56 protein-coding genes and 1 tRNA gene (1 of these 57 only partly in view) are annotated in these 55,115 nt (G+C 65.2%); 26 read left to right on the top strand and 31 right to left on the bottom strand.

Annotated features, from left to right (window positions below):
• Positions 1-398 precede the first annotated feature (398 nt).
• The 7 genes from CupriaWKF_RS02135 to CupriaWKF_RS02105 form a co-directional block, all read right to left on the bottom strand.
• A complete protein-coding gene (locus CupriaWKF_RS02135; protein ID WP_276099405.1) occupies positions 399-3,545 on the bottom strand; it encodes a PilC/PilY family type IV pilus protein in 3,147 nt (1,048 codons plus the stop codon).
• 51 nt (positions 3,546-3,596) lie between these two features.
• Positions 3,597-4,070 carry a PilX N-terminal domain-containing pilus assembly protein gene (locus CupriaWKF_RS02130; protein WP_276099404.1) on the bottom strand — a complete coding sequence of 158 codons (474 nt, stop codon included), beginning with the start codon at positions 4,068-4,070 and terminating at the stop codon, positions 3,597-3,599.
• 2 nt (positions 4,071-4,072) lie between these two features.
• Entirely contained in the window at positions 4,073-5,128 is a 1,056-nt protein-coding gene (locus tag CupriaWKF_RS02125; protein ID WP_276099403.1) for a PilW family protein, read from the bottom strand.
• An 8-nt stretch (positions 5,129-5,136) separates the two neighbouring features.
• Positions 5,137-5,706, bottom strand: a complete 570-nt coding sequence (gene pilV, locus CupriaWKF_RS02120) for a type IV pilus modification protein PilV (RefSeq protein WP_276099402.1) — start codon at positions 5,704-5,706, stop codon at positions 5,137-5,139.
• A 17-nt stretch (positions 5,707-5,723) separates the two neighbouring features.
• Positions 5,724-6,200 (bottom strand): GspH/FimT family pseudopilin, encoded by a 477-nt coding sequence (locus CupriaWKF_RS02115; RefSeq protein WP_276099401.1) that lies wholly within the window; start codon positions 6,198-6,200, stop codon positions 5,724-5,726.
• 6 nt (positions 6,201-6,206) lie between these two features.
• On the bottom strand, positions 6,207-6,656 hold the full coding sequence (locus tag CupriaWKF_RS02110; protein WP_276099400.1) for a type IV pilin protein: 450 nt from the start codon (positions 6,654-6,656) through the stop codon (positions 6,207-6,209).
• Positions 6,657-6,921: 265 nt separating this feature from the next.
• Positions 6,922-8,247, bottom strand: a complete 1,326-nt coding sequence (locus CupriaWKF_RS02105; RefSeq protein WP_276099399.1) for an aspartate aminotransferase family protein — start codon at positions 8,245-8,247, stop codon at positions 6,922-6,924.
• Positions 8,248-8,544: 297 nt separating this feature from the next.
• Between CupriaWKF_RS02105 and CupriaWKF_RS02100 the strand changes: the two genes are divergently transcribed.
• Positions 8,545-9,438 (top strand): MurR/RpiR family transcriptional regulator, encoded by an 894-nt coding sequence (locus CupriaWKF_RS02100; RefSeq protein WP_276099398.1) that lies wholly within the window; start codon positions 8,545-8,547, stop codon positions 9,436-9,438.
• A 7-nt stretch (positions 9,439-9,445) separates the two neighbouring features.
• On the opposite strand, the gene CupriaWKF_RS02095 is transcribed toward CupriaWKF_RS02100, so the two are convergent.
• Positions 9,446-10,354, bottom strand: a complete 909-nt coding sequence (locus CupriaWKF_RS02095; protein ID WP_276099397.1) for a glutamate/aspartate ABC transporter substrate-binding protein — start codon at positions 10,352-10,354, stop codon at positions 9,446-9,448.
• 354 nt (positions 10,355-10,708) lie between these two features.
• Here CupriaWKF_RS02095 and CupriaWKF_RS02090 point away from each other — a divergent pair, with 354 nt between their 5' ends.
• A complete protein-coding gene (locus CupriaWKF_RS02090) occupies positions 10,709-10,957 on the top strand; it encodes a hypothetical protein (RefSeq protein ID WP_276099396.1) in 249 nt (82 codons plus the stop codon).
• Positions 10,958-11,049: 92 nt separating this feature from the next.
• Here the strand turns inward: CupriaWKF_RS02090 and CupriaWKF_RS02085 are convergent, their stop codons facing one another.
• The 7 genes from CupriaWKF_RS02085 to CupriaWKF_RS02055 all read right to left on the bottom strand — a co-directional run bounded on the left by CupriaWKF_RS02085 (position 11,050) and on the right by CupriaWKF_RS02055 (position 16,850).
• Positions 11,050-11,379 (bottom strand): RcnB family protein, encoded by a 330-nt coding sequence (locus CupriaWKF_RS02085; RefSeq protein WP_276099395.1) that lies wholly within the window; start codon positions 11,377-11,379, stop codon positions 11,050-11,052.
• Positions 11,380-11,533: 154 nt separating this feature from the next.
• The gene (locus CupriaWKF_RS02080) at positions 11,534-12,787 is read right to left on the bottom strand and encodes a hypothetical protein (RefSeq protein ID WP_276099394.1); all 1,254 of its coding nucleotides are present in this window, start codon (positions 12,785-12,787) and stop codon (positions 11,534-11,536) included.
• Positions 12,788-12,822: 35 nt separating this feature from the next.
• Positions 12,823-13,284, bottom strand: coding sequence for a cupin domain-containing protein (locus CupriaWKF_RS02075; RefSeq protein WP_276099393.1), 462 nt, complete (start codon positions 13,282-13,284; stop codon positions 12,823-12,825).
• A gap of 194 nt (positions 13,285-13,478) precedes the next feature.
• Positions 13,479-15,140 carry a cation acetate symporter gene (locus CupriaWKF_RS02070; protein ID WP_276099392.1) on the bottom strand — a complete coding sequence of 554 codons (1,662 nt, stop codon included), beginning with the start codon at positions 15,138-15,140 and terminating at the stop codon, positions 13,479-13,481.
• Positions 15,137-15,442 carry a DUF485 domain-containing protein gene (locus CupriaWKF_RS02065; RefSeq protein WP_276099391.1) on the bottom strand — a complete coding sequence of 102 codons (306 nt, stop codon included), beginning with the start codon at positions 15,440-15,442 and terminating at the stop codon, positions 15,137-15,139. Before CupriaWKF_RS02065 ends, CupriaWKF_RS02070 begins: the two co-directional genes overlap by 4 nt.
• A 439-nt stretch (positions 15,443-15,881) precedes the next feature.
• The gene (locus tag CupriaWKF_RS02060) at positions 15,882-16,190 is read right to left on the bottom strand and encodes an acylphosphatase (RefSeq protein ID WP_276099390.1); all 309 of its coding nucleotides are present in this window, start codon (positions 16,188-16,190) and stop codon (positions 15,882-15,884) included.
• A 63-nt stretch (positions 16,191-16,253) separates the two neighbouring features.
• The gene (locus tag CupriaWKF_RS02055; RefSeq protein WP_276099389.1) at positions 16,254-16,850 is read right to left on the bottom strand and encodes a short chain dehydrogenase; all 597 of its coding nucleotides are present in this window, start codon (positions 16,848-16,850) and stop codon (positions 16,254-16,256) included.
• A gap of 373 nt (positions 16,851-17,223) precedes the next feature.
• Here CupriaWKF_RS02055 and CupriaWKF_RS02050 point away from each other — a divergent pair, with 373 nt between their 5' ends.
• On the top strand, positions 17,224-17,472 hold the full coding sequence (locus tag CupriaWKF_RS02050) for a hypothetical protein (RefSeq protein WP_276099388.1): 249 nt from the start codon (positions 17,224-17,226) through the stop codon (positions 17,470-17,472).
• Positions 17,473-17,693: 221 nt separating this feature from the next.
• Here CupriaWKF_RS02050 and CupriaWKF_RS02045 read toward each other — a convergent pair whose 3' ends face one another.
• Positions 17,694-18,236 carry a single-stranded DNA-binding protein gene (locus CupriaWKF_RS02045; protein WP_276099387.1) on the bottom strand — a complete coding sequence of 181 codons (543 nt, stop codon included), beginning with the start codon at positions 18,234-18,236 and terminating at the stop codon, positions 17,694-17,696.
• A 234-nt stretch (positions 18,237-18,470) separates the two neighbouring features.
• A complete protein-coding gene (locus CupriaWKF_RS02040) occupies positions 18,471-19,721 on the bottom strand; it encodes an MFS transporter (protein WP_276099386.1) in 1,251 nt (416 codons plus the stop codon).
• A gap of 393 nt (positions 19,722-20,114) precedes the next feature.
• Here CupriaWKF_RS02040 and uvrA point away from each other — a divergent pair, with 393 nt between their 5' ends.
• The gene (gene uvrA / locus CupriaWKF_RS02035) at positions 20,115-22,979 is read left to right on the top strand and encodes an excinuclease ABC subunit UvrA (RefSeq protein WP_276099385.1); all 2,865 of its coding nucleotides are present in this window, start codon (positions 20,115-20,117) and stop codon (positions 22,977-22,979) included.
• 106 nt (positions 22,980-23,085) lie between these two features.
• Complete coding sequence (locus CupriaWKF_RS02030) at positions 23,086-23,571, top strand: adenosine-specific kinase (protein WP_276099384.1); 486 nt, start codon at positions 23,086-23,088, stop codon at positions 23,569-23,571.
• Position 23,572: 1 nt separating this feature from the next.
• Here the strand turns inward: CupriaWKF_RS02030 and CupriaWKF_RS02025 are convergent, their stop codons facing one another.
• The 3 genes from CupriaWKF_RS02025 to CupriaWKF_RS02015 all read right to left on the bottom strand — a co-directional run bounded on the left by CupriaWKF_RS02025 (position 23,573) and on the right by CupriaWKF_RS02015 (position 26,634).
• On the bottom strand, positions 23,573-25,264 hold the full coding sequence (locus tag CupriaWKF_RS02025) for a Na/Pi cotransporter family protein (protein ID WP_276099383.1): 1,692 nt from the start codon (positions 25,262-25,264) through the stop codon (positions 23,573-23,575).
• 133 nt (positions 25,265-25,397) lie between these two features.
• Positions 25,398-26,009, bottom strand: coding sequence for a LysE family translocator (locus CupriaWKF_RS02020; protein ID WP_276099382.1), 612 nt, complete (start codon positions 26,007-26,009; stop codon positions 25,398-25,400).
• 52 nt (positions 26,010-26,061) lie between these two features.
• Complete coding sequence (locus CupriaWKF_RS02015) at positions 26,062-26,634, bottom strand: adenine phosphoribosyltransferase (RefSeq protein WP_276099381.1); 573 nt, start codon at positions 26,632-26,634, stop codon at positions 26,062-26,064.
• A gap of 174 nt (positions 26,635-26,808) precedes the next feature.
• Between CupriaWKF_RS02015 and CupriaWKF_RS02010 the strand changes: the two genes are divergently transcribed.
• Positions 26,809-27,387, top strand: coding sequence for a DJ-1/PfpI family protein (locus CupriaWKF_RS02010; protein WP_276099380.1), 579 nt, complete (start codon positions 26,809-26,811; stop codon positions 27,385-27,387).
• A 57-nt stretch (positions 27,388-27,444) separates the two neighbouring features.
• Positions 27,445-27,828 carry a ribbon-helix-helix domain-containing protein gene (locus CupriaWKF_RS02005; protein ID WP_276099379.1) on the top strand — a complete coding sequence of 128 codons (384 nt, stop codon included), beginning with the start codon at positions 27,445-27,447 and terminating at the stop codon, positions 27,826-27,828.
• 26 nt (positions 27,829-27,854) lie between these two features.
• Here the strand turns inward: CupriaWKF_RS02005 and CupriaWKF_RS02000 are convergent, their stop codons facing one another.
• Together CupriaWKF_RS02000 and CupriaWKF_RS01995 are read right to left on the bottom strand one after the other, a co-directional pair.
• Positions 27,855-29,834: a monovalent cation:proton antiporter family protein gene (locus tag CupriaWKF_RS02000; RefSeq protein WP_276099378.1), complete on the bottom strand. Its 1,980-nt coding sequence runs from the start codon at positions 29,832-29,834 to the stop codon at positions 27,855-27,857.
• Positions 29,835-29,841: 7 nt separating this feature from the next.
• Positions 29,842-29,970, bottom strand: a complete 129-nt coding sequence (locus CupriaWKF_RS01995) for a hypothetical protein (protein WP_276099377.1) — start codon at positions 29,968-29,970, stop codon at positions 29,842-29,844.
• Here CupriaWKF_RS01995 and CupriaWKF_RS01990 point away from each other — a divergent pair.
• From CupriaWKF_RS01990 to hprK, 8 genes are all read left to right on the top strand, one after another.
• The gene (locus CupriaWKF_RS01990) at positions 29,969-30,952 is read left to right on the top strand and encodes a KpsF/GutQ family sugar-phosphate isomerase (protein ID WP_276099376.1); all 984 of its coding nucleotides are present in this window, start codon (positions 29,969-29,971) and stop codon (positions 30,950-30,952) included. The genes CupriaWKF_RS01995 and CupriaWKF_RS01990 overlap by 2 nt on opposite strands.
• Before the next feature lie 25 nt (positions 30,953-30,977).
• On the top strand, positions 30,978-31,604 hold the full coding sequence (gene lptC / locus CupriaWKF_RS01985) for an LPS export ABC transporter periplasmic protein LptC (protein WP_276099375.1): 627 nt from the start codon (positions 30,978-30,980) through the stop codon (positions 31,602-31,604).
• Positions 31,605-31,691: 87 nt separating this feature from the next.
• The gene (gene lptA / locus CupriaWKF_RS01980; protein ID WP_276099374.1) at positions 31,692-32,333 is read left to right on the top strand and encodes a lipopolysaccharide transport periplasmic protein LptA; all 642 of its coding nucleotides are present in this window, start codon (positions 31,692-31,694) and stop codon (positions 32,331-32,333) included.
• Positions 32,334-32,377: 44 nt separating this feature from the next.
• On the top strand, positions 32,378-33,163 hold the full coding sequence (lptB, locus tag CupriaWKF_RS01975) for an LPS export ABC transporter ATP-binding protein (RefSeq protein ID WP_276100634.1): 786 nt from the start codon (positions 32,378-32,380) through the stop codon (positions 33,161-33,163).
• Positions 33,164-33,263: 100 nt separating this feature from the next.
• Positions 33,264-34,742: an RNA polymerase factor sigma-54 gene (locus tag CupriaWKF_RS01970; protein WP_276099373.1), complete on the top strand. Its 1,479-nt coding sequence runs from the start codon at positions 33,264-33,266 to the stop codon at positions 34,740-34,742.
• 49 nt (positions 34,743-34,791) lie between these two features.
• Entirely contained in the window at positions 34,792-35,145 is a 354-nt protein-coding gene (gene raiA / locus CupriaWKF_RS01965) for a ribosome-associated translation inhibitor RaiA (protein WP_276099372.1), read from the top strand.
• 393 nt (positions 35,146-35,538) lie between these two features.
• Positions 35,539-35,994, top strand: a complete 456-nt coding sequence (locus CupriaWKF_RS01960) for a PTS sugar transporter subunit IIA (RefSeq protein ID WP_276099371.1) — start codon at positions 35,539-35,541, stop codon at positions 35,992-35,994.
• Positions 35,995-36,068: 74 nt separating this feature from the next.
• Positions 36,069-37,040, top strand: coding sequence for an HPr(Ser) kinase/phosphatase (gene hprK / locus CupriaWKF_RS01955; protein ID WP_011296542.1), 972 nt, complete (start codon positions 36,069-36,071; stop codon positions 37,038-37,040).
• A 30-nt stretch (positions 37,041-37,070) separates the two neighbouring features.
• Here hprK and CupriaWKF_RS01950 read toward each other — a convergent pair whose 3' ends face one another.
• Positions 37,071-37,229 (bottom strand): hypothetical protein, encoded by a 159-nt coding sequence (locus tag CupriaWKF_RS01950; RefSeq protein WP_276099370.1) that lies wholly within the window; start codon positions 37,227-37,229, stop codon positions 37,071-37,073.
• Between CupriaWKF_RS01950 and CupriaWKF_RS01945 the strand changes: the two genes are divergently transcribed.
• The 3 genes from CupriaWKF_RS01945 (at position 37,228) to CupriaWKF_RS01935 (ending at position 39,368) form a co-directional block, all read left to right on the top strand.
• Positions 37,228-37,599 (top strand): PsiF family protein, encoded by a 372-nt coding sequence (locus tag CupriaWKF_RS01945; RefSeq protein ID WP_276099369.1) that lies wholly within the window; start codon positions 37,228-37,230, stop codon positions 37,597-37,599. The genes CupriaWKF_RS01950 and CupriaWKF_RS01945 overlap by 2 nt on opposite strands.
• A 107-nt stretch (positions 37,600-37,706) precedes the next feature.
• Positions 37,707-38,591, top strand: a complete 885-nt coding sequence (gene rapZ, locus CupriaWKF_RS01940) for an RNase adapter RapZ (protein ID WP_276099368.1) — start codon at positions 37,707-37,709, stop codon at positions 38,589-38,591.
• Between the two features lie 114 nt (positions 38,592-38,705).
• Entirely contained in the window at positions 38,706-39,368 is a 663-nt protein-coding gene (locus tag CupriaWKF_RS01935; RefSeq protein WP_276099367.1) for an LON peptidase substrate-binding domain-containing protein, read from the top strand.
• A 19-nt stretch (positions 39,369-39,387) separates the two neighbouring features.
• On the opposite strand, the gene mutY is transcribed toward CupriaWKF_RS01935, so the two are convergent.
• The 3 genes from mutY to mutM form a co-directional block, all read right to left on the bottom strand.
• Entirely contained in the window at positions 39,388-40,566 is a 1,179-nt protein-coding gene (mutY, locus tag CupriaWKF_RS01930) for an A/G-specific adenine glycosylase (protein WP_276099366.1), read from the bottom strand.
• A gap of 104 nt (positions 40,567-40,670) precedes the next feature.
• Positions 40,671-42,623: a dynamin family protein gene (locus CupriaWKF_RS01925; protein ID WP_276099365.1), complete on the bottom strand. Its 1,953-nt coding sequence runs from the start codon at positions 42,621-42,623 to the stop codon at positions 40,671-40,673.
• A 211-nt stretch (positions 42,624-42,834) separates the two neighbouring features.
• A complete protein-coding gene (gene mutM / locus CupriaWKF_RS01920) occupies positions 42,835-43,689 on the bottom strand; it encodes a bifunctional DNA-formamidopyrimidine glycosylase/DNA-(apurinic or apyrimidinic site) lyase (RefSeq protein ID WP_276099364.1) in 855 nt (284 codons plus the stop codon).
• Positions 43,690-43,828: 139 nt separating this feature from the next.
• On the opposite strand from mutM, the gene CupriaWKF_RS01915 reads away from it, so the two are divergent.
• The 7 genes from CupriaWKF_RS01915 to pth all read left to right on the top strand — a co-directional run bounded on the left by CupriaWKF_RS01915 (position 43,829) and on the right by pth (position 49,923).
• Positions 43,829-45,673, top strand: coding sequence for a tetratricopeptide repeat protein (locus tag CupriaWKF_RS01915; protein ID WP_276099363.1), 1,845 nt, complete (start codon positions 43,829-43,831; stop codon positions 45,671-45,673).
• A 73-nt stretch (positions 45,674-45,746) separates the two neighbouring features.
• On the top strand, positions 45,747-46,370 hold the full coding sequence (gene lolB / locus CupriaWKF_RS01910; RefSeq protein WP_276099362.1) for a lipoprotein insertase outer membrane protein LolB: 624 nt from the start codon (positions 45,747-45,749) through the stop codon (positions 46,368-46,370).
• Positions 46,367-47,245, top strand: coding sequence for a 4-(cytidine 5'-diphospho)-2-C-methyl-D-erythritol kinase (gene ispE / locus CupriaWKF_RS01905; protein WP_276099361.1), 879 nt, complete (start codon positions 46,367-46,369; stop codon positions 47,243-47,245). The genes lolB and ispE overlap by 4 nt, the downstream gene beginning before the upstream one ends.
• Before the next feature lie 59 nt (positions 47,246-47,304).
• Positions 47,305-47,381, top strand: a tRNA-Gln gene (locus CupriaWKF_RS01900).
• A 93-nt stretch (positions 47,382-47,474) separates the two neighbouring features.
• On the top strand, positions 47,475-48,428 hold the full coding sequence (locus tag CupriaWKF_RS01895) for a ribose-phosphate pyrophosphokinase (RefSeq protein ID WP_276099360.1): 954 nt from the start codon (positions 47,475-47,477) through the stop codon (positions 48,426-48,428).
• 131 nt (positions 48,429-48,559) lie between these two features.
• Positions 48,560-49,177, top strand: a complete 618-nt coding sequence (locus tag CupriaWKF_RS01890) for a 50S ribosomal protein L25/general stress protein Ctc (protein ID WP_276099359.1) — start codon at positions 48,560-48,562, stop codon at positions 49,175-49,177.
• A 149-nt stretch (positions 49,178-49,326) separates the two neighbouring features.
• Entirely contained in the window at positions 49,327-49,923 is a 597-nt protein-coding gene (pth, locus tag CupriaWKF_RS01885; RefSeq protein ID WP_276099358.1) for an aminoacyl-tRNA hydrolase, read from the top strand.
• Positions 49,924-49,991: 68 nt separating this feature from the next.
• On the opposite strand, the gene CupriaWKF_RS01880 is transcribed toward pth, so the two are convergent.
• The 5 genes from CupriaWKF_RS01880 to CupriaWKF_RS01860 all read right to left on the bottom strand — a co-directional run bounded on the left by CupriaWKF_RS01880 (position 49,992) and on the right by CupriaWKF_RS01860 (position 54,628).
• The gene (locus tag CupriaWKF_RS01880; protein ID WP_011296529.1) at positions 49,992-50,252 is read right to left on the bottom strand and encodes a YfhL family 4Fe-4S dicluster ferredoxin; all 261 of its coding nucleotides are present in this window, start codon (positions 50,250-50,252) and stop codon (positions 49,992-49,994) included.
• A 69-nt stretch (positions 50,253-50,321) separates the two neighbouring features.
• Positions 50,322-50,807 (bottom strand): pantetheine-phosphate adenylyltransferase, encoded by a 486-nt coding sequence (gene coaD, locus CupriaWKF_RS01875; RefSeq protein ID WP_276099357.1) that lies wholly within the window; start codon positions 50,805-50,807, stop codon positions 50,322-50,324.
• A gap of 174 nt (positions 50,808-50,981) precedes the next feature.
• A complete protein-coding gene (gene rsmD / locus CupriaWKF_RS01870) occupies positions 50,982-51,626 on the bottom strand; it encodes a 16S rRNA (guanine(966)-N(2))-methyltransferase RsmD (RefSeq protein WP_276099356.1) in 645 nt (214 codons plus the stop codon).
• Between the two features lie 82 nt (positions 51,627-51,708).
• A complete protein-coding gene (locus CupriaWKF_RS01865) occupies positions 51,709-53,064 on the bottom strand; it encodes a pitrilysin family protein (RefSeq protein ID WP_276100633.1) in 1,356 nt (451 codons plus the stop codon).
• Between the two features lie 43 nt (positions 53,065-53,107).
• On the bottom strand, positions 53,108-54,628 hold the full coding sequence (locus CupriaWKF_RS01860; RefSeq protein ID WP_276099355.1) for a pitrilysin family protein: 1,521 nt from the start codon (positions 54,626-54,628) through the stop codon (positions 53,108-53,110).
• Positions 54,629-54,822: 194 nt separating this feature from the next.
• On the opposite strand from CupriaWKF_RS01860, the gene ftsY reads away from it, so the two are divergent.
• Positions 54,823-55,115, top strand: partial view of a signal recognition particle-docking protein FtsY gene (gene ftsY, locus CupriaWKF_RS01855; RefSeq protein WP_276099354.1) — the start only. Its footprint extends 826 nt past the window's final position; only the first 293 of its 1,119 coding nucleotides appear in the window; the start codon lies at positions 54,823-54,825; its stop codon lies off the right edge, out of view.

The following is a 55,115-nucleotide window of genomic DNA, read 5'->3' as shown; positions in this document are numbered from 1 at the left end:
CATTGCCGGGACGCAGGGAGTACTGGTTCGGGCTTGAGCGCTCGGGCCTCGCGGCTTGCGCGGCGGAAGCAGGATTGCGAGCCTGACCAGAAGCGCCACTGGCAGGTGCCTCGGTGGCCGAGGCAAGCTGCCATGACAGCAACAGGAGAATGAGAAGTCGAAGGATCACTTGAGAATTCCGCCACCAATTCCGCCACCGCATCTTGCCGTTAGCGGGGTGGTGGGAGGGATCAGCCCCAAACAATCATTGTGGCAGCGGCGGCTGCATGCCGCCAGTGGGAGGCTGCGGTGTGCCGAAGGAGTAGCTCGGCAAGGAGAGTGGCAGTAGCCATTTGTATCGCTACGCTTGACCGGGCAGCCAAATGGCGATGGGCATGCCAAGCATGCCCATCGGTTTGTCATCCGTCGATGCCCTTGCGCCAATAGATGCGGTAACGGCGTCCCAGCCGCGGCCCGGCCGGGGTCAGCACCTGCGTGCCGCTGATGGCGGCATCGTATGTCGCGTCACCAATCTTCACGGCTACTGGAACCGGTGTTGGCGGGAAACCACCCCCTGCACGAACCTGATACCGGTCAGCGGTAGTCAGGCTGCCACTCTTGTTGACATCCTGTATGGCAGCGCCGTTCAGGTAATTCAGCTGGTAGAGGCGCGCTTCGCCGAGGTCTCCGGTGCAGGAGTTCGGCGCGGCCGCCTTCGGCGTGTTGGTACCGAACATGACCGTTCCCGACAGCGTGGCCGAGCCGCTGACCACCTTCTCGCCCGTGCCCAGGACGATATACCACCCGCTGGCAGCGGTCAGCGCGGCGCTGGCTGCCTTGACCTGATCCGCAGTCCCGACCTGGATCAGGTTGGCGGTGGCGTCATAGAGTTGTCCAGCCGTACCGGTACTGGAGCCGAGCGGGCCCTCCGTGATCGTGGTCGACGGCACCGCGTTGAGCGCATGGTCGTCCTTGATCATGTAGTAGCGGTTCTGAACACTGGTATCGAAGGGATGCTCCCGATCGCCGGACCCGATCAGCAGGGTATCGGTGGAGGGATTTGTCGTCGACGGCGGTACCACGTCGGGCGCATAGAAGAACTTTCGTGCATCGGCGCCCGTGCCGCCCAATGCCGCCAGCAAGGACACGGTCCAGTTCGAAGGGGTCGCGTTGCTGATATTGATGCGCCAGATATTGGCACCGGTATCGGCAGCGTAGATGCGGTCAATGTAACCGTCCCGGTCCGAATCGATGATCGCCATGTTGGCAGGAATCGCATAGGACATGCCGGGCACGTTAAGGCCAGTCGCACCGGTGGTGGCGGCGACGCCCGCCTGCCAGACAGGTATGCCAGTCACAGCGTCCAGTACCATGACGCCGCGGCCCATGGCTGCCGTCTTCTGAGTCATGGGATCATTCGCGTCCGGATCATAGCCGAGGCCGAAAATCAGCACGGGATTCGACGAGGCGCGGATCTTTGCAACGCGCAGGTCGGACCAGGCCTGGCCCAGTTCGCTGAAGCCGGTATCCGTATTGCTGTGCTTCCAGAGGAACTTTGGCGTTGCCGGATCACTGACATCCAGCGCGTAGATGAAGCGGCCACCACGCCGCATCGTGAGGAAAAGGTAAGCCTTGTCGCCGCGCGTCGCATCGATCTTCCCGTCGATGCTGGTCGAATACGTATAGACCGTGGCGGAACCATCGACGAAATAGGGCTTTGGATTCGTAGAAGAAATCGTCGGCGAATGGTCATACATACGACCAAACTTCGGGAAGTGCTCCGACGGGATGAAACTCCACAGTTCATTGCCCCCGGCCGGGCCGCCCTTCACGGCATGGAGCATGCCGTCATTCGAACCGTAGAACACCACCACGTCGTCGGTCGTCCGGGCATAGTTAATGACCGCAGGCCGCGAATGAAGAACGTCGCCATGGGCAAAGCCGCGGATATTGTATTTCGTCGGCGCCGAAGGATTGGCAACGTTGGGGTCATCGACCTTGACATTGCCGCCGCGAACCCAGTTGATGACCGAATCCTTGCTGGTACCCGTGGACAGACCAAGCATGGATGCGACGATCGATGCATTGGCTGTATTGAAGAGACTCCCGGAAAGCGTGGAGCCCTGGCTGCAGGTTCCCATGCAGGTATAGACGGCGCGGCTAGACTGGTCCGTCGGAAAGGTGGTACGAAGACTCTGTCCCGCCCCGCCCTTTTCAACAAGGTCGCCGTCCGGCGCGTCGGAGCTGCCACCTGATCCCTGGGACAGAGGATAGTTCGTGAGATCCCAAAAGCTGGACGGAACCGTCCAGATGCTCGTCACGTCAGGGTTGACGAAGCCAGTGTTCTGGTTTTCCGCCGCTACACCGCTGGCATCTGCCAGGAAGACTGTCGGCGGAGTAGTCGTCTTGTCGGCGTTCAACTGATACTGCTTGAGATTGCCCACCCAGTTCGGCTTGGCATCGCTGTCGGGGCGGAACATGCCCAGATAGACCTGGTTCAGATAAGTGCCGCGCACGCTGACGGACACAGGAAGCGAAACCGAAGCAAAGACCGAGTTGTACGCAAGGATCCGATTCAGGATCTTTTGCAACGCCAGGTTCAGGGCGTCGTCGCTACCGGCCTGAAAATAGTCGCCGCCTCCCTGGAATGCCATGTTCTTCATCATGGTGGTGAAGTCGGCATTCTGCTGGTCGTGCCAGGCGTCGATGGTATAGGTGATGATCGAGCCGTTCGCCGCTGCGGTGCTGCCGGCCCCCAGGTCGGGACGCAACCGCAGGAAGCGCGTCCAGGCTGACTGGACATCGGGCACGGACGAGTACTTGTACTTGGTAAGCGTGGTCGCCGCGGGATCTGAAGTACCGGGCACCGGCGGAAGCTGGCCCTGGCGGTTATTGCCGATGAAGACGATGTATGTCTTGCCGCAGCCGCCGCCCAGCGGACTGTTGTAGCCGGAACCGGCGGCAGATCCCCTGTACGCAAAGCCCGACGTCAATCCGCCTCCACTCGTGGACGATGTCGTGAGATTGTCTTGTTTCGTACCGCCGTTGCCAGCGAAGTCGGCCATCGGATCCATTCCGGCCCAGCTGGTGGCCGACCCGGTCAGATAAAGCCAGGTCTCGTACAAGGCGTTGGCATAATCGCCCGACGATTGGCTGATTTCCTCGTCCGGCGCATTGACGTCGATACCGCCAACGATCTTCTGCAGTGCCAGGTTATTGCTGGACGACGACATGTCGCGCACGCCAAATCGCACATATCCGCCATCGCGGCCGCCGCCAGGCGCAGTCAGCATCATGACCCCGACATTGACGGGCTGCTTCAGGTTCGCGACAAAATTGGCGATTGCCTTCAACTCGGCCTGCCCTTGCGTGGCAGAACCCACCCAGTGTTGCGATGCCTTGGACCAGTTTGCCGTGTTATCCAGGATAAACAGGATGTTGGGCGCCGAAGTGGCTGATCCAGAAGGCTGAACCGTGAAGATGTCCGTGTCCTCCGGATGCCCGACGATTGGTATAAGTGCCAGCAGGACCAGTGCGACGGTCCGGCAGAGTTTGAGAATGGACATAGTTAGCCCCCGGCGATCCCGAAAATTTTGTTCTTAAGCGCCCATGCCGTCTTATGTGCACGTGGCGGTCGAATCCATTCGCACCTTCACACCTTGATGAACGGTGACGGTGACACCGCTGCCCCGCTTGTCCGTCGCAACGGCCGTGACGTCCCAGTAAGTGTCCTGAGGTGCGGACTGGGAGAATTCATAGCTGTAGCCGTCCGCCGCCACCATCTGCAGACAAGCCGGTGCGGCTGTCTGCACCGCGTAGTCCGCGATGCCGTCGTTGTTGATGTCGATGTCGAAGCTTTGCGCGGCAGGAGTGTAGAAATTCGCCGCAGAGCCGATGACTTTCTCGATCGCCTGTTGTGCCGCTGCACTGGCTTCCGCCCGGGCCTGCTGGTTCCCGACGATGCGCAAGCTGGAATTGCTCATGCGCACTGCGGACACGACCAAAAGGGTCAGCACGATCAGCATCACCAGGCCAACCACCAGGCTGATGCCCCGGTGCTGGTTGCCGCGCGCCAGCAACTTGCGCTTCATGATCATTCTCTCCGGCTACTGGGGTTGATGACACGTACGGTGCCGGTATAGACGTGGCGCTTGTACGCATCCGAGAACGGGCCGACCGATCCGGCGCTCCCCATGCTGTAGGTCTTCGTGTCGGAATAGCCCGCCGATGCATCCGTGTTGCGCGCCAGCAGGCTGATCTGCACGGCCATCACGTTTGGCCAGTCCGCGAGTGCGGGGGCGGCGATGAACGGCACCGCCGGCGTGCCGGCGCCGATTGCATCGACGCCATAGTCCAGCTGCATGTTCTGGATACCGTCAACGAGCGGCGTGATCACGAAAGCCGGAACTCCGCCGGAGGCGGTGAGCTCAAGGCGCTTCAACGTCGGCACGGGCTTGCCGCCGTCGGCGGCAGACGTGCAGACAGTAGCGCCCGCTGCGAAGCGATTGCAGGGGCTGATGAAATAGATCGACTGCACGTAACGCCACAACGGCGCTGGCGTCGTCGCGTCCTTCTGTACCAGCGTGTAGGTGGATGGTGTGGCCGGCGTGGGGTCGGGACCGATCCCGATTTTCTTGTCTGCAGGCGTAGTCTGCACATAGATCTGGCCCGCCACCCCGGTGGCCGGCGAGGCCAGTGCATCGTCAGTTTCAAGGCGCCTGGTGACAAGGATGTCCGTTCCGGGAACATGATTGGCGTCATCCAGACAAGCGGACAGGGGCGCCGGCACGGTAGTCGGCGCGTCATACCCCTGGAGAGGCAGGGCCAGCGCGTCGGTCACGCTGGCCGTGGCAACCGAGCACGGATCCGGCAATATGGCGGATGCCGTCATCGTGCCACCGAAGCGCCCGTAGTAGCCAGCGTGCTCGATGTCGTCCTGCAACACCGTGAAGGCATAGCGTCCGCTCTCGATCTGCCGGCTCGATTTGTCCAGTTCGGCGCGCGCACTGCTTTGCTGGCTGATCAGCGCCGTGATGCCCGCCAGCAGGAACAGCCCGATAGCAATGGCAACCATCAGCTCCACCAACGACATGCCGGTCTGGCGGCGACGCATGGACGAGAGCGGGCGCAAGGTGGCAGGAGTCGTCACGGCAGCCGTTAGTTGAGGTTGGCAATCTGCAGCGTGGCGCTCACCACCCGCCGCTGCGTTTCAGCTCCATACAGCCCCTTGCCGCATGGCAGACCCGCGACCGGCGCGGCGGTCTTGTTCTTACCTTGCCAGGCGACGCTGACCACGTAGGTACTTGGCGCTGCGCCGAGGCTGATGCACCCGCGCGCGCCGATCATGGCGCCGACATTGCTGGCGCCGCTGGCCTCGGCCGCGCCCGCAAGCAGGTTGTTCCAGGCGGCGAGGTCATTGTTGGCGAGGGTGTAGGCCTGGATCGTACCCAGCGAACACGTGGGCAGCGTGCCTGCGCCGGTGCCCAGATAAGGCACGCCGTTTGCGGTGTCGATGGTGATCGCATAGCAGCCGGCTGCCGAGCGGTTGGCATTGATGCGCTCAACCATGTCCTGCAACAGGATAAGTGCCTGGGCACGCTGGTAAGACTCGGACTCGGCCCGCTGGCTGGCCAGCATCAGTGTCACCAGTCCGAGCAGCCCAAGCAGGAGGACGATCAGCGTGACCAGCGCCTCGATCAGGCCGAATCCGCCTTCGGATTTCCGCATTGGTGTTAAGCAGCGCATCAGCAGCTCCCCGCCACGTTACTTGGCAGGCCACTCAGGTCGACGCTCACGCAACGTGGAATGACGGAGCTACCGGATGCGGAAATGCCGAAAGGCGTTGGCGCTGCGGCCAGGCGACCATTGCTGTTGTAGACCATTCCCCCGACTGGCCCCGTCAGGGTCAAGCCGGTAAAGGCGTCGTGGCTGCTCAGCAGGGCAGTTCCGACGGTCACGGTCCAGCCGTTCTGCCAGCCGCCGGCGGCCGGAGCGATAGTGACCCCGGTGTTGCGCTTGACCGCCTCACTGCGCGCATAGACCAGGCTGGATGCCAGATCGGAAGCCGCTGCACGTATCCGCTGGCCCAGTATGAAATCTCTGAAGTAGGGCGTACCGGCGGACAGCAGAATGGCCGCGATAAGCACCGTGGTCATCAGTTCGATGAGCGTGAAGCCGCAGCTCCGCCTGGACGCTGGTGAAAGGCATTTGAAAAAGATCATGGCCGCTCACCAGCAACTTGTCAGGGGCCCCGGACCGCTGATGCCCTTGGTGCCGGTCTGGTCCACCGTCAGTGCCAAACAATTCGTGTCACTGGCGAGCTGGCCGCCAGTGGGCGTGGCGGTGACGGTATAGGTGGGCGGTGTCGCCGCATTGTTCGCAGTCAGCGTGACGGCGTAGTTGCGGGAAACCTCCGAAGGGACCGTGACACCAAGCGTCGTCAGCGTGGTCGCGTACTGGCGGGCGTCCAGGCTGTACTGTTCCTGCTGGTTGGCAACGCCCAGTATGAAACTCTGCGCAGCAGAGCGGTTGCTGCGGATGACGTACTGCGTGTAGGAGGGATACGCGATGGTGGCCAGGATGGCGATGATCGCCACCGTGATCATCAGCTCGATCAGCGTGAACCCGAACGCCGGCCTGGCATGACGCGAACGCGCATGCCCGCACCGGCATCGCATGCCAGTGGAAGACCGATATTCCCCTATGACCCGAAACGACAGCCCTAAAAACTTGACCCTGCTGTCGTGTCGCACTGCAGGGCTTCTATGTCCCATGCTCGCGCTCCGATGCTTATTATGTGCCGGATGACCTATTTCCAGCGCTATGGCGCGAAGTGTAAGCCACGCTTTTGCAAGGGTCAAAGAAATTGCTATGCCGACGACGCGGCGTTGCGGCTACAAGACAGACCACCCATGTCGCCGCAGCATCACAATCCCGGCGTAGTTACGTCGGCAAGACAGCCGCAACCGCCCCCGCAAACCGCTCGACGATCTCGTCAATGTCCCGCGCCGTGCAGATGAACGGCGGTGCGAACAGCACGTGGTCGCCGTTGACGCCATCGACAGTGCCGCCCATCGGATAGACCAGCAGGCCGTTCTGCATCGCCGCGGCCTTCAGCTTCGCGTGGGTCTTGAGCTTGGGGTCGAGCGTGGCCTTGCTGACGCGGTCGGCAACGAATTCCACGCCGACGAACAAGCCACGGCCGCGGATGTCGCCAACATTCGGATGACTGCCAAGCGCCTCGCGCAGGCGCGCGCGCAGCTGCTCGCCGCGCTCGCGCACATTGGCCAGCAGCTTGTCTTCGGCAATGGTGCGCTGGACGGCCAGCGCAGCCGCGCATGCGGTGGCATGGCCGATATACGTGTGGCCGTGCTGGAAGAAGCCGCTGCCGGCCACGATGGTGTCGTAGATCCGGCGCGTGGAGATCATCGCGCCGATCGGCTGGTAGCCGCCGCCGAGACCCTTGGCAATGGTGACGATGTCGGGCACCACGCCGTCCTCCTCGCAGGCAAAGAGATAGCCGGTGCGCCCCATGCCGGACATGACCTCGTCCAGGATCAGCAGCACGCCGTACTTGTCGCACACGGCGCGGATGCGCTTGAGGTAGTCCGCCACCGGCGGCACGGCACCGGCCGTGGCACCGACCACGGTTTCTGCGACAAAGGCCGCCACGCTCACGGGGCCGAGTTCCAGGATCTTGGCCTCCAGTTCGTCGGCCAGCCGTTGTGCGTACTGATGGTCGGTCTCGCCGGCCGCCTGGTCGCGGTAGGCATAGCACGGCGACACATGGTGCGCCGGCACCAGCAGCGGCAGGAACGGCTCGCGGCGCCACGCATTGCCGCCGATGGCCAGCGCGCCGAGCGTATTGCCGTGATAGCTCTGGCGCCGCGCGATGAAATGGCGGCGGCTGCCCTGCCCCAGTTCAACGAAATACTGGCGCGCGAGCTTGAGCGCGGCCTCGACCGCCTCGGAACCGCCAGAAACAAAGTAGACATGATCGAGGTCGCCGGGCGCGGCCTGCGCCAGCGTCTGCGCGAGCGTCTCGGACACCTCCGTGGTGAAGAACGAGGTGTGCGCGTAGGCGATGGTGTCGAGCTGCGCCTTGATCGCCGCGATCACGCGCGGGTGGCCATGGCCCAGCGATGACACCGCCGCGCCGCCGGAGGCGTCGAGGTAGCGACGGCCTTCGCTGTCGACCAGCTCGATGCCGCTGCCGGCGACCGCGACAGGCAAGGTCTGGCGCGGATTGCGATGAAAGACGTGAGTCATGGCGATCGTTCCTGCAATAAAGGAGGAATTGGGCAACGCGCCGCCGACATACAGGTTCCGGACCAGATGGTCGATATATAGCCAGCCGGCAGCGCGGCTATCGGAAAGTATAAGGAGAAGGCGCGGTGATATGCAACGTATGTTTCATCGTTACCGATAAAAGAATCGAATGAATCTACCGCGGGCGGCCGATGGGACGCTTGGCGCCGGCCCTGGTGCATAACGGGCCACGCGACCGGGTGATGTCGGGCCGCGCCGCCTGTGCAACAATCGTTACGACCTCAATCCGGAGCATCAATGTCGTCGCCCAGCATCACCCCGCCAGAAGACCTGGATGCCTTGCAGGCCCGGCTGCGCGCCAGCTTTCAAACGCTGAGCGTGCAATTCCAGAGCGGCGCGCGCTACCTGCTGGACCATCCGCAGGATGTGCCGGTGTTGTCGATGCGCAAGATCGCGGTGAGCGCGGGGGTGCAGCCGGCCACGCTCGTGCGGCTGTCGCAGCATCTGGGTTTCGAAGGCTGGCAGGGCTTGCGCGAACTGTTCGTCGACGCCCTGCGCGGCAGTTCGCAGCCCTATGCACGCCGGGCCCGCAAGGTGGTGCGCGATGGCGGCACGAGCCGGATGCTCGGCGAGATGCTGGAAGCCCAGCACAACAATCTCGACCAGATCGGCGCGGGCAACGAGAAGGCCCTGCAGGCCGCCGCCGAGCTGCTGTCCGCCGCAGCCAGCGTGCATGTGGCCGGGTTCCGCTCATGCTTCCCGATTGCCTACACGTTCCACTACGTCTACCGGCTGTTCCGCAGCACCGTGCAACTGGTGCGCGGCGATGCGGGGAGCCTGGAGATGGAGCTGCGCGCCTTTGGCCCGCGCGACGCGGTGCTGGTGATCAGCTTTGCGCCGTATTCGCAGGAGATCATCCGCGTGGCCAGCGCCGCGCGCGAGGCCGGCTGCAAGGTCGTGGCGCTGACCGACAGCTCGGTCGCGCCGATCGCGCTGGCCGCCGACTGCACGCTGCTGTTCTCGGTGGAAAGCCCGTCGTTCTTCCCGTCGATCACGGCCGGCATCGCCACGGTCGAAGCGCTGGTGGAGCAGCTCCTCGCACGCAAAGGCAAGGGCGCCATCCGTGCGCTGGAACAGGCAGAAGGCGAACTGCACCGCGCCGGCGCCTACGTGCGGGCCGACCGCGACTGACCACCGCTTACTCGAACGCCTGGTCGTTCGGGTTGGCGTAGGCCTTCTTCACCGGCTCGCTCATCGGGAACTCGAAGTTGATGTTCTTGGGCGGCACGGGCTTGAGGAACCACTTGTCGTAGAGCGTGTTGATCTCGCCGCTCTTCATCAGGCCGGTCAGCACGCCGTCGACCAGCTGCTTGAACCCCGGATCGTCCTTGCGCATCATGAAGCCGTAGGCCTCGAACGACTGCGGCGTGCCGACCACCACCCATTCGGCCGGATTCGGCGCCAGCGTGCGCGCGCCGGACAGCAGCACGTCATCCATCATGAACGCGGCCACGCGTCCCGACTGCAGGATCAGGAATGATTCGCCGTAGTCCTTGGCGCTCTGGATCGTGATATTGGCCTTCTTCTCGTCGTTCAGGCGGCGCAGGATGCGTTCCGAGGTCGTACCCGCATTGGTGACCACCGCCTTGCCGGACAGGTCGGAGAAGTCATGCACGGGGCTGCCCTTCTTCACCAGCAACCGGGTGCCGGCCACGAAGAACGTGGTCGAGAACGCCACCTGCTCCTGGCGCGACTTCAGGTTGGTGGTAACGCCGCACTCCAGGTCCACCGTGCCGTTCTGCACGAGCGAGATGCGGTTCTGCGACGTGACCGGCACCATGCGGACCTGCAGGTTGGGCACGCCGGTCTGCTTCTTCACCTCATTCACCACGCGGTCGCAGAGATCCTGCGAGAAGCCGATCACCTTCTGGTTGCTGTCGTAGTACGAGAACGGGATCGACGACGTGCGGTGGCCGATGGCGATGGTTCCGGACGATTTGATCTTGCTTAGCGTCGGGCTGCTCGCAACATCAACGGCCAGCGCGGTGCCCGCGGTCAGGGCAGCGGTCAAGGCGAGACCCAGGCAGGTGAATTTCACGGCGTTCATGATAGCTCCTTGAATGGCGAATTCCGGATTCGCCGTCGGGGTGATGGGATGCTAGGCGGCTAGCAACAATTGTTCCATAATGGATTACCATGAAACGCTTGTTTTGCCTGGGATTGGATGGAACACTGGTCTGGCGGGTGCCTTACTGCGTACAGGCGGCGCACAGCAAGGCCAGTGAATAATGCTCGGCGGAGGATTCGATGCGCGGTCGGGGCGGTCGGGATGATGCGGGCCAGTACGGGTTCTCCAACATAGCAGCGGAATGGCTGCCGGCGCACCTTGCTGTAGCACCGCAGGCGCCGCTGGCGTGCATGGACTATGCTGGATTTCCCAACCTCATGAACGGGAGGGAATGTGCGCAAGACTCTTTCTATCCTCACGGCAATCCTGCTGGCTGGCGCCAGCACCCTTGCCCTGGCCCACAACTGCCCCAACGAGATGAAGGCCATCGACGCCAAGCTCTCGACCAAGCCGGCGCTGTCGCCGCAAGACGCTGCGCGCGTGCAGAAGCTGCGCGCCGAAGGCGAGGCCTACCACAAGGCCGGCCAGCATGACGAAGCCATGAAGTCGCTGCTCGAAGCGAAGAAGATCCTCGGCATCTGACGCTCTGCCGGAACGTGAAGGAAAAAGCCGCCCGCGCAGGTCAGCGCGGGCGGCTTCTTTATTGCAGGAGGACGAAGGTGCCGCGATCGGGGTCAGCTTCCGGCGCCTACCTGCTGGATCACCCCATTGGGCGCCACCAGGTAGTAGTTCGCACCGACACCAACCCAGTGCGTGCCCTTGCGCGGCGCCGGCAGGCTGTATTGCTTCCAGTCATCGATCACATACTGCCTGTCGCGGAACTCGGTGGGCAGGCGATCGCCCTTCTTCCATTCCTGGACCTGCATGTAGGGCGACGTGGCAGCAGCAGAGGCCGGCGCGGGCTCGGCCATCTTCGACTTGCCCTTGTGCTGGGCAAAGCTGGCGGAAGCCGTCAGGACGCCAGCGATCAGCAACAGCGCGGGTAGCGCTTTTTTTGTCTTCATGGTGATCTCCTTGCGTACGGAAAACCGAACTGCCGGTGCAAGCGGACAGCCACTACCAGCTTAGTCACAAATCGCCGCACACGCTTTCAGGAAGCCCGGGTGTGCCCTCTGATGCACGCAACGCGCGAGCACCCCGCCGGCGTCCGAACTGTGTTCAGTTGCCGGCGGCAGCCGGCAGCCACCCTTCTTCCGTGCTCGCCGCGGTCACCTGCGTGGCGATCGAATCCGCCAGCCGCGCAACATCGGCAACGCCCGGCATCTGGCCGCTGTCGGCACCCCCCGCGGAGAAGTCATAAAGATGTGTGTTGTCCGGCGTCTCCCCGATGCTGGTGCCAAGCGGCCGGAACAGGACACCGCGACGGAAATTCCTGCTGTCGGACCTGGCATTGCGCCTGGCGAGCTCGGCGGCCTCGGTGTAGGCCATCGGTGCCTTCTCCTGCTCGATCTCGAGCCGCAGCGTCTGCGCGTTGACACGCACGCTGTACCGGCCAAGGTTGTACAGCAGGTACATCGCATACAGGTTGTCGAAGTCCTTGTAGGCGCCCTGCTCCCTGCGGAAATCCAGCGACAGGACCGAAGGAAAGCGATTGGGCAAGTCCTTGAAGGCCACCTTCTCCTCCTCCAGCGGATCCACATAGGTCGAACCGCCGTATTTCTTGTACAGCACGACATCCATGCCGTACCCGCGTGTTCCCCACTCGCGGATGAGCTTCATCGCCATCTCGGTCGGGACGTTGGCCGTGGCGGCCGCCACCACCCGGCGCCCGGACAGCAGCCTGGCGCTCGTGACCTCCAGGTCCTTGTAGCCTGCGCCATAGCGGAATGCCGCGCCAATGGTCTTGGCACAGTTGAGGCGCAAGTAGTCATAGCGGATTTCGCCCCGGTGGTACTCGGTGTTCCTGGCACGCCGGTGAAAGTCGTCGTTGATGCGCCTGAAGTAGGCGGCCAGGGCTTCCTTGTCGCGCGCCGGCACGCCGCGCACGCGCACGCCGATCACCGAGCGCTTGTAGATCTCGCCGAAGTCCAGGCCGAACGCGGCGGTCGGCGCAACCGACGAGACCGTCCCGAACAGGTATTCCCGCTTCGGGATGGCCACCATCAGGTCATCGGTGTAATAGCCTGCCGCGTGCTTGCGGTCACGGTCGGCATAGAAGTTGGCCGAGTAGACGAGGTCGTCGCCCGGCGCCTGGTCACGGATCGCCAGCGCAATGTGGCCGGCTGAACCGCCCTTGGAAGTGCCGAAGCTGATCAACAGCTCCAGGTCATAGGGGTCCGCGCGCAGGCGATCGGCAATCTCCCCGACATTGGCGGGCTCGGGCCCACCCTTGCTGCCGAAGTCCGCGGCACCCGCCGCCGTCGACAGCAGCGCGGCAATCATTACCACCCCCACCGCAAGCCAATTCTTCACTGGGCAATCCCCCGATGTCTGCGGCGGGCTGCCGGTCAGGCGTGCGGCGAACCGCCCGCGGCGACCGTCACCCCGCACTCGCTCGCCACCGCGAGCAGCTTGGCGATATCTGGCTCGCCCGGCGGGATTTCCTCGTCGATGCGGGTGAACAGGCGGGATGCGCGTCCGCCCTGGCTGGTGATGGAAATCATCTCGCCACCGCCTGGCCCGAAGCGGAAGTGATGCATGGTGCCTGCTGGTACGTGCACGAACGTGCCGGCCGTGGCCGTGATGACCTGGTCGTCATAGCCAATGTCGATCGTGCCGCGTGTGACGTAGAACGACTCGTCCCAGTCGTGGCAGTGCGGCGGAGGTCCGCTGCCCTCTTCACCCTGTTGCAGGAACACCTCGTAGCCCTGCGTGGCGGTATTGGGTGCCAGCACCGTGATCTTCTCGCCGACTACGTTAAGCGCGCGCGCATGCGCGTCGGGAGTCACTGCGAAGGGTTGCGGCTTCATGGTTGGCGGCCTCCGGCAGCGCAGGCCCCGCGGGGCCTGTGCTGTGTTCAGAAGTGGCCACCGGCGTCGTCGGTTGCGCGCGGGGCCTGCGCCCGCATTGCCTGGTGCATGCCGACGGCGGGGCGTTGCGGATCCTCGATCCAAGATAGCAGACGCCCCGCAAGTTGCCGCGACTAAGTGCGACTTAGTGCGATTTAGTGCGCGGTTGCCTCGCCTGCTCCGATCCCGGTCTCCGAGCGCAGCTCTTGTGCCTCGAAGCCAGCCATGTCCACGCGAGCGCGTGCGGACTTGTCGGCCAGCGAGAAGATCCAGATGCCAAGGAAACCGATGGTCATCGAGAACAGCGCGGGCGAGGTGTATGGGAACGGCGCATCCTTGAAGTGGAACACGTCCACCCAGACCGCTTGCGACAGGACCGTCAGCACGACCGCCGACAGCAGGCCGAGGAAACCGCCGATGGTCGCGCCGCGCGTGGTGCAGCCCTTCCACAGCACCGACATGAACAACACCGGGAAGTTGGCCGACGCCGCGACAGCGAACGCGAGCGACACCATGAACGCGATGTTCTGCTTCTCGAACACGATGCCCAGCACCACGGCGACGAGGCCGAGGATGATGGTCGTGATGCGCGAGACGCGCAGCTCCATCGAACTGGTCGCCTTGCCGTGCTTGAAGACGGTGGCGTACAGGTCATGCGACACGGCCGAGGCGCCGGCGAGGGTCAGGCCGGCCACGACCGCCAGGATCGTCGCGAACGCCACGGCCGAGATGAAGCCGAGGAACACATTGCCGCCGACCGCGCTGGCCAGGTGCACCGCCGCCATGTTGACGCCGCCGAGCAGCTTGCCGCTGCCGTCCTGGAAGCTAGCGTTGGTCCCGACCAGCACGATCGCGCCGAAGCCGATGATGAACGTCAGGATGTAGAAGTAGCCGATCCACGTGGTCGCCCAGAACACCGACTTGCGCGCTTCCTTGGCATTGGGCACGGTGAAGAAGCGCATCAGGATATGCGGCAGGCCGGCCGTGCCGAACATCAGCGCAATGCCGAACGAGATCGCCGAGATCGGGTCCTTGATGAAGTTGCCCGGGCTCATGATCGAGTCCTTCTTGGCATGGACCTCGACCGCCTTGGCGAACAGCGCCTCGGGGCTGAAGTGATACTGGGCCAGCACCATGAAGGCCATGAAGGTGGCGCCGCCCAGCAGCAGGCCGGCCTTGATGATCTGCACCCACGTGGTGGCGGTCATGCCGCCGAACAGCACGTACACCATCATCAGCGCGCCGACGATCACCACCGCGACCCAGTACTCCAGGCCGAACAGCAGCTTGATGAGCTGGCCCGCGCCGACCATCTGCGCGATCAGGTAGAACGCCACCACCACCAGCGTGCCCGACGCCGCGAACGCGCGGATCGGTGCCTGCTTGAAGCGGTACGCCGCGACGTCGGCGAACGTGAAGCGGCCCAGGTTGCGCAGCCGTTCGGCCATCAGGAAGGTGATGACGGGCCAGCCGACCAGGAAGCCGATCGAATAGATCAGCCCGTCATAGCCGTTGGCATAGACCGCCGCGGAAATGCCCAGGAACGAGGCCGCAGACATGAAGTCGCCGGCGATTGCCAGGCCGTTCTGGAAGCCGGTGATGCCGCCACCGCCGGTGTAGAACGCGGCGGCCGAGGTGGTCCGCTTGGCCGCCCACTTGGTGATGAACAGCGTGCCGATCACGAACAGCACGAACATGCCGATGGCGGTCCAGTTGGTCGGCTGGCGGACTGCCTGTCCCATGTCGCCGCCGGCCGCCAGTGCGGCCGTCGAAAGCAGCAGCGTGCTGCCGGCAAGGATTGCGTGGTTCGCTTTCATGCCACCTCCCGCTTGATCTGCTCGGTCAGTTCGTCATAGGCGCGGTTGGCATGGCGCACATAGAGCCCGGTGATGACAACGGTGAAGAGAATCACGAACAGGCCGATCGGCATGCCCCACGTCATCACGCCTGCGCCGGTCTTGGCGGCAAGGAGTTCCTTGTCGAAGGCGATGAGCAGCACGTACCCGTAGTAGATCACGAGCATCACCGCGGTCAGCGCCCATCCCAGCCGCGAGCGCTTGTGCACAAGCTCGCGGTACGTGGGGTTCGCCTTCAGTCTTGCGACCAGTTCTTCATTCATCTTTGTCTCCTGCCATTCGTGCTACGGGCTTGCCGTGGACTGACAGTGCATGCGCCAACCAGCGCGTGCGTGGTGGTCTCAGTCCCGGTCCGTGACGATAAGGTACGACCTGCCCCTTACCTGCTTCTTACACGGGGCATGTCGCCGCACCGGGGAAAACACGTAGATGACGTGCGTGAAGGGGACTGAAGCGCCACTGGTGGCCACCGCGCCGCCTGCCTGAGGCGTGGATCCTGCGCGCGATCCACTGCAGGAAGCCATGCTGACAAAAAAAAGAGCCTGCAATTCGCGGGCTCCTTGTAACACTAAGCGAGGGAACGGACAGCGACCTCCAGCGCTGGTCGGTGGCGCCTTGTTCTCCTGTCCTTTCGCTTGAGCGCCTGCCCAGCCCGCAGCGAAGCGCGACGGAAGCCGTCAACGACACGGTGCACGAATGCCCTTACAGGGTGGCCAAGCGTTCAAACCGGTCAAAGCGCGCAAACGGTGGCTTCACTTCAGTCACTTCAAGCTCTTCCACAAGCGCTGCCGACATGCCCTCACTCAACCAACCGCACATGTCGGCGAGCTGCTCTGGCGAGCCCTGAAGCATTGCCTCTACCGTATCGTCCATGCGATTGCGGACCCAACCGGTAACCCCCAGCTCATGGGCCCGGTGCACGCACGCCTCCCGATAGCCGATACCCCGCACACGACCATGGACGCGTACCAGCCGCGTCTCGATGGGCGCGTCGCTGCCATCTGCTTGCATGAGAGCGCCCCCACAGGGATTCAGGAAACGTTGACGCCTGGAGTGCCGCGCGGACACTGCGATTCAGTGGGTAACTGACACCACCTGTCCGGTAATGTCCTCCAGAATACATTTCTGGTAAACCCGTGCGACCACCGCCGCCCGAACACCCTTTGCGGTATCGCGTCCCATCGCTTCGAGCGTTTCCCACACCCATCCGGGGCTGACGACGTTCACGCGGACCTTGCCTTGCAATTCAAGCGCCGCGGCCCGCCCGAACGCCTCGATGCCGGCGTTCACGGTGCTCACTGCAGCACCACCAAGCATTGGATGCTGGGCGAGAGTACCACTGGTGAGCGTAACCGACCCGCCCTGGGAGATGTATGGAACCCCATACCGGACGAGATTGACTTGCCCCATCAGCTTGTTGGCCAGGCTGAATGCAAAATCATCGTCAGTCAGGACGTCCAGCGGTGCGAATTTCGCAGTGCCACCTACGCAGACCACGGCGTCGACCGTACCCAGTTGCTTGTACATCGCCAGAATCGACTGCTTGTCGGAGATGTCCACCGAGACCCTCGGAGAGCTACGACTGGCCGCTACAACGTCATGCTCTTCCGACAATAGAGCCGTAATTTCTTTCCCTAGAAGCCCTGAGGCTCCAATGACCAGGATGCGCATACGTCCTCCTGATAACGGATGATGAGCGGTAGTGAATGGCCCACAGTACCGAGCCGGCTGCGCGCTAAGCGCGCGGGTCAACCTTCTATGAAGGTTAGCCGTTTTTGTAGTCAGTCGGACATACTGCGATGCATCAGCACTAGCATCCTTGATGCGCGTAACACGCATCCCTCTCGCTGTTGCTATTTCCCAAAACGATGCGTAGAGGCGGAAGGTTCTAGCCTAGACTTAAAGTGCTTTCTCAAGATTAATTGCGACTCATGGTGAAGCATGAGGCGCATTGCAGCGCAGCGGAGTCCCATAGGCGATTCTGAATAAGCCTTGGGGCCTCTGGAGCGCTGTGAAAAGCAAGAACCGGGTGATGGAGGGGGACATGAAAAGCACAAATGAGCATTCGTTGCGCTTTCAGGTCGAAAAATGGCTCGCGCCTAGCCACACGGCGTCGGTCCATGTAGTTGAATTTAGTCGTACCCTCTCGGGCCGGCGGCGCTACGTATGCGTCGAGACCACGCAACAGTCCGATTTACGCGCGTTGTTCTTCTTTCGGCATGATGATGGCTGCTGGCGTGTGTTTCCGCCTGCGGTAGATAGGCCAAAGACGAGCAACCGTCTGGCCTTGTGAGCCGTCATTGCTGGCTCGATTCTCAAGCGTGGGCTGATGTGCTGGCGCTCACCAGCAGCGCATCCACACACGAATCTTACTTTTTTGTCGTTCTTCTTATTCCGGCCCCACCAACAAAAACGCGAGGCAAAACTTACGTTTCATCCTCGCGCCTCACTATCAATCAATAACTTAACAAGAATCCTGACAAGCAAAACTTACGGATTCTTGTTCATTCCGCCTTAGAACGGAATATCGTCATCCATATCCTCGAACCCGTTCGACGGCGCCTGCTGCTGACGGCGCGCGCCGCCTTGCTGGCCGCCACCGCCCTGGCCAGCGCCGCCCTGGCCGCGGCCGCCGTAGCCGCCGCCCGACGATTCACGGCTGTAGCCACCGCCACCACCGCCGCCACCGTAACCGCCTTCATCGCCGCCACCGCCGGCGCTCTGACGACCGCCCAGCATCTGCATCTGTTCGGCGACGATTTCGGTGCTGTACTTGTCCTGGCCGCTCTGGTCCTGCCACTTGCGGGTGCGGATGCGGCCCTCGATATAGACTGCCGAGCCTTTGCGCAGGTACTGGGCAGCAATTTCGGCAAGCTTGCCGAACATCGAGACGCGGTGCCACTCGGTGGCTTCCTTCATCTCGCCGCTCTGCTTGTCCTTGTAGCGGTCGGTGGTCGCCAGGCGCAGGTTGGTCACGGCGTCGCCGCTGGGCATGTAGCGGGTTTCCGGGTCCGCGCCCAGATTGCCGACGAGAATGACTTTATTGACCGATGCCATGTGAATGTTCTCCAAAAGCCACGCGCTGTGCTGAAAAGCGTGGCATACGCTCGTAAGTAGTAGTTTGAACCGGATTGCTGCAGGTGCGGCTACCGCGTGGGCGACGACTGCGACGACTGCAAAAGCGACAACGTAAACGAATAACGCGCCCCCGGCCAGACTAGTCGGGAAGCGCGGTCATGCTAGGCCATATTTGGCCAGAATCTGTTGCAAAGTGATGCGGCTGGCACCGCGTCAGGCTGTTGCCTGCGCACTCGCCTGCCCCCTGGCCGGCGGCGGTTTCATGCTCCAGGCGATTATAAGCCAGACCAGAAGCACCACCGCACAGCCGACGAACACGGCACTGCGGCCTTCGTGCTTGAGCAGCCAGCCCCCCACCACGCCTCCAAGGAAGAGACCCAGCGCCTGCGTGGTGTTGTACACGCCGAGCGCCGCGCCGCGCGAGGCAGCCGCGTAGCGCGAGACCAGCGAAGGCTGCATGGCCTCCAGCACGTTGAAGGCGACAAAGAACAACAGCAGGACCACGACGATGGCCCACAGGCCATGCACGGCGGCGAACAGCAACTGGACCGCCGTCATCAGCCCCACGGCGCTCAGCAGCACGGGCCGCACGCGGCCATAGCGCTCCGCGGCCATCATCGGCGCGAGCATCAGCACGAAGGACACCAGCACCACAGGCAGGTAGACCTTCCAGTGCTGGTCGAGCGGCATGCCCGCGTCGGCCAGCATGGCGGGCACCACCATGAACATGGCGACCTGCGAGGCGTGAAGCGCCAGCACGCCGACGTTCAGGCGCACCAGGTCCGGATTGAGCAGTACCTGGCGGAACGGCAGCCGTACCGGATGCGGCGGCGGCGGGCTCGGCACCACGAACAGCGTTACGACGATTGCCACTGCGCCCAGCACCGACATCAGCGCGAAGATTCCCGGCATGCCAATGGCGTGCAGCAGCGGCGAGGCAATTACCAGCGACAGCGCGAAGGTCAGTCCGATGCTGCCGCCGACCATGGCCATGGCCTTGGTACGGTGGCGTTCGCGCGTCAGGTCGGCGATGCAAGCGGTGATGGCGGCGGAAATCGCGCCGGCGCCCTGCAATGCGCGGCCCACGGTGATGCCAAACAGCGTGTGCGAAAACGCGGCCACCAGGCCGCCGGCCACGAACAGCAGCAGGCCGGCCACCATGACCGGCTTGCGGCCGACGCGGTCCGACAGCCAGCCAAGCGGAATGTGCAGGAAAGCCTGCATCAGGCCGTAGATGCCCATGGCCAGCCCGACGCGCTGGGCGTCATGGCCATCGGGCAGGCCGCGCGCGTACTCCGCAAAGACCGGCAGGATCAGGAACAGGCCCAGCATGCGCAGCGCGAAAATGCTGGCCAGCGAGAGGCTGGCACGCATCTCGGTACGCGTCATGCGTTCGCGCTGGGGCACGGTTTTGGAATCGCCGGCAACGGCGGCATCCGGGGAAGAAGACGGGATCGGCGACATGGCGATCGTGGGAATGGGTCAGGCTGGCTGCCGGCGCTGGCGGCAATGGCTGTTTCGATCGGTACCCGGGGCGGAAGTTGCCATCCCGGTCGACCAGGCAAGCGCGGCATTCGGCCCGGCTCCCACTGGTGCGCGCCTAGCGCAGGCAACCCGGGAAACCGAAGTTCGGTATATTAACAGGTTTGCTTCTCCGCGCTTTCCGGGTCACCTGCCCGCACCGGGCAACCGTCGGCGCGCGCATCCCCGGCGGTTCGCGGCGGCCCGAACGACCTGCGGCGGCGCCCAAAGATGGCGTGTGAGGCACCTGCATTTCAGTTTGGGATTTCCGTTAGACCGACCTGTCCATGCGCACAGCACCGACCGGCGGCCTGCCCGGCGACGACTTTTCGGCATATGGAAGAAATCAAGATCCGTGGGGCTCGTACCCACAACCTGAAGAACATCAATCTCGACCTGCCGCGCAACCGGCTGATCGTGATCACCGGCTTGTCCGGCTCGGGCAAGTCGTCGCTGGCATTCGATACCCTGTACGCGGAAGGCCAGCGCCGGTACGTGGAATCGCTGTCCGCCTACGCGCGCCAGTTCCTGCAACTGATGGAAAAGCCGGACGTGGACCTGATCGAGGGCCTGTCGCCGGCGATCTCGATCGAGCAGAAGGCCACCAGCCACAACCCGCGCTCCACGGTCGGCACGGTGACCGAAATCCACGACTACCTGCGTCTGTTGTATGCACGCGCAGGCACGCCCTACTGCCCCGACCACAACCTGCCGCTGCAGGCACAGAGCGTGGCGCAGATGGTGGACGCCGCGCTGGCGCTGCCCGAAGACACCAAGCTGATGATCCTGGCACCCGTGGTGTCCGACCGCAAGGGCGAGCACTCCGACCTGTTCGACACCATGCAGGCGCAGGGCTTCGTGCGATTTCGCGTCCGCTCGGGCGGCGGCACCGCGCATGAGGCCGAGGCCAAGGTCTATGAGGTCGATGCGCTGCCCAAGCTGAAGAAGACGGAGAAGCACACCATCGAAGTCGTGGTGGACCGCGTCAAGGTGCGTCCGGACATCAAGCAGCGCCTGGCCGAATCGTTCGAGACCGCGCTGCGCCTGGCCGACGGCCGCGCCCTGGCGCTGGAACTCGACACCGGCAAGGTGCACATGTTCAGCTCGCGCTTCGCGTGCCCGATCTGCTCGTACTCGCTGCAGGAACTCGAACCGCGCCTGTTCTCGTTCAACAACCCGATGGGCGCCTGCCCGAGCTGCGACGGCCTGGGCCAGATCACGTTCTTCGACCCGAAGCGCGTGGTGGCCTTCCCGAACCTGTCGCTCGCCTCCGGCGCGATCAAGGGCTGGGACCGGCGCAACCAGTTCTACTTCCAGATGCTGCAGAGCCTGGCGGCCTACTACGAATTCGACACCGAGACCGCGTTCGAGGAGCTGCCGGCCAACGTGCAGCAGGTGGTGCTGCATGGCTCGGGCGAAGAGGAGATCCCGTTCACCTATATGAACGAGCGCGGCCGTACCACGGTGCGCTCGCATGTGTTCGAAGGGATCATCCCCAACCTTGAGCGCCGCTACCGCGAGACCGATTCGGTGGCCGTGCGCGAGGAACTGGCCAAGTACCAGAACAACCAGCCCTGCCCGGCCTGCCACGGCACGCGTCTGCGCACCGAGGCACGCCACGTCAAGGTCGGCGAAGGCGAACAGGCGCGCGCCATCTTCGAGATCAACGGCTGGCCGCTGCGCGACACGCTGACGTACTTTCTCACGCTCGACATGCATGGCGCCAAGCGCGAGATCGGCGACAAGATCATCAAGGAAATCACCGCGCGGCTGAATTTCCTGAACAACGTGGGGCTGGACTACCTGTCGCTGGAGCGCAGCGCCGACACGCTGTCGGGCGGCGAGGCGCAGCGCATCCGCCTGGCCTCGCAGATCGGCTCGGGCCTGACCGGCGTGATGTACGTGCTCGACGAGCCGTCGATCGGCCTGCACCAGCGCGACAACGACCGGCTGATCGGCACGCTCAAGCATCTGCGCGACATCGGCAATTCGGTGCTGGTGGTGGAACACGACGAGGACATGATCCGCGCGAGCGACTACGTCGTCGACATCGGCCCCGGTGCCGGCGTGCACGGTGGCATGATCGTGGCCGAGGGCACGCCGCGCCAGATCGAGGAGTCGCCCGCGTCGCTGACCGGGCAGTACCTTTCGGGACAGCGGCGCATTGATGTCCCGAGCCAGCGGGCCGCGCCGGACGACGAACGCCTGCTGCGCATCGTCAACGCCAGCGGCAACAACCTGCGCAACGTCACGGCGGAGATCCCGGTCGGGCTGCTCACCTGCATCACAGGCGTGTCGGGTTCGGGCAAGTCCACGCTGATCAACGACACGCTCTATCACGCGGTGGCGCGCCACCTGTACGGCTCCACGCCGGAGCCCGCGCCGCACGACCGCATCGAGGGGCTCGAGCATTTCGACAAGGTCATCAACGTCGACCAGAGCCCGATCGGGCGCACGCCGCGCTCGAACCCGGCCACGTACACGGGCCTGTTCACGCCGATCCGCGAACTGTTCGCGGGCGTGCCGTCGGCCAAGGAACGCGGCTACGATCCGGGCCGCTTCTCGTTCAACGTCAAGGGCGGGCGCTGCGAGTCGTGCCAGGGCGACGGCGTGCTCAAGGTCGAGATGCACTTCCTGCCCGACGTCTATGTGCCGTGCGATGTGTGCCACGGCAAGCGCTACAACCGCGAGACGCTGGAAGTCCTGTACAAGGGCAAGAACATCTCCGAGGTACTGGAGCTGACGGTCGAGCAGGCGCACGAGTTCTTCAGCGCGGTGCCGGTGGTACGCCGCAAGCTGCAGACGCTGCTGGACGTGGGCCTCGGCTATATCCGCCTGGGGCAGTCCGCCACCACACTGTCGGGCGGCGAGGCGCAGCGCGTGAAGCTGTCGCTGGAGCTGTCCAAGCGCGATACCGGCCGCACGCTCTATATCCTCGACGAGCCCACCACTGGCCTGCACTTCCATGACATCGAACTGCTGCTCAAGGTCATCCACAAGCTGCGCGACCAGGGCAACAGCGTGGTGATCATCGAGCACAACCTCGACGTGATCAAGACCGCGGACTGGCTGATCGACATGGGCCCCGAAGGTGGCGCCGGCGGCGGCCAGGTGATCGCGCGCGGCACGCCGGAGGATGTGGCGAAGAGCAAGGCGAGCTTTACGGGGAAGTATCTCGCGCCGCTGCTCAAGCGGGCCTGAAGCGCTGAGGGACGGCTGCAACGGCTTGCATTCGGTACCGCAGTGCCTACCATGAACGGCAAGGACGGCCACGACGGCCGTCGCCGCCAACACATGGAGGCCCGCCATGGAACTCCTGTCGGTACCGGTCACCAAGCCGGAAGCGACCAACTTCATCTTCGGCCAGTCGCACTTCATCAAGACCGTGGAAGACCTGCATGAGGCGCTGGTCGGCACCGTGCCCGGCATCCGCTTCGGGCTGGCATTCTGCGAGGCTTCCGGCAAGCGGCTGGTGCGCTGGTCGGGCAACGACGAGGCGCTGATCGATCTCGCCTGCGAGAACGCCCGCACGGTCGGGGCCGGCCACTCGTTTTTCATCTTCCTGGGCGACGGGTTCTTCCCCGTCAATGTGCTCGGCGCTGTGCGCGCGGTGCCGGAAGTCTGCCGGATCTACTGTGCGACAGCCAACCCGGCCGAGGTCATCATCGCGCAGACCGATGGCGGCCGTGCCGTGCTGGGCGTGGTCGATGGCGCCTCGCCGCTCGGCATCGAGACGGATGCCGATATCAAGGAGCGGCGAGAGCTGCTGCGCAGGTTCGGCTACAAGCTGTAGCTCACCGCCGCGCCGCAGCACTCAGTTGCTGCACCGGCGGAGCGCCCGAAGCGTCGTCTTCCTTCATGCGGCTGCGGTTCAGCACGCCGGCCAGCTCGAGCACCGGGTAGGCGGTCGCGCAGAACAGCGAGTTCAGGCGCTTGAGCTCGCTGATCACGTCCAGGTGCAGCGAACTGGTTTCCACGCTTTCCGCGGTCTGCACGGCCACGCGCTGCAGGTGGGTGCGCGCGTATTTCTGCTCGAGTTCGCGGAAGTTGGCCTTCTCGGCCATCAGCGTCTGCGCGCTCTTGAGATCGCCGTTGAGGAACACCGACAGGCCGAGCCGGAGATTGGCCACGAGCCGCGCGTGCATCTCGGCGATTTCCTGCATGCCCGCCTCGGAGAACATCAGGTTGTGGGCAATCTTCTTTTCCTTGGCATCGACCAGCACCCGCTCGATGATGTCGCCCGCGTGTTCGAGGTTGATGGTCAGCGAGATGATCTCCGTCCAGCGCTGCCCGTCGCGCTCATCCAGCGCTTCCAGGCTGATGCGGGTCAGGTAGAGCTTGATGGCGGTGTAGAGGTCGTCCACCTCGTTGTCGATGCGGCAGGTGGCGGTCGCCAGCTTGGCGTCGTTGGTGCGCAGCACGCGCAGCATGTTGTCGAGCATCTGCTCGATGCGGTCGCCAATGCGCAGCACCTCGCGTGCGGCGTTGGCCAGCGCGAGTGTCGGCGTGGGCAATGCGGCGGGATCGAGATGGCGCGGCGTGACCTGGCTTTCGCCGGTGTTGCGTCCCGGCAGCACCGCTTCGCACAGCCTGGCCAGCGGCCCTGTCGCGCCCAGCAGCAGCACGGCCAACGCCACATTGAACAGCAGATGGAAATTGACGATCAGGCGCTGCGGGTCATGGTCGATCAGCGCGAGCAGGCTCTCCGCCTCGGTCAGGAACGGCAAGGCGACCAGGCAGCCAAGCAGCCGCGACAGCAGGTTGCCGAGCGTGACGCGCTTGCCGGGCTGGTTGTTGCCCGACGTCGTCAGCAGCGCCGAGATGCCGGACCCGAGATTGGCGCCGAGCACGAGCGCGAGCGCCACAGGGATCGACACCACGCCGGCCGAGGCCAGCGCGCCGCAGAACAGCACCACGGCCAGGCTTGAATAGCAGAGGATGGTCAGGAACGCCCCGATCAGCATGTCCAGCGCCGCGTCGCCGGTCAGCGTGCCGAACAGCACCTTGACGCCCGCGGCCTGCACCATGGGGCGCGTCGCGATCGAGATCAGTTCGAGCGCCAGCGTGATCAGGCCCAGTCCGATCAGCACGCGGCCGACGTGGCCCGGCTTGCTGCCCTTCCAGGACAGGTGAAGGATCACGCCGACGAAGATCAGCAGCGGCGACAGCCAGGACAGATCCAGCGAGAAGACCTGCACCATGACCGCGGTGCCCACATTGGCGCCAAGCATGATGGCCAGTGCCGGCGCCACGGCGATCAGGCCCTGGCCCACGAAGGAACTGACGATGACGGCGGTGGCGTTGCTGCTCTGGACCAGCCCGGTAACGCCCAGCCCGGCCAGGAAGGCGGTGAAGCGGTTGGCGACGCTGGTCGAGAGTACGTGCCGGAGATTGGCGCCGTAGACGCGCAGGATCCCGACCTTGACGATGTTCGTGCCCCAGACAAGCAGGGCCACGCCGGAAAGAAGATGCAGAAGTACGCCCATTGTGCGCCCCTGTGTGACCGGTGTCGGCTACAGCTCGGAGGCTCCGCCCGGTCATCATGTTGTTGTCAAGGGCTCATTATGCGCCCGCCCCGGGGGCGGGGCAACGCCGCGGGCGCGAGGGCCAAGCCCCCGTTCAGGGCAGCGCGACCTTGATGCCGAGGCCGACGAAAATCGCCCCGGCCGCGCGGTCCAGCCAGCGGCCGGTGGCCGGACGCCTGCGCAGCCACGCGCCGAGCCAGCCCGCGCACAAGCCGAACAGCGAGAACACCACGGCGGTCTGCAGCATGAACACCAGGCCCAGCAGCACGAACTGCAGCGCCGGGTGCGCGGCGTCCGCGCGCACGAACTGCGGCAGGAACACCAGGAAGAACAGCGTGACCTTCGGGTTCATCATGTTGCCCAGCACGCTCTGGCGGAACACCTTGCGCAGCGGCACCGCGGCCACGTCGGCCCCTTGCGCCAGCCCGCCCCTGGCGCGCAGCGCCTGGATGCCGATCCAGATCAGGTAGGCGGCGCCCGCATACTTGATCAGCTGGAACGCCAGCGGCGACGAACGCAAGACCGCCGCCAGCCCGACCGCGGCGATCATCGTGTGGAACAGGCAGCCAACCGCAAACCCGAGCGCGGCCACCACGCCCGCGCGCCGGCCCTGCGCCATGCCGCGCGCCAGCACCTGCAGGTTGTCGGGGCCGGGAGCGAGGGTGATGGCGATCGAGGTCACCAGGAACAGCAGCAAGTCGGGCATGGGATCTCCGTCGGAATGGATCGGGCGGCCGGCGCATCAGCGCTCGGCCAGATCAGTGGCCGTCGAACCGGCACACCGTGAACAGCGGCAGCCCGCCGTCCTGCAGCAGGCGCGAGCCGCCCAGCTCGGGCAGGTCCACGATCGCGGCACCCTCCACCACCGTGGCGCCAAGACGCTCCAGCAGCTTGCGTCCGGCCATCATGGTGCCGCCGGTGGCGATCAGGTCGTCGACCAGCAGCACGCGGTCGCCCGGCTTGCAGGCATCGGCGTGGATCTCGACCGTGGCGCTGCCGTATTCGAGCTCGTACTCCTCGGCCACGGTCTGGAACGGCAGCTTGCCCTTCTTGCGGATCGGCACGAAGCCAAGGTTCAGTTCATACGCGACGATGGCGCCAAGGATGAAGCCGCGCGCGTCGATGCCCGCGACCAGGTCGAGCTGTGCGTCCATGTAGCGGTGCACGAAGACGTCGATCAGCACGCGCAGGGTCTTGGGGTTTTGCAGCAGCGGCGTAATGTCGCGGAACTGCACACCGGGCAACGGCCAGTCCGGCACGGTACGGATGCGATCGCGCAGGTAGCCTGTGACGTCGCCAAGGTCGGGGGACTGGATGATGAAATCTGCCATGGAAATCGTGAAAGGTAGGTTGCGCCACGGGCGCTCCGGAAACGCCGGCCGGGCGGCAACTGCGGTAACGGGTTACCACCCGGGCCGCGCGGGCCGCCCGCAAAATGGCCCTGCCGGTGCCATGCCGGGCCCGACAGGCCCGGCCGAACACCCGTAACCATACAGGAGACCGTGATGGCAAAGAAGATTCTGATGCTGGTGGGCGACTTCGCCGAAGACTACGAAACGATGGTCCCGTTCCAGGCACTGCAGATGGTGGGCCACACCGTGCACGCGGTATGCCCGGACAAGAAGGCTGGCGACAGTTGCGCCACCGCCATCCACGATTTCGAAGGCGACCAGACCTACACCGAAAAGCGCGGCCACAACTTCGCGCTCAACGCGACTTTTGCCGAGATCGACCCGGCTGCCTATGACGCCCTGGTCATCCCCGGCGGACGCGCCCCGGAATACCTGCGCCTGAACGCGCGCGTGCTGGAGATCGTGCAGCACTTTGCCGGCGCCGGCAAACCCATCGCGGCGGTCTGCCACGGCGCGCAGTTGCTGGCCGCCGCGGGCGCGCTGGAAGGCCGCGCCTGCTCCGCCTACCCCGCCTGCGCGCCGGAAGTGAAGCTGGCCGGCGGCAAGTATGCGGATATCCCGGTCGACCAGGCCCACACCGACGGCAACCTCGTGACGGCGCCAGCCTGGCCCGCCCATCCCGCGTGGCTGGCCCAGTTCCTTGCCGTGCTGGGGACGCGGATCGTACATTAGAGGCTTCCGATCACGGCGCGGCCGGCACTGGCCAGCGCCGCCAGCACGGGAGTTACGATGTGTGAGATCTTTATCCGCGCCAACCCGCAGTCCTACGCGTGCCAGGCGCGATCGCTGCGGCTGCACGGCGTTGCCACCAGCATCCGGCTCGAAAACCTGTTCTGGGAAGTGCTCGACGAGCTGGCGCAGCGCGACGGCATGACCGTCAACCAGCTCATCACCCGGCTGCATGACGAACTGACCACGCATCGCGGTGACGAGGCCGTGGCCGGCAATTTTTCATCGTTCCTGCGTGTGTGCTGCCTGCGCTACCTGATGCTGCAAGGCAAGGGCCGCATTCCTGCCGATGCCGGCGTTCCGATCGGCTCGCTTGATGCGCGCTCGGTGCTGGACAGCCTGCCGCCGTCGTGGGTGGAGGCACCGTCCGGTGCGGCGCACTAGCCGCTTTCAGGCGTCTGCGGATCCGTTCAGTCGCTGAGGATCCGCGTCTCCGCCGCCTCCAGCGCCTCGGGCGTGCCGCGCAGCACGACGATATCGCCGGCTTCGAGCACCGTGTCCGGCTCCGGGTCGAAGGCGCGGATGCCCCGGCGGCGCACGGCCGTGACCTCGGCGCCGATCCGCTCCAGCCCCAGCGCGCCGATGCGCCGGCCCACCGACGTCGCCGCCGGCCCGAGCGACACCGAGTGCAGCCGCACTGTCTCGCGCTCGACCATGTCCTCCTCATCGTCGCGGCCGTGGAAGTAGCCGCGCAACAGGCTATAGCGCGCGTCACGCGCTTCCTGTACGCCGCGCAGAACATGCCGCATGGGCACCCCGAGCAGCACCAGCGCATGTGACGCCAGCATCAGGCTGCCTTCGATGATCTCAGGCACGACCTCGGTGGCGCCGGCCTTCTGCAGCGTGTCAAGTTCCGAATCGTCGACCGTGCGCACGATCACCGGCAGTGCCGGCGCCAGCTCCTGCACGTGGTGCAGCACCTTGAGCGCGGACGGCGTGTTGGCGTAGGTGACGATGATCGCCGCGGCACGGTGGATACCCGCGGCAATCAGCGCCTCGCGCCGGCCGGCGTCGCCATAGACCACCGTGTCCCCCGCCGCGGCGGCGTCGCGCACGCGGTCCGGATCCAGGTCGAGGGCCACGTAGGTGATGCCCTCGCGCTCGAGCATATGGGCCAGGTTCTGGCCGCTGCGCCCGTAGCCGCAGATGATGGCGTGCTTCTCAGTCTGCAGGCTTTGCGCGGCAATGCGCGTCATGTTCAGCGATTGCATCAGCCATTCGTTCGCGGCAAAGCGCAGCACAATGGCGTCGCTGTACTGGATCAGGAATGGCGCGGCCAGCATCGACAGCAGCATCGACGCCAGGATCACCTGGATCAGCACCGGATCCACGAGGTTCAGCCCGTCGATCTGGTTGAGCAGCACGAAGCCGAATTCGCCGGCCTGCGCCAGCCCAAGGCCGGTACGGATCGCCACCCCCTGGCGCGAGCCGAATAGCCTTGCCAGTACGGCGATCAGCACCAGCTTGAACAGGATCGGCACGACCAGCAGCATCAACACCAGCCATGCGTGCTCCAGCACCACCTGGATATTGAGCAGCATGCCGATGGTGACGAAGAACAACCCCAGCAGCACATCGCGGAAGGGCTTGATGTCCTCTTCCACCTGATGCCGGTACGGCGTCTCCGAGATCAGCATGCCGGCCATGAACGCGCCCAGCGCCATCGACAGGCCCAGCCGCTCGGTCAGCGCGGCCATGCCGAGGGTGACCAGCAGCAGGTTCAGCATGAACAGCTCCTGCGACCGCCGCGCCGCCACCACGTGGAACCAGCGGCTCATCAGGCGCTGGCCCAGGAAGAAGATCGCGCCCAGCGCCACGGCGATCTTGGCCGTGGCCATGCCCAGCGCCACGGCCAGGTCGCCCGGGTCGCGCGACAGCGCCGGGATCACGATCAGCAGCGGCACCACGGCCAGGTCCTGGAACAGCAGCACGCTGATGATGTTGCGGCCGTGCTCGCTTTCCAGCTCCATGCGCTCGGCCAGCATCTTCGAGACGATCGCCGTGGACGACATGGCCAGCGCCCCGCCGAGCGCCACCGACGCCTGCCACGACAAGGGAAACAGCCAGTTGAACAGCCAGCTCGCCGGCACCACGGCCAGCATCGACAGCGCCACCTGGGAGCCGCCCAGCCCGAACACGAGCCGTTTCATGGCGCGCAGCTTGCTGAGGTTGAACTCCAGGCCGATCGAGAACATCAGGAAGACCACGCCGAACTCGGCCAGGTACTTTGTCTGGGCTGTGTCGCTGGCCAGGCCCATCGCATGCGGGCCGATCAGGATGCCGACCGCCAGGTAACCGAGCATGGGTGGCAGCTGCAGCATGCGGAACGCGACCACGCCGAAGACGGCGGCAGCCAGCAGCACCAGGGTCAGTTCCAGCGGAGAATGCATCGGACGCTCAGGATGAACCGGCCAGGGCAGCCGGCTGTGCCCCGGCACGGGCGCCCTGCCGGCGGAACACGGCAAGCGCGGCGCTCGCCGGGACAGCCCGGGCGTCGCCGCATTCGTTGGTATACTTCGTCGCCATGATAGCCAATTTCGATGCGGATCGAGCACTCCGGCTCGCCCGCAGTACCCTCCAGATTGAAGCCGACGCGGTCGCCGCGCTTTCCGGGCGCCTGACCGCCGACTTCGCGCATGCCGTGCAGCTCGTCCTCCAGTGCAGCGGACGTGTCGTGGTGTCCGGCATCGGCAAGTCCGGCCATATCGGCCGCAAGGTCGCCGCCACGCTGGCCTCCACCGGTACGCCGTCGTTCTTCGTGCATCCGGCCGAAGCCAGCCACGGCGACCTGGGCATGGTCACGCGCGACGATGTGCTGATCGCGTTCTCCAATTCCGGCGAGACCGGCGAGCTGCTGTCGATCATCCCGATCGTCAAGCGCATCGGCGCCCGGCTGATCTCGATCACCGGCAACCCGGAATCGAACCTGGCCAAGCTGGCGGACGTGCATCTCGACGCCGGCGTGGAACAGGAGGCCTGCCCGCTGAACCTGGCGCCGACGGCGAGCACGACCGCGGCGCTGGCGCTTGGCGACGCGCTGGCGGTGGCGGTACTCGATGCGCGCGGCTTCGGCGAGGAAGACTTCGCCCGCTCGCACCCCGGCGGCGCGCTCGGCCGCAAGCTGCTGACCCACGTGCGCGATGTCATGCGAACCGGCAATGCCGTGCCTGAAGTCCGCGAGAACACGCCGCTGGCCCAGGCACTGATGGAGATCACGCGCAAGGGCATGGCCATGACCGCGGTGGTCGACCCGGACGGCGTTGCCATCGGCGTGTTCACCGACGGCGACCTGCGCCGCCTGCTGGAAACCCCGCGCGACTGGAAGACCGTGCCGATCGGCGAGGTGATGCACCGCAACCCGCACGTGATCCATGAAGACCAGCTCGCCGTCGAAGCCGTGCAGGTCATGGAAGCCAACCGCATCAACCAGTTGCTGGTGGTCGACCATGACGGGCGCCTGGTGGGCGCGCTGCACATCCACGACCTGACCCGGGCCAAGGTCATCTGAACCCCGGCGCGCACGCAACGACACCATGCAGGCTCTCCTGTCTTCCCTCACCGGGATCGTGTTGCGGCTGCTGCCGCTGCTGCTGATGGCAGTGGTGGCCGGCAGCACGTTCTGGCTGGTGCAGATCAATACGCAGCAGGAAGGCACCAAGGCGCCGACCGTACGCAAGCACGAGCCCGACTACTACATGGAACGCTTCTCGGCCACCGAGCTCGCGCAGGACGGCAGTACCAAGATGCGCTTCACCGGCGACAAGATGGTCCACTTCGGCGACGATCAGTCCTACGAAGTGACCCGTCCCGCCATGCGCGCCTACCAGCCTGACCGCCCGCCGGTGAGCGTGCGCGCCGATCGCGGCAACATGAATGCCGAAGGCTCGGTCATCGACCTGTACGGCAACGGCTTCGTCGAGCGGCAACAAGGCGCCGACGCAGCCAAGGACCCGCTGATGACGGCCGCCTCGGAGTACTTCCGGGTCCTGGTCAATGACGACATTGTCAAGACCGACAAGGCCGTGAAGCTCACGCGCGGCCCGTCGCTCATGACCGCCAACGGGCTGATCTTCAACAACGTTACCCGCGAAGTACAATTGCTGGGCAACGTACGCGGCACCATCATTACCGGTGCGCCCACCCGGACCCCGGGATCCTGACAACAACAGCCGCCCGCGCACCACGGGGCGGCACCGCGGACCTGAGCACCGCGCCTGAACCTCCGCCTTCCTGCGACTCTTGCCAACATGATTGCTTCCCTGACGACCTTGTCCCGCCGGCGCGCCTCCCCGTTGCTGCTGGCCGTGGCGACCACGCTTGCCGTGCTGGCGCCGCTGGGCGCCCATGCCGAACGCGCGGACCGGGACAAGCCGCTGGTCCTGGAAGCCGACAACGCCAGCTACGACGACGTCAAGCAGATCTACACGCTGACGGGCAACGTGATCCTGACCAAGGGCACCATGGTGCTGAAGTCGGACGCGGCCGAGATCCGCACCGATCCCGAGGGCTACCAGTTCGCGGTGGCCACGGCCAAGGCCGGCAAGCAGGCCTATATCCGGCAGAAGCGTGAAGGCGTGGACGAGTACATGGACGGCTGGGGCGATCGCATCGAGTACGACGGCAAGCAGGAAATGTCCAAGCTGATCGGCCACGCCCGCATGGCCCGCCTGCAGGGCGCCAAGCTGGTCGACGAGATCCGTGGCGCGGTGCTGACCTACGACAGCCGCAACGAGTTCTACACAGCTGCCGGCGGCGGTGACAACACCTCGGCCGGCAACCCGTCGGGACGCGTGCGCGCAGTGCTCTCGCCGCGCCAGCAAGCTAGCGGTGCGGCCGCCGCCCCGCCACTCGACCTGAAGCCGGCGCCCGCGCCGTCCAGCAAGCCCTGAATTACGCGCCCGAGCGCACCACCGCCACCATGATCGATACCGCAATGCTCGCCCCCACGTCCGCTTCCGCCGCCAACGACGGCCGTGCCGACAGCAGCACGATGGTCGTGCGCCACCTGAAGAAGCGCTACGGGTCGCGCACGGTGGTGAAGGACGTGTCGCTCGACGTGAAAAGCGGCGAGGTCGTGGGCCTGCTCGGTCCGAACGGCGCGGGCAAGACCACGTCGTTCTACATGATCGTGGGCCTGGTGGCGCTGGACGAGGGCGATATCGTGCTCGACGGCAAGCACATCAGCGGCCTGGCCATCCACGAGCGTGCGCGCATGGGCCTGTCCTACCTGCCGCAGGAAGCTTCGGTGTTCCGCAAGCTCAATGTGGAAGAGAACATCCGCGCGGTGCTGGAGCTCCAGCTCGAAAACGGCAAGGCGCTGCCCAAGGCCGAGATCGACCGCCGCCTCGATACGCTGCTCGACGACCTGCAGATCGCCCACCTGCGCAACAATCCCGCGCTGTCGCTGTCGGGCGGTGAGCGCCGCCGTGTGGAAATCGCGCGCGCGCTGGCATCGTCGCCGCGCTTCATCCTGCTCGACGAGCCATTTGCCGGCGTGGACCCGATCGCGGTCGGCGAGATCCAGCGCATCGTCAGCTTCCTCAAGGCACGCAACATCGGCGTGCTGATCACCGACCACAATGTGCGCGAAACGCTCGGCATCTGCGACCACGCGTATATCATCAGCGAAGGCACCGTACTCGCAGCGGGCCAGCCCGAAGACATCATCGCCAACGAGTCGGTGCGTCGCGTCTATCTGGGCGAGAACTTCCGCATGTGAAGCCGGGGCAGAAACTGTCCCCTTGGCAGAGACGATCAGGCAGCATCAGCGATAGCAATTTCCGTTCCAACAACGGGAAGATGCGCATAGAATAGGTCGCATGAAACCGTCGCTACAGCTCCGCCTCTCCCAGCATCTTGCCCTCACGCCGCAATTGCAGCAGTCGATCCGGCTGCTGCAGCTTTCCACGCTGGAACTGCAGCAGGAAGTCGAGCAGGCCCTGACCGAAAACCCGCTGCTCGAGCGCGAGAACGACTGGATCGAAAGCCCGCTGCGCGTGGCTGCGGACGGCTCGGTCAATCTGCAGAGCGCACCGGCACCCGCACCAGCGGAACCGCAGGGCAATGGCGAAGCAAACGCCAACGGCGCGGGCGCAGATGAAGAAGGCTACAGTGACAGCGGTGGCGACGATTACGGCAGCGACTGGAGCCTGGACGATTTCGCGCGGCGCCCGCAGGGCGATGACGACGAGAAGACGCCCATGCAGTTGCGCGATGCCGAGCCCACCCTGCGCGAACACCTGATGGAACAGCTCGCGCCGCTGAAGATCTCTACACGTGACAAGGGGCTCGCGATCTTCCTGATCGAATCGCTCGACGACGACGGCTACCTGAGCGCGTCGCTAGAGGAGATCTGCGCCGAGCTGCCCGAGGAACTCGAATTCGAGGTCGAGGAAGTGCAGGCCATACTCGCGCTGCTGCAAAGCTTCGACCCGCCCGGCGTAGGCGCGCGCAATGCCGCCGAATGCCTGACCCTGCAGCTGCGCCGGCTGCAGCACCCGCAGCGCGAGCTGGCATTGTCGATCGTCAACCATCACCTGGAACTGCTTGCCGTGCGCGACTACACGCGGTTGAAAAAAGCACTGCAGGTGGACGAAGCGGCGCTCAAGGCCGCCCACGAATTGATCCGCTCGCTCGCGCCATATCCGGGCCACGCGTACAGCCGCCCCGAAGCCGACTTCGTGGTGCCGGACGTGTTCGTGCGCAAGGGCGGCGGCGGATGGATCGCGCAGCTCAACCCGGACGTGATGCCGCGCCTGCGCATCAACGATATGTATGCGCAGATCCTGCGCGGAGCCAAGGGAGAGTCCGGCGCGGCCGGCCTGCAGCAGAAGCTGCAGGAAGCGCGCTGGCTGATCAAGAATATCCAGCAAAGGTTCGACACGATCCTGCGAGTTTCGCAGGCAATTGTCGAACGTCAGAAGAACTTTTTCACGCATGGCGAAATCGCGATGCGCCCCTTGGTTTTGCGGGAGATTGCCGATACACTGGGATTACACGAGTCAACCATATCCCGGGTGACGACTAATAAATACATGGCAACGCCAATGGGTACTTTCGAACTGAAGTACTTTTTCGGCAGCCACGTGTCCACCGAAACTGGTGGCGCGGCTTCATCAACGGCCATCCGCGCCTTGATCAAGCAACTTATAGGAGCCGAAGACCCGAGGAGTCCTCTTTCCGACAGCCGAATTGCCGAATTGCTGGGTGAACAAGGCTTCGTCGTCGCGCGCCGTACCGTCGCCAAGTATCGCGAAGCCCTGAAGATCCCTGCTGTCAATCTCCGCAAGACTTTGTAGCCGAGTTGCACCGCCTGCCTGGTGCAGCTCTTTCAGAAGGAGAAGCGCTATGAACTTCAAGATCAGTGGACACCACCTGGACATCACGCCCCCTCTGCGTGAGTACGTGGAAACGAAGCTGGAGCGTATCGTCAGGCATTTCGATCAAGTCATTGGCGTCAGCGTGCTACTCTCAGTCGACAATCACAAGGAAAAGGACAGGCGGCAGTACGCGGAAATCAATCTGCACCTCCGGGGCAAGGACATCTTTGTCGAAGCCCACCACGAAGACCTGTATGCGGCCATCGACGCACTCGTCGACAAGCTGGACCGCCAGGTGATTCGCTACAAGGACCGCGTGCAAGGCCACGACCGCGAAGCGGTCAAGTACCAGATGGCCGAGTCACAATTACAGCAGCAATGATCATGCCTGCCAGTCGTTAGGCTGGCCCTCAAAAAGGGACTGATAAAAGCAAGCCGCGCCATGTAGCGCGGCTTTTTTGCATCCGCGGCCACAGCCTTGCCCGGGCCGCTGGCACAAGTGTTCGCAACTGGCGCCGCACGGTGTATGCTCTCCAAGACATAGCCGGTGGCGACTCCGGTGCGCCCGCCCTACCCTGGTGCGGCGGCACCAGCACGGGCCGGGACCTACAGGGACCGGCGCTGCATTGCACAAGAACAGGGGAGACGCTGCTCTATAATGGCCGAACTAATGGCCGAACGCCTGGCAAACCATGGCCTCGCCGCAATCCGGCCCTGCTTCGTTTCCGGGCTGAGCAGTCCGATCTGCCTGCTAACTGAAATCCTCGCATCGCCCATGAATCGTTTGGCCAAACTGCTGCCACCCGGCAACATCAAACTCGACGTCAGCGTCACCAGCAAGAAGCGTGTCTTCGAGCAAGCCGGGCTCCTGTTCGAGAACAATCATGGCGTGGCGCGGGCGACCGTGACCGACAACCTGTTCGCGCGCGAGTCGCTGGGTTCAACCGGCCTGGGCGCGGGCGTGGCCATTCCGCATGGACGCATCAAGGGTCTGAAGCAACCGCTGGCTGCCTTCATGCGGCTGGCGGAGCCGATTCCGTTCGAATCGCCGGACGGCAAGCCGGTCTCGCTGCTGATCTTCTTGCTGGTGCCGGAACAGGCCACGCAGCAGCACCTCGAAATCCTTTCCGAAATTGCCCAGCTGCTATCGGATCGCGACATGCGCGAAGGCCTGGCAACGCTGGCCACGCCGGACGCGGTTCACGAACTCCTGACGCAGTGGCATCCCTGATCCTCCCCCTGGGCTGGCAACAGACCGGACAACCGTAAAGTCCGGCACGGTCCCCGCTCCGAAAGTCATACCGCATGGAACTCACCGGCGTCACCTCCCAGTCGATCTTCGACGACAACGCAGCCGACATCAAACTCTCGTGGGTGGCTGGCCTGGAGGGTGCGGATCGCGCCTTCGACGTGGAGTTTGCCCGCGAGGCTACCTCGGCCGCGGACCTGGTTGGCCACCTGAACCTGATCCACCCGAACCGGATCCAGGTGCTGGGCAAGCCCGAGATCACCTATTACCAGCGCCTGGACGACGAGACCCGCAAGCGCCAGATGGGCGAGCTGATCCTGCTCGAGCCGCCGTTCCTGGTGGTGGCCGACGGCATGGAACCGCCGCCGGACCTGGAGCTGCGCTGCACGCGCTCGTCCACGCCGCTGTTCACCACGCCGGTCTCCTCGGCGGCGGTGATCGACCACCTGCGGCTTTACCTGTCGCGCATTTCCGCGCCGCGCGTGACCATGCACGGCGTGTTCCTCGACATCCTGGGCATGGGCGTGCTGATCATGGGCGAGTCGGGTCTCGGCAAGAGCGAGCTCGGCCTGGAACTGATCTCGCGCGGTCACGGCCTGGTCGCCGACGATGCGGTGGATTTCGTGCGCCTGGGGCCCGATTTCATTGAAGGCCGCTGCCCGCCGCTGCTGCAGAACCTGCTGGAAGTGCGCGGCCTGGGCCTGCTCGACATCAAGACCATCTTCGGCGAGACCGCCGTGCGGCGGAAGATGAAGATGAAGCTGGTGGTCCAGCTGGTGCGCCGCAACGACGGCGAGTTCGAACGCCTGCCGCTCGACTCCCAGTACCTCGACGTGCTGGGCCTGCCAATCCATATGGTCAAGATCCAGGTGGCGGCCGGCCGAAACCTCGCCGTGCTGGTCGAGGCCGCCGTGCGCAACACCATCCTGCGCCTGCGCGGCATCGATACCCTGCGCGACTTCATGGACCGCCAGCGCGCCGCAATGCAGGCCGACGCGGTCTCGCGCGGACAGGGCCGCCTGCTCTGAGCGGCGATCGCGACAAGCCGCGGCACGTTTTCAATTGCTTACATCGGCGTTGACAAATAAGTCAACGCGGTGGGGATATGCCTCGTTTTGTGCTGTAATGGGCATCGAGCCCAGTCCGTAGCCGCAGCGCCCGCCGTTGGCTGGCGAAAATGCGGCCACGAAGTTTTCCACAGCCAGGAGAGCAAGCATGAAGAAACTGATCGCGATGTGTGTGCTGGTGACGCCGTTGCTGGCCACCGGCGCCTTTGCCCAGCCGGCCACCCCGGCAACGCCCGCCACCCCGGCAACGCCTGCTGCTCCGGCCGCGGCGCCCAAGGCCGCGCCCGCATCCGCCGCAAAGGCTCCCACCGCGCAGCAGCAGAAGATGAAGGACTGCAACGACCAGGCTGGCGACAAGAAAGGCGACGATCGCAAGGCCTTCATGAAGCAGTGCCTTTCGGCCAAGGGCGTGCAGCCGACCAAGACCCAGCAGGAAAAGATGTCGGCCTGCAGCAAGGAAGGCAAGGGCAAGAAGGGCGACGATTACAAGGCGTTCATGAAGGAATGCCTGTCGAAGTAATCAGCTGCCGATGCTGACCAGAATGGCGAACCGGGCGGTTCGCCATTTTTGCGTGGAGAGGCCACTGTCATGACGTGGCCACCTCCGGATGCTATGCTCTCCATGCTATGCGCATCATCCTCATCACCGGCATCTCCGGCTCCGGCAAATCCGTCGCACTGAACGTGCTTGAAGATGCAGGCTACTACTGCGTCGATAACCTGCCGGCCCAATTCATCCCCGACCTGGCCCGCTACCTTGCGGCCGAGGGCTATACGCACCTTGGCGTGGCCACCGACATTCGCAGCCGCGAATCGCTGGACCACCTGCCCGACACGGTTCGCGAACTGGCCGAGACCCATCAGGTCGAAGTCGTGTTCCTGACGGCAAGCACCGATGCGCTGGTGCAGCGCTATTCGGAAACGCGGCGCCGGCACCCGCTGTCGATCCTGACCAACGGCGCGCCGGGCACCGAAGGCGATCCGGCGTTCAACGACCGCGCGCTGATGGAAGCCATCGAGATGGAGCGCGAACTGCTGAGCCCGCTGGCCGAGTCCGCGCACCGCATCGACACCAGCAACGTGCGCACCAATACCCTGCGCAGCTGGATCAAGGAGCTGATCCGCGAAGACAGCCAGCGACTCACGCTGCTGTTCGAGTCGTTCGGCTTCAAGCACGGCGTACCCAGCGATGCCGACCTGGTCTTCGACGTGCGTTCGCTGCCCAACCCGTACTACGACCTCGCGCTGCGCCCGCTGACCGGCCGCGACGGCCCGGTAATCGACTTCCTCCAGGCCCAGCCGATGGTGCTGGCGATGGCCGAAGACATCCGCGCCTATGTCGAAAAGTGGCTGCCGAGTTTCATTGCGGACAACCGCAGCTACCTGACCGTGGCCATCGGCTGCACCGGCGGACAGCACCGTTCGGTCTATATTGCGGAAAGGCTCGCCAACTATTTCCGCGCGCATGGTAATGTGCTGGTAAGACACCGCGAGCTCGCACCGGCAGCATAGCCGCCTGCGTGGCCCTACGGTGCCGCCAGGCAAGTCAAGCCCTGGCAGCCATGGCGGTCGCCGCACCCGATCCGGCGGCCGGTTTCCCCGATCCAGTGGAACGCCAGCCATCGCATGTCCTCGACAGACCTTCTCCGTCACACCACTCCCGTCGACGCGACGCCGCCGACGCTGGATGACCTGCCCCTCTTTCCACTGCACACGGTGCTATTCCCGGATGGCCGCCTGCCGCTGCGCGTTTTCGAGAAGCGCTATGTGGACATGGTGCGCAATTGCCTGCGCGATGCAGCGCCGTTCGGCGTCTGCCTGATTGCCAGTGGCGAGGAAGTTGCGCAGCCTGGCAAGCAAACCGTGCCGGAATCGATCGGTTGCCTGGCCGAAATCGTCGATTGCAACATGGAGCAGCTTGGCGTGCTGCTGATCGAAACGCGCGGCCGACAGCGCTTCCGCGTGCTTGAGCACCGCAAGCGTGACGACGGGCTGCTCGTGGCAAGCGTCGAGTTGCTGCCCGCCGACATCATCGACTGCAAGCTCGAACTGCTGGGCGAATGCCTGTCAGTGCTGCGCCGGATCGTCACGCGGCTGCATGCCGAGCAGCCCGACCGCATGCCGTTCGCCGAACCCTACCTGTGGGACGACCCGAGCTGGGTCACCAACCGCCTGTGCGAACTGCTGCCGGTGCCGCTCAAGGCCAAGCAGATGCTGATGGAGCTGCCCGATGCGGGCATGCGCATCGAGATCGTGCACCGCTACATGCGGCAGCACCACATGGTGTAGCGAGTTGGCTGCGGCGGCGTCAGAACAGGCCGCCGCGGGCCTGCGTCTCGAGCAGCTTGCGCACCGGTGCTGGCGTGCCAAGCGCGTCGAGATCGTCGAGCGACAGCCATCGTTGCGCCGGCCCGGAATCCGGTTCGCGCAGCGACAGCGCCGCCATGTCGACCCGGATCGCGCGGATCAGCAGCCGGAAATGCGTGAAGACATGGACCAGCTCGCCGGCCAGGTCGGCGCGCGACGGTTCGCCGAACGCTCGCGCATAGCCCAGCGCGTCCTCCTCCGCGAGTTCCGCGTCGAACGGCACCGTTGCCACCGGCATCTCCGGCAGGCTCCACAAACCGCCCCAGACACCGCTGTCCGGGCGCAACTGCAGCAGCACGTCGCGCCCATGGCGCAGCATGACCATCACGGTGCTTCGCTCCGGCACCGCTGCGCGTGGCTTGGGGGTCGGCAGCGTAGCGGTCAGGCCATCGCGGCGCGCCACGCAGTCCGCCGACAGCGGGCACGCCGCGCCATCGGCCAGACATGCCGGCTTGCCGCGCGAACAGACGGTCGCTCCAAGATCCATCAGGCCCTGCGTGTAGGCCACCATATCGTCAGCCTGGCGCGGCCCCGCTGCGGGCAGCGCGGCCTCGGCCAGCTCCCACATGCGTTTCTCGATGGCACGCTCGCCCGGGTGGCCGTGAATGCCGAAGAAGCGCGCAAAGACACGCTTGACGTTGCCGTCCAGGATCGGGGACCGCACGCCGGCACTGAAGGCTGCGACCGCCGCGGCGGTGGAGCGGCCAATGCCCGGCAACGTGGCCAGCACGGCGGGATCGGTCGGAAACCGGCCCCCATGGTCGCTGACGACCTGCATGGCGCAGCGGTGCAGGTTGCGCGCGCGCGAGTAGTAGCCCAGCCCCGCCCACAGCGCCATCACCTGGTCGGCCGGCGCGGCGGCCAGCGCCTGCACCGTCGGTAGCTGCGCGACGAAGCGCTGGAAGTAGTCGATGACCGCGCTCACCTGCGTCTGCTGCAGCATGATCTCCGAAAGCCAGATCCGGTATGGATCGCGCGTGTTCTGCCAAGGCAGGTCATGCCGGCCGTGCATGCGCTGCCAGTCGACCACGCGCGCGCCGAAGCCGGCGGGAACCTGGATGTCGGGCGGCACGGCGACGGCGTTGGCGGACGAGACTGCGGGGGCGGACTTGCGGGGCATCGGGGACAATCGGGCGCGTGGATGGCGTGGCAGGCAAATGGGCCACGCAAAAGAAAAAGCGCCGCACAGAGGCGGCGCCACATGATATACCGGCCAGCCCGGGATCAGGCCACGGCCAGTTGCGCGCCTTCGGTGTCAGCCTCGGGACGGACGATGCGCAGGGCATGGGCCTCGATGCGCCCGCTGCGCTCATCCAGGCCATTGAGCACCTCCTCCAGGTCGGCGATGCGGCTTTCCAGCGTGTCGGTAGCCTCGTGGATGCGTTCGATCGAATCCACGCGGCGGCGCAGCTGCTTCTGGTGCTCGCGCACCTGCGCCTCCAGCGGCGTCATCACGGACTTGAGCCAGACTTCGATATCGCGGTTCAGGTCGCGGAAATTCTCCAGCACGCGGCTGGCCATGGTATCGAACGCCCCCTGCACCAGGTTCGGCCGCGAACGCGTCAGCATGCTGACCGCGCCGAAGTGCGATTGGACGAGTTGCAGGATCTCGGTGAGTTCGGCGACATAGCGCGTGGTCACGAACTGCATCGGCGCGGGCAGCGTGAAGCCGTGCTCGGCGTTGAAGCGCCGGTACATGCTGTCGATGAGCTGGTGCAGCTGGCTGATCTTGTTGTCGGCGTCGGTGATCAGCGTGGTGAGCTGCGCGAACAGCGCGTCCATGTCTTCGCGCAGGCCGCGCGAGAAGAATCGCTCCTTCATCTGCTCGCGCGCGGTGCGCATGGTGCGGCGCACGTCGCGCAGTTGCAGGCTCTTGATGATGTCGGCGCTGTGGCGGCCGAACACCAGGCGCAAGGCCTGGAACTTGCTGATGCTCTGTTCGAACTCTTCCTTCTCGCTCTGCACGCGCAGCAGCATGTGCTTGACCATCGCGTGGTTCTTGCCGCGCAGGCCGCGCAGCTCGAACAGCTGCTCGACGATGTCGCGGCGGCGGCTCTGCAGCAGCTGCTGCGCGCCGCGCGACATGTCCTGCACCGCGCGGTGGACCTGGTCGGCCACGATCTCGCGCCGGCGCGGGATCAGCTGGTCGGACAGCACGTGCTCGAAATGCGGCAGGCCACTGCGTGCCAGCAGCGTCTGGTCATGCGTGACCTTCGCCACCAGGCCCTTCTGCGCCGACACCGGATAGACGCGCCCCTGCTCGATGCCGAGCACTTGCGCCGTCGAGGTGACCTGGCCCGAGATCTCCTTCGCGATCTCGGCCTGCGACTTCAGCGGGTCCCACAGGCCGTCGATCTTGTTGAGCACGGCCAGGCAGCCGCGCCGATGGCCTGCGCCTACGTGCCCGCGCCAGAGTTCCAGATCGCTCTTGGTCACGCCGGCGTCCGCGGCCAGCACGAACACCACCACGTGTGCATCCGGGATCAGGCGCAGCGTCAGCTCAGGCTCGGTGCCGATCGCGTTCAGCCCCGGCGTATCGAGAATGACCAGCCCCTGGCGCAGCAGCGGATGCGGGAAATTGATGACCGCGTGGCGCCAGCGCGAGATCTCGACCATGCCTTCGGCATCCACCGCGTAGGCGGCATCGGGATCTTCCTCGTGGTACAGGCCCAGCGCTTCGGCCTGGGCCGGCGGCACGCGGATGGTCTCGACCACATGCTGGAACGCGGCCAGCATCCCCTCGGGCGACGATGGGTCGAGCGGCACCGAATGCCAGTGCGACGCGGACGTGCCCGCTTCGAGGAAATCCGCGGTCGAGGCCTCCTGCAGCCGGGTTTCGATCGGCAGCAGGCGGATGCTGGGCGGCTCGTGCTCGTCGTAGCGCAGCTCCGTCGGGCACATGGTGGTGCGTCCCGCCGACGACGGCAGGATGCGGCGCCCGTAGTCGGCGAAGAAGATAGCGTTGATCAGTTCGCTCTTGCCGCGCGAGAACTCGGCAATAAAGGCGACCTTAAGCCGGTCGCTGCGCAGCACGTTCTGGATGCGCTGCACGCGCTCTTCGGCCGTCGCATCGTAGAGCTCGTGCTGCTGCAGCCACGACTGGAATTCGGCCAGCGCCTGGAGTACCCCGGTTCTCCAGGCGCCATATTGTTCAAATTGGTGTGCGAGCGTTGTCATGGCGGCGGTTCGGCTGGGTTCCTGTCCGGCAATCTGGCGCAAGTGCCGACTTTGCAAGCGGGTGCGTTTTTGTAACTTTTTATGTCTGCGCACAAGATACAGGTTTCCGGGGCGCTTTTGTGGAATTCGCGTCCCTTGGCAGGAGAGTGTTGCGCCGAGCCATCGACGCAGGAGCGGCGCGGCCTTCCGACCTCCCCTGAGACTCCGCGTTTCAGTGCTGGCAGTGCGTGCAGTAGAAGGTCGAACGCTGACCCTGGACGATCTGCCGTACCGGCGTGCCACAGACACGACAGGGCTCCCCGGCGCGGTCGTAGACAAAGCAGTCGAGCTGGAAATAGCCGCTGGCGCCGTCGCTGCCGACAAAGTCGCGCAGCGTACTGCCACCGCGTTCGATCGCCTGCGCCAGGGTTTCGCGCACGGCCAGCGCCAGCCGCTCGCAGCGCGCCAGGCTCAGCCGGCCAGCCGGCGTGGTCGGGCGGATGCCCGCACGGAACAGGCTTTCCGAAGCGTAGATGTTGCCCACGCCGACCACGATCGTACCGGCCAGCAATACTGTCTTGATCGCGGCGGAGCGCCCGCGCGTATGCCGGTGCAGCCAGCCACCGTCGAAATGCGGATCAAACGGCTCAATGCCGAGCCCGCGCAGCAATGGGTGCCCGGGCAGCATGGCCTCGCTCAACGGGCTCCAGAGCACCGCGCCGAAACGGCGCGGATCGCGAAAGCGCAGCACGATGCGGCTGGTGCCGGCGTCATCCAGCACCAGATCCAGGTGGTCGTGGGCGCCGGCGGGCGGCGCATCCGGCAGCACGCGCAAGGTCCCGGTCATGCCCAGGTGAACCAGCAGCCAGCCGGCATCGCCCGTAACTTCGTCGACACACTCCAGCAGCAGGTACTTGCCGCGCCGTTCGATACGCCGCACCAGGCGTCCGGCCAGGCGCGCCTCCAGGTCGTCCTCGACCGGCCAGCGCAGGCCCCGGTGGCGCACCGTCACGTCGGCAATACGCCGCCCCACCACATGCGGCAGCAGGCCGCGCCGGGTCACTTCGACCTCCGGCAATTCAGGCATCGAACCTCTCCGTTGGTTACCGCTCCAAACTCCTGCCGGCAGCGCGCCCGCATGGCTGCGCCGGCAAGCAGCGCATTGTAGCGGCAGGCTACAATGCCCCTATCATTCGAACACCTGAGCGCGCCGGAGCAATCATCACATGTCGGAACTTTTTCCGGATCCCGTTGCGAGACCCGCTGCGAACGCTGTCCCGGGCCGCGCGAACTTTCCCGCGCAGGCCAGCGCCAGGCGCCACCTCCGGTCCCTGACCGCGGCCGCCTGCCTGGCGCTTGCCGCGATCGGCGCGGTCCAGGCCGCCCCGGCGCAGGCCGACAAGGCACCGGCCGGCGTCACGCTGCCGAACGTGCCGCTCACTGGCGACATCATGTACAGCGTGATGGCCGCCGAAATCTCGCTGCAACGCGGACTGGTGGGACCGGCCTACCGTACCTATGTCGAACTGGCGCGCTCCACGCGCGACCCGCGCTTCGCCCAGCGGGCGACGGAGATCGCCTTCAATGCGCGCATCCCGCAGCAGGCGCTCGATGCCGCGCGGCTGTGGAGCGACATCGCGCCGGGCTCGCCGGCAGCGCGGCAGGTGCTGTCGACCCTGCTGGTGCTCAATGGCCGCTGGACCGAAGCACGGCCGCTGCTGGCCCAGCAACTGGCCGGCGTGCCCGCCAGCCATCGTGCCGAGAGCATCCTCCAGCTTCAGCAGCAGATGTCGCGCACGAGCGACCCGGCCGGCGCGGCTTCGTTGCTGCAAGACCTGACCCGGGACGACGCGCGCTTGCCGGAAACCCAGCTTGCGATTGCCCGGGCGCAGGAGATCGCCGGCAACATGCCCGCCGCGCTCGCGGCGCTGGACGAAGCGCTGCGGCTGCGCCCCGACTTCGAGCCCGCGGCGCTGATGGCGGCCGAATTGCGCGCCGAGAACGAGCCCGCTCAGGCCATTGCCGGCCTGCGGCGCTTCCTCGACAAATCGCCGCAGTCCGTCAGCGGGCATATCACGCTGGCGCGCCTGTACCTGATGCGCAACGACATGCCGGCGGCGCGCCAGGAGTTCGAGACGCTGCGCAAGGTCGCGCCAAACGACCCGCGCGTGCCGCTCGCACTGGGCCTGACCAGCCTCCAGGCCAGGGAGTTTGGCGAAGCCGAGCAATACCTGAAGGAGTACCTGCAGCTCGCCGAGAAGGTGCCGACGGCCAATCCGGACATCGCCTTCCAGTACCTGGCGCAGATTGCCGAAGAGCGCAAGGACTACGCGGGTGCGATCCAGTGGCTGGAACGCATCGAGGACAGCCGCCTGGCTCCGGCCGCCGCGGCCAAGCGCGCGCAGTTGCTCGCGCGCATGGGCAAGCTCGACGATGCCCAGGCCATCTTCGGCGACATGCTCAGCGACGCCGAGGACATCTCCGATCCGGCCCAGCGCGCGCAGCGCATGATGGCCATCCGCCAGGCCGAAGTCGCCACGCTGATGGAGACCAAGTCCTACGACCGCGCGCGCAAGCTGCTCGACGAACGCATCACGGCCGAGCCGGACAATGCGGACTGGATCTACGAGCTGGCCATGCTGGACGAGCGCCTGAAGCGCTACGACAGCATGGAAAAGGGCCTGCGGCGCGTGATCGCGCTGCAGCCTGAGCAGAAACAGGGGTACAACGCGCTCGGCTACTCGCTGGCCGACCGCAACGTGCGCCTGCCCGAAGCGCGCAAGTTGCTCGAGCGCGCCTCCGAACTCGGGCCCGATGATCCATACATCATGGATAGCCTGGCCTGGGTGAAATTCCGTATGGGCGAGCTGCAGCCGGCGGCGGAACTGCTCAAGAACGCCTATGCCAAGGCCCCCGAGGCCGAGATCGGCGCGCACCTGGGCGAAGTGCTGTGGCAGCTCGGCGAGCGCGACGAAGCCCGCAAGACATGGACCGAAGCCGCCAAGATCGAGCCGGAGAACGAAACCCTGGTCGACACCCTGCGCCGCTACAACGTGCTGCTGTCCAAATAGGCCCAGGCCTGTCCGTGCGACTGGCCGTGCCATCTGTCGCGGGCTGCCCCACCAGGGCAGCCCGCTTTCCTGAATGCCAACCATGAACCGATCCCGCCGCCTGGCCCTGCTTTGCCTTGGCGCACCCATGCTGCTGGCAGCCTGCGCCAGCGTAGCGCCTTCGCGCAGCTTCGATGCGGGCGAGACCGCCGCAAGCCGTCACTACACCGGCCGCTTTTCCGCAAACTACGTCCGCTATGGCCGCGACGAAGGCGTACAGGGCAACTTCCGCTGGGAGGAACAGGGCCGCAACGTGCGCCTTGACCTACTGTCGCCGCTGGGCCAGACGCTGGCCGTCGTCACCGCCACGCCATCGGGCGCGACGCTCGACCTGCCCAACAAGCCGCCACGCAACGCGCCCGAAGTCGACAGCCTGCTCGAGGAGGCGCTCGGCTTTGCGCTGCCGGTGGCCGGCATGCGCGACTGGCTGCACGGCCGCCCGTCGGCCGGCCGTCCGGCCAGCGCCACGCGCGATGCCCAGGGCCGCCTTGCCACACTGGCCCAGGATGGCTGGAGCGTGCGCTACGTGGCCTGGCAGGACGCGCCCCCCGGCACGCAGACAGCCGCGGCGCGGCCGCGCCGCATCGACCTGGAGCGCGACAGCGGCCCCACGCCGCTGTCGGTCAAGCTCGTGATCGACCCGGAGGAAACACCTTGACCGAAACCATCAAGCTGCCGCCGCCGGAACTGCGCGATTGCCCGGCCCCGGCCAAGCTCAACCTGTTCCTGCATGTCACGGGCCGGCGCCCGGATGGCTACCACACGCTGCAGACCGTGTTCCAGCTCGTGGACTGGTGCGACACCCTGCATTTCCGGCGCCGCGACGACGGCGTCGTGACGCGCGTCACCGACATCCCGGGCGTGCCGCCGCAGACCGATCTCGTCGTACGCGCCGCGCGTGCGCTACAGCAGGCGACCGGTACGCGCTACGGCGCCGACATCGAAATCGACAAGATCCTGCCGATGGGCGGTGGCATCGGCGGCGGCTCATCCGACGCGGCCACCACGCTGCTCGCGCTCAACCGCCTGTGGGGGCTTGGCCTGCCGCGCGCGGAGCTGATGCGAATCGGGCTGACGCTGGGTGCGGACGTGCCGGTCTTCGTATTCGGGGAGAACGCCTTCGCCGAAGGCGTGGGCGAAGAACTGACGCCCGTGGAGCTGCCGGATAGCTGGTTCGTGATCGTCCACCCGAAGCAACACGTACCGACCGCTGAAATTTTTTCGGATGAGTGCTTGACAAGGGACACACCCCTCTCCATAATTGCGGTCTTCGCTGCTTGCACAAACAAATTCTCTTTCGGTCGCAACGACCTGGAAGCGATAGCAACAGCGAAGTTCGGCGAAGTTGCCCGAGCCCTTGAATGGCTGAAGCAGTTCAATCAGCATGCAAGGATGACCGGCTCCGGAGCCTGCGTGTTTGCACGTTTTCCCGACGAGCAGACGGCGCAGCAGGTCCTGAAGCGGTTGCCTCCCGAGTGGGATGGCAGGTGTGTGCGTAGTCTGGCACATCACCCGCTCGCAGCGTTCGCATAGCAAGTTATCGTTCGGCGCGGTATTGCAGTCAGGTACCACGAAGAACGGCAAGGTTGTGTAGGGGAGTCGCCAAGTTGGTCAAGGCACCGGATTTTGATTCCGGCATTCGAAGGTTCGAATCCTTCTTCCCCTGCCATTACATTCCTATAGTGTCGTTACGACACTCAGTATCAGTCACCGGCCTCGCCGGTGACACCAAGCTCCCCCAGCAGCAAGACAGGTGCCCCGAATGAGCAGCGAAGGCTTGATGGTATTTACCGGCAACGCCAACCCCAAACTCGCGGAGGCTGTCGTACAGCACCTCGGCATTCCGCTGGGCAAGGCGCTCGTTGGCCGTTTCTCCGACGGAGAAGTTCAGGTCGATATCCAGGAAAACGTTCGCGGCAAGCACGTCATCGTGCTGCAGTCCACCTGCGCGCCGACCAACGACAACCTGATGGAACTGATGGTGATGGTCGACGCGCTCAAGCGCGCCTCGGCACGCAGCATCACCGCCGCAATGCCCTACTTCGGCTACGCCCGCCAGGACCGCCGCCCGCGTTCGGCGCGCGTGGCGATCTCGGCCAAGGTCGTGGCCAACATGCTGGAAGTGGCCGGCGTGGACCGCGTCTTGACCATGGACCTGCACGCTGACCAGATCCAGGGCTTCTTCGATATCCCCGTCGACAATATCTACGCATCCCCGGTACTGCTGGGCGACCTGCGCGAGAAGAACTACGGCGACCTGCTGGTCGTGTCGCCGGACGTCGGCGGCGTGGTCCGCGCCCGTGCGCTGGCCAAGGAACTGAACTGCGACCTGGCGATCATCGACAAGCGTCGTCCCAAGGCCAACGTGGCCGAGGTGATGAACATCATCGGTGAAGTCGATGGCCGCAACTGCGTGATCATGGACGACATGATCGACACCGGCGGCACGCTGTGCAAGGCGGCCCAGGTGCTGAAGGAACGTGGTGCGCTGAAGGTCTTCGCCTACTGCACGCACCCCGTGCTGTCCGGCGGCGCGGCTGCCCGCATCGCGGACTCCGCACTGGACGAAGTGGTGGTGTGCGACACCATCCCGCTGTCGGAAGAAGCGGCCAAGTGCGGCAAGATCCGCCAGCTGTCGACAGCTCCCCTGCTGGCCGAGACGTTCACGCGTATCGTCAAGGGCGACTCGATCATGTCGCTGTTTGCGGGTTCCTGATAGAATGTTCGGCTTTGCCACGCCGGTTGCGGATATTCCGACGACCGGCGTGATGTGACCGGCGCATCGGTTTCGATTGCGCCACAACAGGGCTGTCTGGTCGCGGACAGCCTTCTTACTTTGGAGTCATCATGAAAGTAGTCGCTTTCGAGCGTAGCGTACAGGGAACGGGTGCGAGCCGCCGCCTGCGCAATTCGGGCAAGACCCCCGGCATCATCTACGGCGGCGCCGCCGACCCGAAGATGATCGAACTGGATCACAACGCACTGTGGCACGCCCTGAAGAAGGAAGCCTTCCACTCGTCGATCCTGGACCTGGAAGTTGCCGGCAAGTCGGAAAAGGCCCTGCTGCGCGCATTCCAGATGCACCCGTTCAAGCCGATGGTGCTGCACGTCGATTTCCAGCGCGTGTCGGCCTCGGAAAAGATCCACGTCAAGGTGCCCCTGCACTTCATGAACCAGGAAACCGCTCCTGGCGTGAAGCTGGGCCACGGCCTGGTCAACCACATCGTCAATGACCTGGAAGTGTCGTGCCTGCCGGCCGACCTGCCTGAGTTCATCGAAGTGGACGTCGGCACGATGGAACTGGGCCAGACCCTGCACCTGGCTGACCTGAAGCTGCCGAAGGGCGTGACCGTCGTGACCCACGGCGACGAAAACCCGGCCATCGCCAGCATCTCGCTGCCGGCTGGTGCCGCTTCGGCTGCCGAAGGCGCTGCTGAAGGCGAAGGCGAAACGCCGGCTGCCTAAGCAACCTAAGCTGCCCGAGTTGCCAGACCGCACCGCGGCCTGGCAGCAAGACGGAAAGAACCGCCGGTCATGCCGGCGGTTTTTTTTGGCGTATGCTTGGCGCCTGCAGGGCGACAGCGCCCCCGCCGCCATCCAAACCAGTTCATCGCATGATCAAGCTCATCGTCGGCCTCGGCAATCCCGGCGCGGAATACGAGGCTACCCGCCACAACGCTGGCTTCTGGTTGGTGGACCAGCTTGCCCGCATGGGCGGCACTACGCTGCGCGTCGAAGGCCGCTTTCACGGCCTGGCCGGGCGCGCACGCCTGTGGGACCAGGACATCTGGCTGCTCAAGCCGTCCACGTTCATGAACCGGTCCGGCCTGGCCGTGGTCTCGCTGGCCCGCTTCTACAAAATCCTGCCCGACGAAATTGTCGTCGCGCACGATGAGATGGACCTGCCGCCGGGCGCCGCCAAGCTCAAGCGCGGCGGCGGCGCGGGCGGCCACAACGGCCTGAAGGATATTGCCGCCCACCTGACCACGCAGGAGTTCTGGCGCCTGCGCCTGGGCGTGGGCCATCCGCGCAACCTGCCCGGCGGCGCCGGCGCAGGCCGCGAGGATGTCGTCAGCTTCGTGCTCAAGCCACCGCGCAAGGAAGAGCAGCAGGCGATCGACGAAGCCATCGACCGCTGCGTTGACCCGCTGGGCCTGCTGGCACGCGGAGAGTCCGAGCGCGCAATGATGGCGCTGCACACGACGCGCTGATCCCCGGCCAACAAAAAACCCGCCTTCCGGCGGGTTTTTTGCTGCGAGTACGCCGAGGCGCCAACGTGTCAGGCCGCGTGCTTGGCCGCGGTCAGCAGCCGGTACCGCTGCATCAGGACTTCGTGGGTCTCGACGCGGTTCGGATCCTTGGGGATGCAGGCGACGGGGCAAACCTGCTGGCATTGCGGCTCGTCGAAATGCCCGACGCATTCCGTGCACTTGTTGGGGTCGATTTCATAGATCTCGGGCCCCATCGAAATGGCTTCGTTCGGGCACTCGGGTTCACAAACGTCGCAGTTGATGCAGTCGTCGGTGATCAGTAGCGCCATGATGTTTCCTTCCAGCTGACGCGCCCGCGCCCGAACTGGCCGCGGATCGACGCGTCTCAAACCGTTATTTTATTCCGGTTTGCCGATTTTCTCTTGCAGCCAGCGCTCCACCGACGGGAACACGAACTTGCTGACATCGCCACCCAGCACGGCAATCTCGCGCACGAAGGTGCCGGAGATGAACTGGTACTGGTCCGACGGCGTCAGGAACATGGTTTCCACGTCCGGCAGCAGGTAGCGGTTCATGCCCGCCATCTGGAACTCATACTCGAAATCCGACACGGCGCGCAGGCCGCGCACGATTACGCGCGCGTTGTTCTTGCGGACAAAATCCTTGAGCAGCCCGGCAAAGCCCTCGACACGCACGTTGGGGTAGTGGCCCAGCACTTCACGAGCAATGCTGATGCGCTCTTCGAGCGAGAAAAACGGACGCTTGTTGGGGCTGTGCGCCACGCCAACCACCAGCTCGTCAAAAATATTCGACGCACGGCGGACCAGATCCTCGTGCCCCCGGGTCATGGGATCAAACGTACCGGGGTAGACCGCGATGGCCATACTTCCTCCTTGATCTGCCCGCTGCCGGTCCTTTTCCGGACCGCCCTGCCTACCGGCCGCGCCGGGTGGTTGATGCGTCGCGAGCGTTATAACAGCGGCGTAGTGTAACGCTAATTCCGTGAATTGGAAGTCGTCAACGTGTGCTTTCGCCGGCTACCGCAACGCGCGCCTGTGTCAGGCCTCGGCGCCGTCAGCGCCGCGATGCCGCAGCAGGTGAAAATGCACCGCGCCGGCACGCGCCTGGCGGACGATTTCCAGCGACGCCGGCACCGGTGCATCCGCGCCGGTCAGCGATCGGTCCGTCTCCACGTACACGGCGCCGCCGGGTCTCAACAGCCGCGCGGCATGCTCCAGCGCCGGCCGCAGCCAGTCTTCGGCGAAGGGCGGGTCCAGGAAGATCACGTCAAAGCTGGCGTCCGGCATCTGGGCGGCAATGGCGAACGCATCACCTTGCATCACGCGCATCTGGGCGGCGTCGAGCCGATACTGGTTGTCTCGCAATTGCTTGGCGACACGCGGGTTGAACTCCACCAGCGTGACGGCTTCGGCACCGCGCGAGGCAGCCTCGAAGCCGAGTGCGCCGGAACCCGCGAACATGTCCAGGCATGCAAACCCCGACAAGTCCTGCCCCAGCCAGTTGAACAGGGTTTCACGCACGCGGTCAGGCGTGGGCCGCAGCCCCTGCGCGTCGGGCACCGGCAGCAGCGTGCGCTTCCAGCGGCCACCGATGATACGGACCTGGGACGGCGCCTGGCGCGGCGCCGGAGAAGACGATCGCCCGCTCGCGGCGGGCGATGGAGATCGGGAACGCGAATTCATCCCGTGATTGTAGAGCCTGTCGGCGGTTCGGCCAGTGCCGTTCAGGGCACAACGGGTGCGACAGGCCCCAAAAGGCCCGAGTTCATTCCGGGCCGCCGACAATTACCGTAGCCATGGCGTCTGGATGGACGTGGCGCCCGAATGCCGCCCTCACCTGCTGACGCGTGACCTTGCCGACCTGAGCAGTCCATGTGTCCAGGTAGTCGAGCGGCAGCCCGTACCAGCCGATATTGGCCACATTGGTCAGCAGCTTGCGGTTGCTGTCGATACGCAGGGGAAAGCCGTTGACCAGGTTGTCCTTGGCGGCCTTGAGCTCCGCGTCGGTCGGGCCTTCGGCGACGAAGCGGGCCAGTACCTGCCGCACCAGCGCGAGTGCCTCGCTGGTCTGCTCCTTCTTGGTCTGCAGGCTGATACCGAACGGCCCCGGCTGCTTGGACGGCGCAAAGTAGCTATCCACGCCGTAGGTGAGTCCGCGCTTCTCCCGCACTTCATCCGTCAGGCGCGAGCTGAAACCACCGCCGCCGAGCACGTAGTTGCCCACCAGCAGCGCAAAGTAATCCGGGTCGCCGCGTGCCATGGACGGCTGGCCGGTCACCACCGCGGCCTGCTGGGCCGGGTGCGGCACCCGCTGCTCGCTGGCCGGGATCGTCATCTGTACCTGCGGCATGGTCGGGGCTGGGCTGCCCTGCGGCAGTCCGCTGGTCAGCTTCTCGGCAATCGCCTCGGCCTGCTTGCGGTCGATCGCGCCGATCAGCGTGACCACCGCGCGCGATGCGCCGTAGTTGTCGCGCCAGAACTTGACGATGTCATCGCGCGAGATCGACTCCACCGAGGCCGCCGTGGCCGACACGCCGTACGGGTGGCCCGGATACATCGCCTTGGCCAGCGCCTTGTCAGCGATCACGCCTGGCTTGGCATCGGCTTCGCGGATGGCACTGATCAGGCGCTGCTTCTCGCGGCCCACTACGGCGTCCGGATAGGTCGGCGCCTGCACCAGCTGCATGGCCAGCGCCACGGACTGGTCGAGCTCCGGCTGCGCGGTCAGCGTGCGCATGCCAATGCCGCCGCGGTCACCACCAGCCGCGCCGCCGAAGACGGCGCCGGTGTCGGCAAAGGCGTCGGCAATCTGCGCCTCGTCGCGCGCCGGTTGGCCGTTGCGCGCGGCCGCACCCTTGTCAAGCAGCGCCGCCGCGAGCGTGGCCAGGCCGGCCTTGCCGGCAGGGTCATAGCGGCTGCCGGCGTCGAAGTCGACATTGATATCCAGCATCGGGATCGACGGGCTGTGCACGTAGAACACCTGCGCCCCGGTTGAGGCAGTCCAGTGTTCGATCGGAATAGCGGCCAGCGCGCCGTGCGCGGCCAGGAGCACCAGCGCGCCCAGGGCCGCGCCAGCCAGCCGGCGCAGCGCGCGCGGCGAAGCAATGGTCTTCTCGCTCATCTCGCTCATCTCGCTCATCTTGGATAAATACATGCGTGGATCTTCAGTGGCGCAGGCCTTCGGGGGCCTTGGCCTTGGGCTTGTTCGGATCGATCGGCTGCGGCAACAGCGTGGCCACGGTCAGGTTGTCGTCCGTGAAGTACTTCGCGGCAACGGCCTGCACTTGGGCCGGGGTGACTTCCTTGACCTTGTCGAGAACCCTGTCAATATTGCGCCACGAGATGTCGGAGATCTCCGCCACGCCGATTTCCATGCCCTGGCCAAACACGGAATCGCGCTTGTAGATCTGGCTGGCCACGACCTGCGCCTTGACGCGCTTGAGCTCCTCGGGCGAGACGCCGTTCCTGGCGATGCGCTGGATCTCCTCGCGCAGCGCCGCCTCGATCTGCTCGGTGGTATGGCCATCGGCCGGCGTGCCGTCGAGCACGAACAGGGAGTTGCCCCGGTTGATGCTGTCGTAGCCGACGTTGACGTCGTCGGCCAGGCGCTGCTCGCGCACCAGCTCGCGTGTCAGGCGCGCGTTGTCGTAGCCGTTGAGGACGGCGGCCAGCACTTCCAGCGCGTACGGATCGACATCCTTTTCCACGTCGCGCAGGCGCGGCACCTTGTAGGCCATCACCATGTACGGGTTCTCGGCCGGGGCCTTGACCCAGATGCGCTTGATGCCGATCTGCGGCGGATCGGCCTGTTCCTTGCGCAGCGGCAGCGTGCGCGGCTTGAGCTTGCCGTAGTAGCGTTCGGCCATGGCCCGGACTTCGGCCGGGTTGACGTCGCCGGTGACGATCACGATGGCATTGTTGGGCACGTACCAGCTGCGGTACCAGGCCTGGACGTCGTCCAGGCGCATATTGACGAGGTCGTCCATCCAGCCGATCACCGGATGCCGGTAGGGCGCGGCGACATAGACGGCAGCGAGCAGCTGCTCGTAGACCGTGCCGCGCGCCGAGTCGTCGGTGCGCAGGCGGCGCTCCTCCATCACGACCTTCATCTCGCGATCGAACTCGCCCTGGTTGAAGATGAGGTTGACCATGCGGTCGGCCTCCAGCTCCATCATCCTCGGCAGGTACTGCTTGCTGATCTGCTGGTAGTACAGGGTGAAGTCGCGGTTGGTCATGGCGTTCTCGCGCCCGCCAAGCGCCGCGACCTGCTTGGAGAACTCGCCCACGCCGACCTTGGGCGTGCCCTTGAACATCATGTGCTCGAGCATGTGGGCGACGCCCGTGGTGCCGCTGACTTCGTCGACGCCGCCGACGCGGTACCAGATCTGGTGCGCCACCGTGGGCGCCCGGTGGTCTTCCTTGACGATCAGGCGCAAGCCGTTGGACAAGCGGTATTCCGTGGTGCCCTGGGCCGTAGCGCCGACCGGGGCAGTCTGCCCGGACGGCATCGGCGAAGCGACCGTGCGCTCGGCCTCGGCGCTGGCCGACCATGGCATTGCGGCCAGCAACAAGACGGGCAATGCCCGTCTGGCCAGGCGTAGCAGGGACGCCCGGCCCCCGGCATGGGTGGCGAAGGGTTCAGGGCGGGCGCCGCCCGTTCCGGTCACGACTGTGCAATGGTCCATGCAACCCCGTCTGCTAGAATTTTGCCGATCGATTCATGTATCCATGAATCCGCTGTGTTACGAACTATACGCAATAGCAGGCGCGCACCACAACGAGAGGCTGGTGGCGTGCCGGAAGATTGCGTAAGACCTTGATGATTAACGACGCCGCCGGACGGCGGCCGATCCTGACGGGGTATTGACCCCTTTCCCCAATGTTTAGTTTCTGGAAGAAGCGCAAGGCCGAGCCCGCTCCTGCGCCGGCAGAACCGCCCGCTGCTGCCCCGGCTCCCACCCCGGCTCCCACCCCGGCACCCTCCCCCAAAGCCGATCCGGCCCAGTCCCTGGCCCCGGCTCCCGCAGCGGTCGTGACTGCTGCCCCGGCCGCGCTCGAGGACCTGGAGCTGACCCCGGCGCCGGCGCAAACGGCTGAAGCGCGCCGCGGCTGGATGCAGCGCCTGCGCACCGGCCTGTCCAAGACCAGCCGCAACATCAGCACGCTGTTTGT

The sequence above is a fragment of the Cupriavidus sp. WKF15 genome, assembly GCF_029278605.1.
Taxonomy (GTDB): Bacteria; Pseudomonadota; Gammaproteobacteria; order Burkholderiales; family Burkholderiaceae; genus Cupriavidus.
The sequence above is the reverse complement of the archived record's forward strand: the minus strand, read 5'-3'. Positions and strand labels throughout refer to the sequence as shown.

Bases quoted from the DNA above. Each gene is read 5' to 3' on its own strand.
- CupriaWKF_RS02015 (WP_276099381.1), bottom strand. From the start codon at position 26,634: ATGGCAGATTTCATCATCCAGTCCCCCGACCTTGGCGACGTCACAGGC.
- lptA (WP_276099374.1), top strand. From the start codon at position 31,692: ATGATTGCTTCCCTGACGACCTTGTCCCGCCGGCGCGCCTCCCCGTTG.
- CupriaWKF_RS01970 (WP_276099373.1), top strand. From the start codon at position 33,264: ATGAAACCGTCGCTACAGCTCCGCCTCTCCCAGCATCTTGCCCTCACG.
- CupriaWKF_RS01915 (WP_276099363.1), top strand. From the start codon at position 43,829: ATGTCGGAACTTTTTCCGGATCCCGTTGCGAGACCCGCTGCGAACGCT.
- hprK (WP_011296542.1), top strand. From the start codon at position 36,069: ATGGAACTCACCGGCGTCACCTCCCAGTCGATCTTCGACGACAACGCA.
- CupriaWKF_RS02070 (WP_276099392.1), bottom strand. From the start codon at position 15,140: ATGAAAGCGAACCACGCAATCCTTGCCGGCAGCACGCTGCTGCTTTCG.
- CupriaWKF_RS02010 (WP_276099380.1), top strand. From the start codon at position 26,809: ATGGCAAAGAAGATTCTGATGCTGGTGGGCGACTTCGCCGAAGACTAC.
- CupriaWKF_RS02055 (WP_276099389.1), bottom strand. From the start codon at position 16,850: ATGCGCATCCTGGTCATTGGAGCCTCAGGGCTTCTAGGGAAAGAAATT.
- CupriaWKF_RS02030 (WP_276099384.1), top strand. From the start codon at position 23,086: ATGGAACTCCTGTCGGTACCGGTCACCAAGCCGGAAGCGACCAACTTC.
- lptC (WP_276099375.1), top strand. From the start codon at position 30,978: ATGCAGGCTCTCCTGTCTTCCCTCACCGGGATCGTGTTGCGGCTGCTG.
- CupriaWKF_RS01880 (WP_011296529.1), bottom strand. From the start codon at position 50,252: ATGGCGCTACTGATCACCGACGACTGCATCAACTGCGACGTTTGTGAA.
- coaD (WP_276099357.1), bottom strand. From the start codon at position 50,807: ATGGCCATCGCGGTCTACCCCGGTACGTTTGATCCCATGACCCGGGGG.
- pilV (WP_276099402.1), bottom strand. From the start codon at position 5,706: ATGCGGAAATCCGAAGGCGGATTCGGCCTGATCGAGGCGCTGGTCACG.
- CupriaWKF_RS02095 (WP_276099397.1), bottom strand. From the start codon at position 10,354: ATGAACGCCGTGAAATTCACCTGCCTGGGTCTCGCCTTGACCGCTGCC.
- CupriaWKF_RS02000 (WP_276099378.1), bottom strand. From the start codon at position 29,834: ATGCATTCTCCGCTGGAACTGACCCTGGTGCTGCTGGCTGCCGCCGTC.
- CupriaWKF_RS01865 (WP_276100633.1), bottom strand. From the start codon at position 53,064: ATGAGCGAGAAGACCATTGCTTCGCCGCGCGCGCTGCGCCGGCTGGCT.
- CupriaWKF_RS02135 (WP_276099405.1), bottom strand. From the start codon at position 3,545: ATGTCCATTCTCAAACTCTGCCGGACCGTCGCACTGGTCCTGCTGGCA.
- CupriaWKF_RS02115 (WP_276099401.1), bottom strand. From the start codon at position 6,200: ATGATCTTTTTCAAATGCCTTTCACCAGCGTCCAGGCGGAGCTGCGGC.
- uvrA (WP_276099385.1), top strand. From the start codon at position 20,115: ATGGAAGAAATCAAGATCCGTGGGGCTCGTACCCACAACCTGAAGAAC.
- CupriaWKF_RS01860 (WP_276099355.1), bottom strand. From the start codon at position 54,628: ATGGACCATTGCACAGTCGTGACCGGAACGGGCGGCGCCCGCCCTGAA.
- CupriaWKF_RS01945 (WP_276099369.1), top strand. From the start codon at position 37,228: ATGAAGAAACTGATCGCGATGTGTGTGCTGGTGACGCCGTTGCTGGCC.
- CupriaWKF_RS01950 (WP_276099370.1), bottom strand. From the start codon at position 37,229: ATGCTTGCTCTCCTGGCTGTGGAAAACTTCGTGGCCGCATTTTCGCCA.
- CupriaWKF_RS02020 (WP_276099382.1), bottom strand. From the start codon at position 26,009: ATGCCCGACTTGCTGCTGTTCCTGGTGACCTCGATCGCCATCACCCTC.
- mutM (WP_276099364.1), bottom strand. From the start codon at position 43,689: ATGCCTGAATTGCCGGAGGTCGAAGTGACCCGGCGCGGCCTGCTGCCG.
- CupriaWKF_RS01995 (WP_276099377.1), bottom strand. From the start codon at position 29,970: ATGGCGACGAAGTATACCAACGAATGCGGCGACGCCCGGGCTGTCCCG.
- CupriaWKF_RS02100 (WP_276099398.1), top strand. From the start codon at position 8,545: ATGTCGTCGCCCAGCATCACCCCGCCAGAAGACCTGGATGCCTTGCAG.
- CupriaWKF_RS01890 (WP_276099359.1), top strand. From the start codon at position 48,560: ATGAAAGTAGTCGCTTTCGAGCGTAGCGTACAGGGAACGGGTGCGAGC.
- CupriaWKF_RS01925 (WP_276099365.1), bottom strand. From the start codon at position 42,623: ATGACAACGCTCGCACACCAATTTGAACAATATGGCGCCTGGAGAACC.
- lolB (WP_276099362.1), top strand. From the start codon at position 45,747: ATGCCAACCATGAACCGATCCCGCCGCCTGGCCCTGCTTTGCCTTGGC.
- CupriaWKF_RS01895 (WP_276099360.1), top strand. From the start codon at position 47,475: ATGAGCAGCGAAGGCTTGATGGTATTTACCGGCAACGCCAACCCCAAA.
- CupriaWKF_RS02075 (WP_276099393.1), bottom strand. From the start codon at position 13,284: ATGAAGCCGCAACCCTTCGCAGTGACTCCCGACGCGCATGCGCGCGCG.
- CupriaWKF_RS02060 (WP_276099390.1), bottom strand. From the start codon at position 16,190: ATGCAAGCAGATGGCAGCGACGCGCCCATCGAGACGCGGCTGGTACGC.
- lptB (WP_276100634.1), top strand. From the start codon at position 32,378: ATGCTCGCCCCCACGTCCGCTTCCGCCGCCAACGACGGCCGTGCCGAC.
- CupriaWKF_RS02050 (WP_276099388.1), top strand. From the start codon at position 17,224: ATGAAAAGCACAAATGAGCATTCGTTGCGCTTTCAGGTCGAAAAATGG.
- CupriaWKF_RS02105 (WP_276099399.1), bottom strand. From the start codon at position 8,247: ATGACTCACGTCTTTCATCGCAATCCGCGCCAGACCTTGCCTGTCGCG.
- rsmD (WP_276099356.1), bottom strand. From the start codon at position 51,626: ATGAATTCGCGTTCCCGATCTCCATCGCCCGCCGCGAGCGGGCGATCG.
- CupriaWKF_RS01960 (WP_276099371.1), top strand. From the start codon at position 35,539: ATGAATCGTTTGGCCAAACTGCTGCCACCCGGCAACATCAAACTCGAC.
- CupriaWKF_RS02110 (WP_276099400.1), bottom strand. From the start codon at position 6,656: ATGCGATGCCGGTGCGGGCATGCGCGTTCGCGTCATGCCAGGCCGGCG.
- CupriaWKF_RS01935 (WP_276099367.1), top strand. From the start codon at position 38,706: ATGTCCTCGACAGACCTTCTCCGTCACACCACTCCCGTCGACGCGACG.
- raiA (WP_276099372.1), top strand. From the start codon at position 34,792: ATGAACTTCAAGATCAGTGGACACCACCTGGACATCACGCCCCCTCTG.
- rapZ (WP_276099368.1), top strand. From the start codon at position 37,707: ATGCGCATCATCCTCATCACCGGCATCTCCGGCTCCGGCAAATCCGTC.
- CupriaWKF_RS02025 (WP_276099383.1), bottom strand. From the start codon at position 25,264: ATGGGCGTACTTCTGCATCTTCTTTCCGGCGTGGCCCTGCTTGTCTGG.
- CupriaWKF_RS02040 (WP_276099386.1), bottom strand. From the start codon at position 19,721: ATGTCGCCGATCCCGTCTTCTTCCCCGGATGCCGCCGTTGCCGGCGAT.
- CupriaWKF_RS02005 (WP_276099379.1), top strand. From the start codon at position 27,445: ATGTGTGAGATCTTTATCCGCGCCAACCCGCAGTCCTACGCGTGCCAG.
- pth (WP_276099358.1), top strand. From the start codon at position 49,327: ATGATCAAGCTCATCGTCGGCCTCGGCAATCCCGGCGCGGAATACGAG.
- CupriaWKF_RS02045 (WP_276099387.1), bottom strand. From the start codon at position 18,236: ATGGCATCGGTCAATAAAGTCATTCTCGTCGGCAATCTGGGCGCGGAC.
- CupriaWKF_RS02085 (WP_276099395.1), bottom strand. From the start codon at position 11,379: ATGAAGACAAAAAAAGCGCTACCCGCGCTGTTGCTGATCGCTGGCGTC.
- CupriaWKF_RS02065 (WP_276099391.1), bottom strand. From the start codon at position 15,442: ATGAATGAAGAACTGGTCGCAAGACTGAAGGCGAACCCCACGTACCGC.
- mutY (WP_276099366.1), bottom strand. From the start codon at position 40,566: ATGCCCCGCAAGTCCGCCCCCGCAGTCTCGTCCGCCAACGCCGTCGCC.
- CupriaWKF_RS02130 (WP_276099404.1), bottom strand. From the start codon at position 4,070: ATGAAGCGCAAGTTGCTGGCGCGCGGCAACCAGCACCGGGGCATCAGC.
- CupriaWKF_RS01990 (WP_276099376.1), top strand. From the start codon at position 29,969: ATGATAGCCAATTTCGATGCGGATCGAGCACTCCGGCTCGCCCGCAGT.